Origin of the sequence: Bacillus paramobilis (genome assembly GCF_038096195.1) — a bacterium.
In the GTDB taxonomy this organism is placed as follows: Bacteria; Bacillota; Bacilli; order Bacillales; family Bacillaceae_G; genus Bacillus_A; species Bacillus_A mobilis.
Window position 1 is genome coordinate 5137501 of sequence record NZ_CP151108.1, and the last position, 56673, is coordinate 5194173.

The following is a 56673-nucleotide window of genomic DNA, read 5'->3' on the forward strand; positions in this document are numbered from 1 at the left end:
CCCAAGCAAATCATCACCTCAATCATTTCCTACAAAGCACTAAACGTTTCGCTCATTTTCACTTATCAAAATCCTATCATTCATTATATCCACTGCGTACGATATTAATCCTTTGTTCTCTTTTTAATATTTAAAGCATATATGTAACTGAAAAGGATTGGACAAAGGGGCGTAATATTATGTTTTTCTTTTTTATTACGAGTAAACGAGCTTTTAAACACATTAGCTTAATAGTGATACTTTCCTTATTTACAGCATGGCTTCTCTTTTTAAAAACATATTCACATGAATCTGCTTTTTCAACTGCTACAGGACCTAAAGTTATTTACAAAGGAGACATCTCTAAAAAACAAGTTGCATTCACGTTTGATATTAGTTGGGGAGACAAAAAAGCAATTCCAATCCTTGATACACTTAAAGAAAGAGATATTAAGAATGCAACCTTCTTCCTTTCTGCTGCATGGGCAGAAAGACACCCTGATGTTGTTGAACGCATCATAAAAGATGGACATGAAATCGGTAGTATGGGTTATAATTACACGTCCTACACTTCTTTAGAGACAAATGAAATACGAAGAGATCTTTTACGAGCGCAAGATGCTTTTACAAAACTCGGTGTGAAACAAGTCAAGCTATTGCGTCCACCTAGTGGAGACTTTAACAAAGCAACACTAAAAATAGCAGAATCACTCGGATACACTGTCGTTCATTGGAGTAATAACTCAAACGATTGGAAAAACCCTGGTGTAAACAATATCGTTTCCACCGTCTCTAATAATTTAAAAGGTGGAGATATCGTCTTATTACATGCATCCGATTCTGCTCTTCAAACAAATAAAGCTTTACCGCTGCTTCTACAAAAATTAAAGAGTGACGGATATGAGCAAATATCCGTATCACAACTTATTTCCAACACAAGTACGAAAAGTAAAGATGTACAGTAATTCTTTTCCATTGTACTTTCACACATAAAAAGCTCTACTACCTCTCATTCAGGTAATAGAGCTTTTTTCATTCGTACAAACTCTCTTATATTAGGCCGACTTACTCCTCTTTCCAATTAAACGATGTAATATAAGTAACTGATATGCATTACATAATAAAAGTGGTATCACCATTAAATATAACCAGTCTGTATCATTAATTCGAAGAGCTGGTACCCACTCAAGAATTGTTACAACAACCATAAAGAACAAAGCGGGCACAAATGCCTTTTTATTTGTTTCCTTACTTTTTATGTAAGCAACAATGGCCCCGAACATAAATAACACACCAGCAACAAGTATGTTATTCCCTAATGAAACTTCCCCATTTGCAATCAATACAGATCTTAAATACACGAAATCAAACAAAACGAATGCAATAAAGAAGAGCTGGACTGCATTCCATAAAGAAGGTGAACGGAACATACCTAACCCAAAACGATGGATTGTTAAATAAGCAAAGAATCCCATTTGACTTATAACACTAAAAATAAATCCTACACCCATCAACCAAAAGGAAACTGCTAGAATTTCTTTTCCGTCGAAATTTTGAAAAAATTTAGCGTACTTGTCCCACTCTAAAACAAACCCAATAATGACCGTGCTAATCCCACCAAGAAACAACGTCGTAAAAAATAGTCGTACCCACTTGCGGCTATTCACAACACATCCCCCATTATCCTTATATTTCTAATTAAATTGTATCAATGACAATTTCAAAAAGCTAGCCATGTTGATGTATAAATTCCCTAAAGATATTTATATTAAAAAGAGAGAACTGTGCTGAAAGGAGTTCCAACTTATGAAACGGATGCTGCTCGTTTTGACTTCTTCTTTTCTATTCCTCGCACTTGTAGCATGTGCACAAGGAAAAGAAGCAAAGTCCGAACTTGATTACGATCAAACGAAGAAAATGATTGTTGATATTTTAAAAACCGATCAAGGTAAGAAAGCCATTCAAGATGTGTTAACTGATGAAAAAATGAAACAAGCACTCATACTAGATGAAACAGTAGTAAAGAAAACGATTGAAGATGCAATGGTATCCGACAAAGGGCAACAATTCTGGGAAAAGCTCTTTAAAGACCCTGAGTTCTCATCGAAATTCGCTAAAAGTATGGGGAAAGAACAAACAACCTTAATGAAAACATTACTAAAAGACCCTGAATACCAAGCAGGCGTTATAGAAATTATGAAAAACCCTGAAGTAGAAAAAATGATGTTACAAACGATGAAGAGCAAAGAATACCGTCAATATTTACAACAAGTACTAACCGAAACTGCTGAAAGCCCACTCTTCCAAGCTAAGATGATTGATATTATTAGTAAAGGTGTACAAAAGGCCGAAAAAAGTGGATCTGATAAAAAAGAAGCAGGCGGGGAAGGTGGTTCCCAAGACGGTAAAAAGGAACAGCAGTAAAAATTATAACGATAATAATGAGTGGACAATATATGTATCGTCCACTCATTATTATTTTATTTTTGCGCGACAGCTATTTTATCAATTACAGTCTCAGCTATCGTGCGATAAATAAGACCTGTCGTATGTGTATCTTCATATACTGATGGTGCAAAGTCTTCTTTATTCCAATCAGGTTGTTGAAGTGGGATTCGGCCAAGTACTTCTGTTTGAAGTTCTGTAGCTAATTTATCTCCTCCACCCCTTCCGAACACATATTCCTTTTCACCAGTTGTTTTACTTTCAAAATACGCCATATTTTCAACAACACCAAGAATACTATGCTCTGTACGTAAAGCCATGGCTCCAGCACGCGCTGCTACAAATGCCGCTGTTGGATGTGGCGTTGTTACAATAATCTCTTTACAAGCCGGCAACATCGAATGTAAGTCTAGCGCAACATCACCTGTACCCGGTGGTAAATCTAAAACTAAATAGTCTAAATCGCCCCATTCTACTTCTGTGAAGAAGTGATTTAACATTTTCCCAAGCATAGGCCCTCTCCAAATAACCGGTGCATTATCTTCTACAAAGAATCCCATTGAGATCACCTTTACACCTAGACGCTCAACTGGAATAATTTTATCCCCTCTTACAACAGGACGTTTTTCTATCCCCATCATATCCGGTACGCTAAAACCGTATATATCGGCATCAATGATACCGACCTTTTTCCCTAGACGAGCTAAAGCAATAGCAAGGTTAACAGAAACTGTTGATTTCCCTACCCCACCTTTTCCACTCGCCACTGCTAAAAATGTCGTTTTTGAATTTGGTGACAATAAAGATTCAATTTGCTCTTCTTCTTGCTCCGGTGCAAACTGAGCTAATTCCTCTTCTGTAAATTCTGCAAAGCGAAGCCCTACTGTTGCTGCTCCTAATTCTTTTACTAACTTTACAATTCCAGATTGCAATTGCATTTGTTCCGCTGTACCGGTTTTTACGATTGCAATTTTAACACTTACATGTTCCTTCTCAGGCTTAACTGTTACCTCTTTAATTGCCCCTGTTTCTTTTAACGTTTTATGTAAAAACGGATCTACAACCCCTTCTAACGCTTCCACTACTTGCTCTTTCGTTACCATGATTAGCCCAGCCCCCTGTATGAAAAATAACGTAATGTTAATTAAATTTATCTCTCTTTATTTTTTAAATAAATGCGTTTACATTTCCAGTATAACATATTTTCGGAAAACTTCGTTAACGAGAGAAACTCAAAAAATCCTCCTTATTCTGGAGGATTTCCTTTTTCCGTGAAATAGCGTAATATACCACGATATACTGCAGCCGCTACCTTTTGCTGATATTTCTCCGAATTTAACATATACCTTTCGTTTACATTCGATAAAAAGCCAGCTTCAATTAAAGCACCTGGTGTTTTCGCATACTTTAATAAATACACATGAGAAATTGTTTTAGCAGAACGATTCGTATTCTCTAAACTCGTTCTCAATTCAGCTTGTATAAATTTCGCAGCACGTTCATTTTCAATCGAAGAACGGTAATAGAACGTTTGTGCGCCTTTCGATCCACTACTAGTTAAAGCATTTAAATGAATACTCGCAAAAAAGTCTACATCAGGTTTATTAATAATCTCTACACGCTTTTTTAAATCCTCTGCTTTACGTCTACTATATGATTTTGTATCTTTCTGAGCTAAATCATAATCTCCCTCACGCGTTAAAATAACTAGTGCACCTTGTTCTTGTAAATAATCTTGTACCTTCTTTGTAATCTCAAGCGTAATATCTTTTTCTATAATATCTTTTCCACCAACAGCCCCTCCGTCTGGCCCACCATGCCCAGCATCTAATACAATCACTTTCCCTGATAAGGGTAAATTCCACGCTCGCCACGATTTTGTAATTTGAAATTCTTGTTTGACTAAAAAAAACAAAACAACCGCAGCGAGTGCAAAAGAGATAATTCGAATTCTCTTCATACCTTTCCTCCTCCAGCTAGTCCCTCTAATTACTTATATGGGACAAGAGGAAAGTTTATGCTTGTCTTAATGAAGCTTTAATCGATATCTTCTTTCACCTTTTTCATATCCTTCCTGCCACCATAAGCCAATAAACTGCTGACAAGATTCAAAAAGTAATTCCTCATCTTGTAACTTAATTTCTCTCATAGTCATGCTCGTTAAAAATTGAAATAGTGTTTCCGTTAATTGTTGCTCTTCTTCTAAGGCTCTATATTTCACATCAAAAAATGATTCACCATAATAACCAAACTTACTGTATCTCGCTCCTAATAAATACGATTCTATCCCTAATTCAATACAGTAATCTTCATACTGACGATGAAGTTCCTGCATCTGAAAGGCATCTCTAATATTTGAACGTAATGTTTTTAATGATAATTCTCGCAGCATCTTCCGTTCATATTTCAGCTGCTTTTCTTTTTGTTTTTCTTGTAAGCTGACAATGACATTCATAGTACTTATAAACCTCCCTAATACGTATTAGTCTAAACTTCTAAAGAAGAAGCATACGCAAGAGGATAGCACTAAAATATTCCAAACTACAAAAATTACAAAAGAGGAATGAAACATAAAAAAACCCCAACCAAAATGGTTGGGGTTTGTAGTTCGCAAAAATTAACGTTTTGAGAACTGAGGTGCACGACGTGCGCCTTTAAGACCGTATTTTTTACGCTCTTTCATACGTGCGTCACGAGTTAATAGACCTGCACGTTTTAGTGTTAGACGGTATTCTGGATCAGCTTTTAATAAAGCGCGAGAAATACCGTGACGAATAGCACCAGCTTGACCAGTGTATCCACCACCATTTACGTTTACAAGTACATCGTAGTTACCTAAAGTTTCTGTTGCAACTAGAGGTTGTTTCACTACTTCACGTAATGCAGCAAATGGGATATAGTTTTCAAAATCACGACCGTTAATGATAACGCGTCCTTCGCCTGGAACTAGGCGTACGCGCGCTACTGAACTCTTACGACGTCCAGTGCCATAGTATTGAACCTGTGCCAAAGTAAGCCCTCCTTTAATTAATTATCCGCGAAGTTCGTAAACTTCTGGTTTTTGTGCTTGGTGTGGATGCTCTGCTCCAGCATACACGTTTAGTTTCTTAGAAACTTGACGGCCTAAGCGTCCTTTTGGAAGCATGCCTTTAATTGCAAGCTCTAACATTTGTACAGGGTAGTTTGTACGCATTTCTAGAGCTGTTCTTTGTTTAAGTCCACCTGGGTGGTTAGTGTGACGGTAGTAAATTTTATCGTTTAATTTATTACCTGTTAAATGAATTTTCTCAGCGTTAATAATAATTACATGATCACCCGTGTCAACGTGTGGTGTAAATGTAGGTTTGTTTTTACCGCGTAAAATAGATGCTACTTCTGTAGATAGGCGACCTAAAGTTTGACCTTCAGCATCAACCACATACCATTTACGCTCAACTTCGTTAGCTTTTGCCATAAAAGTCGTACGCATGTGTTTCCCTCCTCGTTATCTTTTCCATAGAAAAAATCTATTGTTTATCTTAAACACGATTTCCTTCCGGGGCTAATCGTGGTTTTAGAAACAATACCATATGTTATGATATACTTTTGAGTTTCTAATGTCAAGCAAATGTTACACCAGGATTAGTTGTTATAGTTTACCTGCCATAAGTAAAGCCCATGACCAGGAGCCATCTTTCCAGCAAACTGACGATTTTGTTTCGCTAGAATCTCTGGAATGCTGTCTGGATCAAGCTTTCCTTGCCCTACGTTCAGTAACGTACCAACAATAATTCTGACCATATTATATAAAAATCCATTACCTACAAAACGAAAAATTAATTCATCGTCTTGCTCAATTAGCTCAATTTCATAAATTGTTCTCACTTTATCTTTTTTGTCAGTTTTTGCCGAACAAAAAGAAGTGAAATCATGCGTTCCAATAAAATAAGGGATCGCTTTTCTTATAGAGTTTATTTCGAGCGGATATGGATATTGATATACATAATTTCTACGGAATACATCCGCAGTCTTTGATAATAACACACGATAACGATATTCTTTTCTCTCAACACCGTAACGCGCATGAAATTCTTCTGTTTTTTTCTCTACCTGTCTGATAACAATATCATCTGGCAACATTGTATTTAATGCATTACCCCATTGCCACTCTTCAAGAGACAACGGTGTATCAAAATGTATAACCTGTCCTTTAGCGTGAACGGTAGAATCCGTTCTGCCCGATGCCTGAACACGAACAAGTTCTCCTTTATGCAATTTCTGCAAAGCTTTCTCAATCTCTTGTTGAACAGTACGATGCTGCGGCTGAATTTGATAACCACAAAAATGCATGCCATCATATGCAACCGTACATTTTATTCTATCCATTTCTCTATTCTCCATTACGATCGCACCCATGCCAAAATACAAGCTAAGCAAAGTAAGCTTATAATCGTTACTGTATCGCTTGTTTTCCAGCGTAGTTGCCTAAATTTAGTACGTCCTTCGCCACTTTGATATCCACGAGCCTCCATAGCAATTGCTAAGTCCTCAGCACGCTTAAAAGCACTGATAAATAGAGGAACCAGTAGTGAGATAATAGCTTTCATCCTATCTTTTATCGGTCCTCCTGCGAAATCAATACCACGTGACGATTGTGCCTTCATTATTTTACTCGTTTCATCCATTAATGTCGGAATAAAACGAAGAGAAATTGACATCATTAATGCGATTTCATGAACAGGAACTTTTATACGCTTCAACGGCTTTAATAACGTCTCCAAACCATCTGTAATCTCAATAGGTGTCGTCGTTAACGTTAATAATGTCGTCATTAAAATAATAACGAAGAATCGTATAGAAATGTATATCCCTTGCTCTAATCCTTTTTCATGTATTGAAAACCAACCAAGCTGGAATAGTACTTCCCCTTCTTTATTTGTAAAAATATGCAGGAAAAATGTAAAAAGAAAAATCCATAGAATTGGTTTTAAGCCCGAAAGTACATAACGAATCGGCACTTTTGCAAAAAATAAAGCAATGAGTGCATATAAAAATAAAAATCCATATGAAATCGCATTATTTGCCAAGAAAACAACAAATACATATAAAAAGACAATCAGCAGCTTCGTACGTGGATCAAGTTGATGAATAAGAGAATTCCCTGGAATATACCTTCCAATAATCAACTGCTGCATGATTCATGACCACCTTTTCGTAACACCTGCACAACTTCATGAGTAAGATCCTCTAAAGATAAGGTAGCCTTTGGGATTGAAATGCCAAACTTCTCTTCAATTGCACGTTTATACTTTAAAGACATAGGAAGATCCACGCCAATTTTCTCTAGCTCATCAGCATGTGAAAATACTTCCTCTGCACTTCCTTGCAAAAAGACCGTTCCTTTATGCATGACTACAATCTGCTCCGCATACTTAGCAGCATCCTCCATATTATGTGTTACTAGGATAACTGTAAGACCTTTTTCCTTATGTAGCTTATAAAACATCTCCATAAGTTCATTCTGTCCTTTTGGATCTAGTCCTGCTGTAGGTTCATCTAATACAAGCACTTCGGGTTCCATCGCCAATACGCCCGCTATCGCAACACGCCTCATCTGTCCACCACTTAGCTCAAACGGTGAACGTGTTAACAGTTCTGGTTCTAACCCTACAAGTTCAATTGCCTCTCTTGCCTTTTGCTTCGCTTCTTCTACAGATACCCCAAAATTAGTAGGGCCGAAACAAATATCTTTCTCCACAGTCTCTTCAAACAACTGATGTTCTGGGAATTGAAAGACAACCCCTACCTTTTTACGTAGTGGCTTTAGCTTTTTTTCTTTCTTTCCTGCCGAAATGAAATGTTCACCAATTTGAACTGTGCCATTTGTCGGCTGCAATAAACCATTTAAATGTTGAATCATCGTCGACTTACCTGAACCAGTATGACCGATAATGGCATAATAGCCCCCACTTGGAAACGACACGTCTACATCATAAAGTGCGCGTCTTTCAAATGGAGTTTTATATTGATAACGATGTTCTACTTTTTGGAATGTAATCTCCAAAGTTCGTTCACCAAGCTTTCCATTGTAAGATGCGTATTTTGCAAGAGAATTTCATTTCTTTTTAATAATTCTGCTATTTTCACTGAAAATGGTACATCTAATCCAATTTCTTGGAGCATATGAGAGGACTTGAAAATTTGCTCTGGAGTCCCTTCCTCTAATATTTCTCCCTTATTTAAAATAATGACACGGTCTGATTGTGCCGCTTCTTCTAAATCGTGCGTAATTGATAACACGGTAATACCTTTTTGATTAACAAGTTGTCTAACCGTTTCTACTACTTCACGTCTTCCTTGAGGATCTAGCATTGACGTTGCTTCATCTAATATCAAAATAGATGGCTGAAGTGCTAAAACGCCTGCTATTGCCACTCGCTGCTTTTGCCCACCAGATAACGAATGAGGTTCATCATTAAGAAAATCTTCCATACGGACAAGTTTGAGAGCCTGCTCTAATCTTTCTACCATCTGTTCTCTTGGCATTCCGATATTCTCTAAGCCAAATACAACGTCGTCTTGCACTGTCGTTCCAACAAATTGATTATCTGGATTTTGAAATACCATACCAATTTGTTTTCGAACATCCCACACCGTTTCCTCTGATAAAACCATTTTATCATTTACTGTAATAGTCCCTGCTTCCGGCAAAAACAAACCATTCAATAATTTTGCAAGTGTAGACTTCCCTGAACCATTTTGTCCAATAACAGATACCCATTCTCCCTCATACAAAGAAAATGAAACATCTTGTAATGCATAAGTGGCTGCCCCAGGATATTGAAATGATATATTTTCTGTCCGAAGTTTCTCTTTTTTCAATACAAGGCACCCTTTCCTTCGCCGAGTTAGCCTATTTTTATATTTAAAAAAAAGGGCCATGACCAGTTTCTTGAAAAGAACTGTCCTGCCCTTTTAATTATCATTATACTAACTCGATAATTACCATTGGTGCTGCGTCTCCGCGACGTGGACCAATTTTCGCAATACGAGTGTATCCGCCTTGGCGCTCAGCATAGCGTGGAGCTACATCAGCGAATAATTTTTGAAGTGCATCTTGACCAGTCTCAGCGTTAGCTACTTCATTGCGAATGAAAGCTGCTGCTTGACGACGAGCGTGAAGATCTCCGCGTTTACCTAAAGTGATCATTTTTTCCACTACAGAACGAAGTTCTTTTGCACGAGTTTCTGTCGTTTGGATGCGCTCGTTGATAATTAAATCAGTAGCTAAATCACGTAACATAGCTTTACGTTGCGCACTTGTACGGCCTAATTTTCTGTATGCCATTCGTAGTTCCCTCCTTTGTTGATGGGTTTAAATCCTCAGTCGTCTTTACGTAAACCTAAACCTAATTCCTCAAGTTTATGTTTAACTTCTTCTAAGGATTTACGTCCTAAGTTACGAACTTTCATCATATCTTCTTCTGTTTTGTTCGCAAGCTCTTGTACAGTATTAATTCCTGCACGTTTAAGGCAATTATAAGAACGAACAGAAAGATCTAGTTCCTCGATAGTCATCTCAAGAACTTTCTCTTTTTGATCTTCTTCCTTCTCGACCATAATCTCAGCATTTTGTGCTTCATCAGTTAAACCAACAAAGATATTTAAATGCTCAGTTAAGATTTTGGCACCTAAAGAGATAGCTTCTTTTGGCCCGATGCTTCCATCCGTCCATACATCAAGCGTAAGCTTATCATAATTAGCCACTTGTCCGACACGTGTCTTTTCCACTTGGTAAGTCACACGTGATACTGGAGTATAAATAGAATCAATAGGAATTACTCCTATTGGTTGATCTTCGCTTTTATTTGCATCAGCTGGCGTATACCCACGGCCACGCTTTGCAGTTAAACGCATGCGGAAATGCGCATTTTTTGCTAACGTTGCAATGTGTAAATCTGGATTTAAGATTTCTACATCACTATCGTGAGTAATATCAGCAGCTGTGACAATACCTTCGCCCTGCACATCAATTTCCAACGTCTTCTCTTCTTCAGAGTAGATTTTAAGAGCTAACTTTTTCAAGTTTAAGATGATCGTCGTAACGTCTTCTACTACGCCCTCAACTGTTGAAAATTCATGTAATACGCCATCGATTTGGATAGCAGTAACAGCGGCACCAGGGAGTGAGGATAAAAGAATACGACGTAAGGAGTTACCCAAAGTAGTACCATATCCACGCTCAAGCGGTTCAATTACGAATTTACCATATTTAGCATCTTCGTTAAGTTCAACCGTTTCGATTTTCGGCTTTTCGATTTCAATCATTAACTAAACCCTCCTTCAAAACGTCGAAACCCCGGTTAAACAAAGGGATACCCCCTGTCTAACCGAAAGTCCCCCTTAGGCAGTTCCCGATTGTGCACAACAAGCGATGTTTCTGTACGAAATTTCTCGATAATGCATCATATCCATTATAGACAAAAGGGAAAATTCTATACAGAAAAATTACACACGACGACGTTTTGGTGGACGACATCCATTATGAGGAACTGGAGTAACATCTCTAATTGCTGTTACTTCTAGACCTGCAGCTTGAAGAGCACGAATTGCAGCTTCACGACCAGCACCAGGACCTTTAACAGTAACCTCTAAAGTTTTTAAACCGTGTTCCATTGCAACTTTAGCAGCAGCTTCAGCAGCCATTTGCGCAGCGAATGGAGTAGACTTACGAGATCCACGGAAACCAAGTGCACCAGCACTAGACCAAGAAAGTGCGTTACCATGAGTATCTGTAAGTGTTACGATTGTGTTGTTGAAAGTAGAACGAATATGAGCTATACCAGCTTCAATATTCTTTTTCACACGTTTTTTACGAGTGTTTGTTTTACGTGCCATTGTTAGTTCAACCTCCTTTACTTATTATTTCTTTTTATTTGCTACTGTACGACGTGGACCTTTACGTGTACGAGCATTGTTTTTAGAGTTTTGACCACGAACTGGTAAACCACGACGGTGACGAAGACCACGGTAAGAACCGATCTCCATTAGACGTTTAATGTTAAGAGATACTTCACGACGAAGGTCTCCCTCAACTTTAATACGATCGATGATATCACGGATACGTCCTAGTTCGTCTTCCGTTAAATCACGAACTCGTGTTTCTGAAGAAATACCAGCTTCAGTAAGAATTTTTTCAGCAGTTGTGCGACCAATGCCGAATACGTAAGTTAAAGAAATAACAACGCGTTTGTCTCGAGGAATATCTACACCTGCGATACGTGCCATTCTGAATGCACCTCCTTCTGATTAACCTTGTTTTTGTTTATGTTTAGGGTTTTCACAAATAACCATTACTTTTCCACGTCTACGAATAACTTTACATTTTTCGCAGATTGGTTTAACTGACGGTCTTACTTTCATGTCTCGAACCTCCTTAAAGATTACGGAGTGCTATATTATTTAAAACGGTACGTAATACGACCACGATTTAAATCGTACGGAGATAATTCTACCGTAACTTTGTCTCCTGGTAAAATACGAATGAAGTTCATACGGATTTTACCAGAAACGTGAGCCAATACGACATGCCCATTCTCTAATTCTACTTTGAACATAGCATTTGGCAACGTTTCAAGAACGGTACCTTCGACTTCAATTACATCATCTTTAGCCATTCAATAGTTCTCCCTTCTTCAAATCAGTAACATTTTACACTGCTCTGAAATCCCGGAGAGCCAGCTACTTATAAAGTGGTAAGGATTTCGTATCCTGCTTCTGTAAGAGCAATCGTGTGCTCAAAATGGGCACACCATTTACCATCTACCGTTACCACTGTCCAGTCATCAGATAGTGTTTTTACATATCGTCTTCCTTGATTCACCATCGGCTCAACACAGATGACCATTCCCGGCTTTAATCTAGGGCCTCTATTTGGTGGACCATAGTGCGGGATTTGAGGGTCCTCATGTAAGTCTTGCCCGATTCCGTGACCAACATACTCCCTAACGATCGAGAACCCATTCTCTTCAGCATGGGTTTGAACCGCATGTGAGATATTTGATAATCTTTCGCCTGGTTTTACTTGTTCTAGACCAAGATACAACGATTTTTCTGTGACATCAAGTAGCTTTTGAACAGATTCAGAAATGCTTCCAACTGGATACGTCCATGCAGAATCGCCATGGTACCCATTGTATTTCGCACCAATATCGATACTGATGATATCGCCCTCTTTGAGCTTGCGCTTCCCTGGAATTCCGTGTACAAGCTCTTCATTTACAGAAGCACAAATGCTCCCCGGAAATCCGTTGTATCCTTTAAAAGATGGCGTAGCACCATATTTTTGAATCGTCTTTTCCGCTATTTGATCGAGCTCTTTCGTTGTAATTCCTGGAGTAATGTGCTGTTTCAACTCTTGATGAGTTAAAGCAACGATCCTGCCAGCTTCTCGCATGATTTCTATCTCGCGAGGAGTTTTGCAGATTATCATTACGCTAAGCCTCCGATGAGAACATCGATATCAGCAAATACTTTATTGATATCTTGCTCACCATTAATGCTTTGTAGGTAACCAAGCTCCTCGTAGAAATCAAGCAAAGGTTTTGTTTGCTTAATATTTACATCTAAACGATTTGCTACAGTTTCTTCATTGTCATCAGAGCGTTGATATAATTCGCCACCACATTTATCGCACACGTCAGCTTTTGCTGGCGCATTGAATTCTAAGTGGTAAGTCGCACCGCACTCTTTACAAATGCGACGGCCTGTAAGGCGTTTTAATAACAACCCTGAATCCACATTAATGTTTAAAACATAGTCGATTTTTTTGCCAAGATCTTTCATAATCTCTTCAAGAGCTGATGCTTGTGCAACAGTTCGTGGGAAACCGTCTAGTAAGAAACCTCTTACGCAGTCTTCTTGACTTAAACGTTCACGAACGATTCCGATTGTAACTTCATCTGGAACAAGTGCACCTTTATCAATAAAAGATTTTGCTTGTAAACCCATTTCAGTTTCAGCCTTCATAGCTGCACGGAACATATCTCCTGTTGAAATGTGAGGGATGTTATACTTGGCAACAATCTGTTCGGCTTGTGTACCTTTACCAGCACCAGGAAGCCCCATTAAAATTAAGTTCATCCTTGTTCCCCCTCAGAGTACATGAGCATGTAGGGAAGACAATTCTTCCCACTTACTCACTGCTTGATAAACCCTTTGTAATGGCGTTTTACCAGTTGGCTTTCTAGCTGCTTCATTGTTTCTAAAGCAACGCCGACAACGATTAACATACTCGTTCCACCAATCTGTGCAGATGGAGGAAGATTTCCCAGTTTCGTAAAGATAACTGGTAAGATTGCAATCGCTGCTAGGAAAATTGATCCTACAAAGGTCAAACGATACAAGATTTTTGTTAGATATTGTTCCGTATTCTTACCCGGACGAATACCTGGAACATATCCACCTTGTTTGTTTAGATTCTCTGACATTTGCTCTGGATTAACCTGAACAAACGCATAGAAATATGTGAAGGCTACAATGAGCGCAACATATATGATCATTCCCACTGGGTGAGAATAGTTAAAGTTTGCAATGATCCACTGCGATACATCATGATTCGGGAAGAACTGTGCAATAGTTGGAGGCGTAATTAAGAATGAAACAGCAAAAATGACTGGAATAACACCCGCACTATTTACCTTAAGCGGTAAATGTGTGTTTTGTGCTCCAGCATGATTCCCATTCCCTCCTGTTACACGCTTCGCATATTGAATTGGGATCTTTCTAACAGCCTGTTGAATGAAAATAACACCAACAATAACCGCTAGCACAGCTAGTAAGATCAATGCAACTTTAACGATACTCATGAACAATTGATCTCCGATATTTTGAAACTGTTGTTGATACACTTGAGATATAACACTTGGGATCGCTGCGGCAATACCTCCAAAGATAAGGATGGAAATACCATTACCTACACCTTTAGATGTAATCTGTTCGCCTAACCACATTAAAAATGCAGTACCAGCAGTCAGTACCGTAGCAATGTATAAATAAGTGCTCCAACCAGGATTCAAAATTAATTGCCCACCTACCATACCGTTAAAACCGATTGACATACCAAACCCCTGAATAAACGCAAGAACAATTGTAAAGTAACGCGTGAATTGCGTTAGTTTACGACGGCCCATTTCACCTTGCTTCGACCATTCCGAAAATTTAGGAACAACATCCATCTGCAATAATTGCACGATGATGGATGCTGTAATATACGGCATGATTCCCATCGCGAAGATGGAGAAGTTTTTCAAGGCGCCACCGCCAAATGTATTTAGGATACCTAAGGCATTTAATTGATCTTGTGCTTTCAGTACGTCTCCATTTGTAAATGGCACTGGGATAAACGTGCCAATCCTGAATACGATTAACATCGCTAAAGTGAATAATATTTTACGTCTTATCTCAGCAACGCGCATAAAGTTGGAGATTGTACGAAACATTAGATCACCTCAACTGATCCGCCAGCTGCTTCAATTGCTTCTTTAGCACTTGAAGAGAACTTGTGCGCTTTAACAGTTAATTTTTTCTCTACTGCGCCGCTTGCAAGAATTTTAACACCGTCGTTTAACTTGCTGATAACGCCAGTTTCCAGCAATAATTCAGGTGTTACTTCTGTACCATCTTCAAAACGATTTAACGTTGTTAAGTTTACAATAGCAAACTCTTTACGGTTAATGTTTGTGAAGCCGCGTTTTGGTAAACGACGGAATAATGGAGTTTGACCACCTTCGAAGCCAAGACGAACACCGCCACCAGAACGTGCGTTTTGTCCTTTATGACCTTTACCAGCAGTTTTACCGTTACCAGAACCGATACCACGACCGACACGGTTACGTACTTTACGAGAACCTTCTGCAGGTTTTAATTCATGAAGTTTCATTCCCAGGCACCTCCTTATATTAATGAGTTATCCTTAAGCTTCTTTTACAGTTATAAGGTGAGAAACTTTGTTGATCATACCAAGAATAGCAGGAGTTTCTTCCTTAACTACAGTTGAATTCAACTTTTTAAGACCTAAAGCTTCTACCGTCGCACGTTGATCTTGTGGACGACCAATTACACTACGAGTGAGGGTAATTTCTAACTTTTTCGCCATTTGTTTTCCCTCCTTAACCTAGTAGCTCTTCTACAGATTTACCGCGTAATTTTGCAACATCTTCAGCGCGCTTAAGTTCGCTTAATCCGTTCACAGTAGCGCGAATCATGTTGATTGGTGTGTTAGAACCAAGAGATTTCGAAAGAATATCTTGTACACCAGCTAATTCAAGTACCGCACGAACAGGTCCACCAGCAATAACACCAGTACCTTCAGCAGCAGGTTTTAAGAATACTTCACCAGCTCCAAAGTGACCGTTGATTGTGTGTGGAATTGTTGTACCAACTAATGGTACAGCGATTAAGTTTTTCTTAGCGTCTTCGATTGCTTTGCGGATTGCGTCTGGTACCTCTTGTGCTTTACCAGTACCGAATCCAACATGACCGTTTTTATCGCCAACTACAACTAGTGCAGCAAAGCGGAAACGACGACCACCCTTAACAACTTTCGCGACACGATTTATCGTAACTACACGTTCTTCAAGTTCTAATTTACTTGGGTCAATGCGATGCATCAATTTTCCCTCCTTTGACCATTAAAATTGTAATCCAGCCTCACGAGCAGCTTCAGCTAGAGCTTTAACACGGCCATGGTATAAGTAACCACCGCGATCGAATACTACTTCTTTAACGCCTTTCTCTACAGCACGCTTAGCAACTGATTCTCCTACTTTCGTAGCAGCTTCAGTATTGCTAGTACCGTTAAGAGCAAGGTCTTTATCAAGAGTAGATGCACTTACTAACGTTACACCATTCACATCATCAATAACTTGAGCGTAAATATGTTGGTTAGAACGGAACACGTTTAAACGTGGACGCTCTGCAGTACCAGTAAGTTTAGCACGTACACGTGCATGTCTTTTCTTACGAGTCGCATTTTTATCAGCTTTAGTGATCATTTTCTTGTCACTCCTTTCTCTCACCTAACGGGTTTACTTAGCAGTTTTACCTTCTTTACGACGAACAACTTCGCCTTCGTAACGAATACCTTTACCTTTATATGGCTCAGGAGCACGTACAGCACGGATGTTAGCAGCAAATTCGCCAACACGTTGCTTGTCGATACCTTTGATTACGATTTTAGTTGGTGCAGGTACTTCAACTTCAAGACCTGCTTCCGGAGTCATTTCTACTGGATGAGAATAACCTACGCTTAATACAAGTTTATCACCTTGTTTTTGAGCACGGTAACCAACACCGACTAATTCAAGTCCGCGTGCGAAACCTGCAGTTACACCTTCAACCATGTTTCCGATTAAAGCACGAGTTGTACCGTGTAATGCACGGTGGTCCTTCTGTTCAGATGGACGCTCAACTGTTAATGTATTCTCTTCAATTTTGATAAGCATATCAGCATTGAAAGTACGAGTTAATTCACCTTTAGGGCCTTTTACTGTTACAGTATTGTCTTCTGCAACTGTAATAGTAACACCTGCAGGGATTTCAAGAATCTTTTTACCAATACGAGACATGTGGTCACACCTCCGTTCGTTTTAAATATATATTACCAAACGTATGCTACTACTTCTCCACCAGTTTGTAATTGACGAGCGTCTTTGTCCGTCATTACTCCCTTAGATGTAGAAACAAGAGCGATACCTAATCCGTTAAGTACACGTGGTACTTCATCAGCTTTAGCGTAAACGCGTAAGCCAGGTTTACTGATACGTTTTAATCCAGTGATTACACGTTCATTGTTTGCACCATATTTCAGGAAAATACGAAGGATACCTTGTTTGTTATCCTCGATGTATTCTACATCACGAATGAAACCTTCACGTTTTAAAAGTTCAGCGATCTCTTTTTTGATTTTAGAAGCAGGAACCTCTAATTTCTCATGACGTACCATGTTCGCATTACGGATGCGAGTAAGCATGTCTGCAATTGGATCTGTCATCACCATGTGTTTTACCTCCTTCCCATTTGTGGGTTTTACCAACTAGCTTTTTTAACACCAGGAATTTGACCTTTATATGCAAGTTCACGGAAACAAATACGGCAAAGCTTAAATTTGCGGTATACAGAATGCGGACGACCGCAGCGTTCGCAACGTGTATACTCTTGTACTTTAAACTTAGGAGTACGCTTTTGTTTCGCTATCATAGATTTTTTAGCCACGTTTTCGCCTCCTCTACTTAGCGTTGGCTTCCATTATTTTTGGAATGGCATACCGAATTGTGTTAACAGTTCACGAGCTTCTTCATCAGTTTTCGCTGTAGTAACGATTACGATGTCCATACCGCGGACTTTGCTTACTTTATCATAATCAATCTCAGGGAAGATAAGTTGCTCTTTAACACCTAATGTGTAGTTCCCACGACCATCGAATGATTTCTTAGAAACACCACGGAAATCACGTACACGTGGTAAAGAAACTGATACTAATTTGTCGAAGAATTCATACATTTGCTCGCCGCGTAAAGTTACTTTCGCACCGATTGGCATACCTTCACGAAGACGGAAACCAGCGATTGATTTTTTAGCACGAGTTACAACAGGTTTTTGACCTGCGATTTGTGTTAATTCTTCTACTGCATTGTCTAAAGCTTTTGAGTTAGATACCGCGTCACCAACACCAGTGTTGATTACGATCTTTTCGATTTTCGGTACTTCCATCACAGATTTATAGTTAAACTTGCTCACTAGAGCAGGAGTAATTTCCTTTTGGAACTTCTCTTTAAGGCGATTCAATGAAGTGACCTCCTTTCTTAAGAAAATTATTTATCTAATAATTCACCAGATTTTTTTGCAATACGAACTTTTTTACCATCTTCTACTTTGAAGCCTACGCGAGTAGGTTCACCTGTTTTAGGATCTAAAACCATAACGTTAGAAACGTGAATAGGTGCTTCTTTAGTAATAATTCCACCTTGTGGATTTAATTGAGATGGCTTAGAGTGTTTTTTAACGATGTTAACACCCTCAACGATAACACGGTTTTGCTTTGGGAAAGCCACAAGGATAACGCCTTGTTTTCCTTTGTCTTTACCAGTGATTACCTGTACTTTATCACCTTTTTTTACATGCATCTTAATTCTGCACCTCCTTAGCAAGGCAATACCTTAAATTATAGAACTTCTGGAGCTAAAGAAACGATCTTCATGAAGTTGCTATCACGTAATTCACGAGCTACTGGTCCGAAGATACGAGTACCACGTGGGCTCTTATCGTCTTTAATGATAACCGCTGCGTTTTCATCAAATTTGATGTAAGAACCGTCCGGACGACGAGCTCCGCTCTTCGTACGTACTACTACTGCTTTAACAACGTCACCTTTTTTAACAACGCCACCTGGTGTTGCTTGTTTTACCGTAGCAACGATAATATCACCGATGTTAGCATATTTACGACCAGAGCCGCCTAATACTTTAATTGTTAAAAGTTCACGTGCACCAGAGTTGTCAGCAACTTTCAAACGAGATTCTTGTTGGATCATCTTATGAAACCTCCCTTCGGACTAAAAATTCCGATTCATCTATTTAGATAATAACCGCTTCTTCAACGATTTCAACTAAACGGAAACGCTTAGTAGCAGAAAGCGGGCGAGTTTCCATGATTTTAACGATATCGCCAAGTTTCGCTTGGTTTTGCTCATCATGGGCTTTGTACTTCTTAGAATACTTAACACGCTTTCCGTACAAGGAATGAGTTTTGTAAGTTTCAACTAAAACTGTAATCGTTTTGTCCATTTTGTCAGACACAACACGACCAGTATAAACTTTGCGTTGGTTACGTTCGCTCACTATGCAAACCTCCCCTCAATTTATCGATTAATTCCGATCTCTCTTTCACGAACTACAGTTTTCATACGAGCAATTGCTTTACGCACTTCACGAATGCGAGTTGGATTCTCTAATTGTCCTGTAGCAAGTTGGAAGCGAAGATTGAACAATTCTTCCTTTAAAGCTTTAACTTTTGTTTCGATTTCGGCAGTGGTTAATTCACGAATATCATTAGTTTTCATTAGATTCACCACCATTTTCTTCACGTTTTACGAATTTACATTTCACAGGTAACTTGTGAGCTGCAAGACGTAATGCTTCGCGTGCTACCTCTTCAGATACACCCGCGATTTCGAACATAATTTTCCCAGGTTTTACTACTGCTACCCAGCCTTCTGGTGCCCCTTTACCGGAACCCATACGTACTTCTAGAGGTTTTGCAGTGTAAGGTTTAGAAGGGAAAATTTTAATCCATACTTTACCGCCACGTTTCATGTAACGAGTCATTGCACGACGAGCAGCTTCGATTTGACGGTTTGTAATCCATGAAGCAGCTTGTGCTTGTAAACCGAATTCACCGAAAGCAATTTCAGTTCCACCTTTTGCACGACCACGCATTTTACCACGATGCTCTCTACGATATTTTACGCGTTTTGGCATTAACATATTATTTTCCTCCTTCCTCAGAAGCTTTCTTTTTTGTAGGAAGGACTTCTCCACGGTAGATCCATACTTTTACGCCTAATTTACCGTATGTTGTATCAGCTTCAACTGCTGCATAGTCAATATCAGCGCGAAGTGTATGAAGTGGAACAGTTCCTTCACTGTAAGATTCTGCACGAGCGATATCAGCTCCGCCAAGACGACCAGAAACCTGTGTTTTAATACCTTTAGCACCTGCACGCATAGCACGTTGAATAACTTGCTTTTGTGCACGACGGAATGATACACGGTTTTCTAATTGACGAGCAATGTTTTCGCCTACTAATTTAGCGTTAAGATCAGCTCTCTTAACTTCTAAAATGTTGATGTGTACACGCTTGCCTGTTAATTGGTTAAGAGCTTTACGAAGTGCTTCAACTTCAGTACCACCTTTACCAATTACCATACCAGGTTTTGCAGTGTGAATTGTAACATTTACACGATTTGCTGCACGTTCGATTTCTACTTTAGCAACAGCAGAATCTTTTAAGCGTACAGTAATGTACTCACGGATTTTGATGTCTTCATGTAATAATGTAGCATAATCTTTCTCTGCGAACCAACGAGATTCCCAGTCACGGATAACGCCGACACGAAGACCAATTGGATTAACCTTTTGACCCATCGATTATCCCTCCTTCTTTTCTGATACCACAACTGTGATGTGGCTTGTGCGTTTGTTAATTTGGCTTGCACGACCCATTGCACGTGGACGGAAACGTTTCAACGTTGGACCTTCGTCAACGAAAACTTTTTCAACAACTAGGTTGTTAATATCCATCTCATAATTGTGCTCTGCATTTGCGATTGCAGATTTTAAAACTTTCTCTACAACTGGAGAAGCAGTTTTTGGTGTGTGGTTAAGGATAGCAATCGCTTCACCCACTTGCTTACCTCGGATTAAGTCTACTACTAAACGAACTTTACGAGGAGCAATACGAACTGTTCTCGCTACTGCTTTAGCTTGCATTGAAGTGCCTCCTCTCATTATCTTCTAGTTTTCTTATCGTCAGCAAGGTGACCTTTATACGTACGAGTTGGTGCGAATTCACCTAACTTATGGCCAACCATATCCTCAGTGATGTACACAGGTACGTGTTTACGACCATCATATACAGCGATTGTGTGTCCGATGAACTGAGGGAAGATTGTTGAACGGCGAGACCAAGTTTTAACAACTTGTTTTTGCTCAGATGCAACTAATTTTTCCATTTTGCTCATTAAGTGATCATCGACAAATGGTCCTTTTTTTAAGCTACGAGCCATTTTGGTGCCTCCCTTCGTGATTGGCGTACGGTTCTAGAAATGAACCGTACTACAATCCCATTATTTTTTACGACGACGAACGATGAATTTGTCAGACGCTTTGTTTTTCTTACGAGTCTTGAATCCAAGAGTTGGTTTACCCCATGGAGACATTGGAGACTTACGTCCGATTGGAGAACGTCCTTCACCACCACCGTGTGGGTGATCAACCGGGTTCATTACAGAACCACGAACTGTTGGGCGTTTACCTAACCAGCGAGAGCGACCTGCTTTACCGATCTTGATAAGTTCGTGTTGTTCGTTACCTACTTGACCGATTGAAGCGCGACAAGCAGATAATACAAGACGTACTTCACCAGAAGTTAAACGTACAAGTACGTATTTACCTTCTTTACCAAGTACTTGAGCAGATGTACCAGCAGAACGAACTAATTGTCCGCCACGACCAGGCTTAAGCTCGATGTTATGAACAACAGTACCTACTGGAATGTTGATTAATGGTAATGCGTTACCGATTTTGATGTCAGCTTCTGGGCCAGACATAACTTCCATACCTACTTCTAAGTTCTTAGGAGCAAGAATGTAACGTTTTTCACCGTCAACGTAGTTAATTAATGCGATATTCGCAGAGCGGTTTGGATCGTATTCGATCGTAGCAACGCGTCCTGGAATTCCATCTTTGTTACGCTTAAAGTCGATGATACGGTATTGACGCTTATGTCCGCCACCTTGATGACGTACAGTAATTTTACCTTGGTTATTACGACCAGCTTTCTTGCTTAAAGGAGCAAGTAATGACTTTTCTGGTCTGTCAGTCGTGATTTCAGCGAAATCATTCGTAGTCATATTACGACGACCGTTAGTAGTTGGATTATACTTTTTAATTCCCATCTCAATTTCCCTCCTTCTTTAGTAAGAATTAAACGCCTTGGAAGATTTCGATTTCTTTGCTGTCAGCAGTTAGCTTAACGATTGCTTTACGACGACGGCTAGTAAAACCAGCGTGACGACCAACGCGTTTTGCTTTCGGCTTGTAGTTCATGATGTTCACTTTTTCTACTTTAACACCAAAGATCGCTTCAAGAGCATCTTTAACTTCTGTTTTATTAGATTTAACGTCCACATCGAACGTGTATTTTTTTTCAGCCATCATTTCCATAGAACGTTCAGTGATAACTGGGCGCTTAATGATATCACGAGGATCTCTCATTATGCAAGCACCTCCTCTACTTTTTCCACTGCCGCTTTTGTCATGATTAGCTTATCATGATGAAGCACGTCTAAAACGTTTACGCCATCAGCAGTGATTACTGTTACTCCAGGGATATTGCGAGCAGATAACTCTACAGATTCGTTTGCATCAGCAGTTACGATAAGAGCTTTCTTCTCAACAGTTAATCCTTTAAGTACTGCTAGCATGTCTTTTGTTTTTGGTGCATTTAACACTAGGTCTTCAAGAACTACAATGTTGTTCTCAACTACTTTAGTAGCTAATGCAGATTTGATTGCTAAACGACGCACCTTCTTAGGAAGTTTGTACGCATAGCTTCTTGGTGTAGGTCCGAATACCGTACCACCACCACGCCATTGAGGAGAGCGGATAGACCCTTGACGAGCACGTCCAGTTCCTTTTTGACGCCATGGTTTACGACCACCACCACGAACTTCAGAACGAGTTTTTACTTTGTGTGTACCTTGACGTAAAGATGCACGTTGCATCATTACAGCTTCGAAAAGTACAGCTTCATTTGGTTCGATACCGAAAATAGCTTCAGCTAATTCGATTTCACCAACCTGTGAACCAGTTTGGTTATATACAGTAACTTTTGGCATTGGAATTCCTCCTTCCTATGTGAATTATTTGCTAACCTTCACAGCGCCTTGAACAACTACAAGAGATTTCTTAGCACCTGGAACGTTACCTTTTACTAGTAATAAGTTGCGCTCAGTGTCAACTTGAACGATTTCTAAGTTTTGGATAGTAACTTGGTCTCCACCCATACGTCCAGCAAGTTTTTTACCTTTGAATACACGGTTCGGAGCAACTGGGCCCATTGAACCTGGACGACGGTGATAGCGAGAACCATGAGACATAGGTCCGCGAGATTGTCCGTGGCGTTTGATAACACCTTGGAAACCTTTACCTTTAGAAATTCCTGTTACGTCAACGATTTCACCTGCAGCGAAAACTTCAACTTTTACCTCTTGACCAACCTCTAATCCGTCCACGTCTGCATCGCGGATTTCGCGAATGAAGCGCTTAGGAGTTGTAGATGCTTTAGCAGTGTGGCCTTGTTCAGGTTTGTTAGTTAACTTTTCACGTTTATCTTCAAATCCTAACTGGATTGCATTGTAGCCATCAGTTTCAGTTGTTTTCTTTTGAAGAACAACGTTTGGATTAGCAGCGATAACTGTTACTGGGATTAACTCACCGTTCTCAGCAAATACTTGAGTCATACCGATCTTTCTTCCTAAGATTCCTTTGGTCATGAGTTACACCTCCTACATTTTTAAGTTATATGAATTATAGTTTGATTTCGATATCTACACCAGACGGTAAGTCTAAACGCATTAATGAATCTACTGTTTGTGGAGTAGGACTCACGATATCGATTAAACGTTTGTGTGTGCGCATTTCGAATTGCTCACGAGAATCTTTGTACTTATGAACAGCACGAAGAATTGTGTAAATAGTCTTCTCAGTTGGTAATGGGATCGGACCAGAAACTGTTGCCCCAGAACGCTTAGCTGTTTCTACAATTTTCTCAGCTGATTGATCAAGAATACGGTGATCATAAGCTTTTAAACGGATACGAATTTTTTCTTTTGCCATTATTTTCCCTCCTTCGTTCGCCTATTTCTAAAATAGACCTTCTCCATGGAAATTTCCCCACACCATGCCATGGCAAAGCGGCCGGGTGTGTCAGCAACCTTCCACTTCATCGCAGTCAAAGACCAACATTGTCTATTATACAATGTTATTCGTCTAGATGCAAGCATCTTTTTGTTTGCATCTGCTTTTCTCTACTTTTGCTATTATACATGGCACTTTAAAGAATTTCAAGTTTTCATCTAACAGAATTCATTTTACAGTTTCTGGATTTTAGTTTTACTGATTTCATATTACTATAGAAGAAACTCGTCAAAACATAAAAATAAAATTTCATTCATTATATAACTACAAACAAAAAACCCAAGGGAAGATCCCTTGGGTTTTTTTATATCAGTTAAGATTACTCAACGATAGTTGCAACTACACCGTAACCTACTGTACGTCCACCTTCACGAATAGAGAATTTAGTTCCCTCTTCGATAGCGATTGGAGCGATAAGTTCGATAGTCATTTCGATGTTGTCACCAGGCATTACCATTTCAGTACCTTCTGGTAATTGGATGATACCAGTTACGTCAGTTGTACGGAAGTAGAACTGAGGACGGTAGTTAGCGAAGAATGGAGTGTGACGTCCACCTTCTTCTTTAGATAATACGAAAACTTCAGCTTTGAATTTAGCGTGAGCTTTTACAGAGCCAGTTTTAGCAAGAACTTGTCCACGTTGGATGTCTTCACGAGCAACCCCACGAAGTAAAGCACCGATGTTGTCTCCAGCTTGAGCTTGGTCAAGAAGTTTACGGAACATCTCTACACCAGTTACAGTTGTAGAAGCATTTTCTTCAGCAAGACCGATGATTTCTACTACGTCACCAACTTTAACGATTCCGCGCTCTACACGACCAGTTGCAACTGTACCACGACCTGTGATAGAGAATACATCCTCGATAGGCATTAAGAATGGTTTGTCAGTTTCACGTTCTGGAGTTGGGATGTAAGCATCAACTTCAGTCATTAATTCAATGATTTTTGCTTCCCAATCAGCTTCTCCTTGAAGAGCTTTAAGAGCAGAACCTTTGATTACAGGAATGTCGTCGCCTGGGAATCCGTATTCAGATAATAGGTCACGAACTTCCATTTCTACTAATTCTAATAATTCTTCGTCGTCTACCATGTCGCATTTGTTTAAGAATACAACGATGTAAGGAACACCTACTTGACGAGAAAGAAGGATGTGCTCACGTGTTTGAGGCATTGGGCCATCAGCAGCAGATACTACTAAGATACCGCCGTCCATTTGAGCAGCACCAGTGATCATGTTTTTAACATAGTCAGCGTGACCTGGGCAGTCAACGTGTGCATAGTGACGAGTTTCAGTTTCGTACTCAACGTGTGCAGTTGAGATTGTGATTCCGCGCTCTCTTTCTTCTGGAGCAGCGTCGATTTGATCGTATCCGCGTGCTTCAGCACCACCAGCTTTTGCAAGAACTGTAGTGATCGCAGCAGTTAATGTAGTTTTACCATGGTCAACGTGGCCGATTGTACCGATGTTAACATGGGGTTTAGAACGTTCGAATTTAGCTTTAGCCATTCTAAATTCCTCCTTAGTTTATATAGGTTATTTTATATTTAGTCTAGAAAGTGAAACTTACGTCCCACTTTCTAAGCTTACATAAGTAGTTATACTTGAACAATCGATAAAAATCAATTATTCACCTTTATTTTTTTTGATAATTTCTTCAGAAACAGACTTTGGTACCTCTTCATAGTGATCAAACACCATAGAGAATGTTCCGCGTCCTTGAGTGTTAGAACGTAATGACGTTGCATAACCGAACATTTCAGAAAGTGGAACCATAGCGCGAACAACTTGAGCGTTACCGCGAGCTTCCATACCTTCTACACGTCCACGACGAGATGTTACGTCACCCATAATGTCACCCATGTACTCTTCAGGAATTACAACTTCAACTTTCATCATTGGCTCAAGAATTACTGGGCTACATTTAGAAACCGCAGCTTTAAGTGCCATAGATGCAGCGATTTTGAACGCCATCTCAGATGAATCGACATCATGGTAAGATCCGTCAACTAATGCAGCTTTAATGTCAACTAGTGGATAACCAGCTAGTACACCATTTTTAAGTGCATCTTCAAGACCTGCTCCAACAGCTGGGATGTATTCACGAGGAACTACACCACCGACGATCTTGTTTTCGAATTCGAATCCTTTACCTTCTTCGTTAGGTTCAAACTCAATCCAAACGTGTCCGAATTGTCCACGTCCACCAGATTGACGAGCGAACTTACCTTCAACTTTCGCAGCAGCGCGGAAAGTCTCACGGTATGCTACCTGAGGAGCACCAACGTTTGCTTCAACTTTGAATTCACGGCGCATACGGTCAACGATGATATCAAGGTGAAGTTCACCCATACCAGCGATGATTGTTTGGCCAGTTTCTTGGTCAGTGTGAGCACGGAATGTTGGATCTTCTTCAGAAAGCTTAGACAATGCTGTACCCATTTTATCTTGGTCAGCTTTTGATTTTGGTTCGATAGCTACAGAGATAACTGGCTCTGGGAATTCCATAGACTCAAGGATAACAAGGCTCTTCTCGTCACAAAGAGTATCACCAGTAGTAGTATCTTTTAAACCTACAGCAGCAGCGATATCACCAGCGTAAACTGTTGAAATCTCTTCACGACTGTTAGCGTGCATTTGTAGGATACGACCTACACGCTCACGCTTACCTTTAGTTGAGTTTTTCACGTATGATCCAGAGTTTAACACACCAGAATACACACGGAAGAACGTTAACTTACCAACATAAGGGTCAGTCATGATTTTGAATGCTAAAGCTGCGAATGGTTCTTCATCGCTAGACTTACGTTCGATTTCTTCATCTGTATCCGGAAGAGTACCTTTAATTGCAGGTACGTCTAATGGAGATGGTAGGTAATCGATAACTGCGTCTAACAGAATTTGAACACCTTTATTTTTGAATGCAGAACCACAGATTACTGGGAAGAATTCTACAGAAGTTGTAGCCTTACGGATACCAGCTTTAAGCTCTTCTACAGTGATTTCTTCACCTTCTAGGTACTTCATCATCATTTCTTCATCAAGCTCAGCTACCGCTTCAATAAGCTTTCCACGATATTCTGCAGCTAATTCTTTGTGCTCTTCAGGAATTTCAACACGTTGAATGTCTGTTCCTAAATCGTTACCGTACATGTAAGCACATTCTTCAACAAGGTCAATGATACCATTGAACTCATCTTCAGCACCGATTGGTAACTGAATTGGGTGTGCGTTTGCTTGTAAACGATCGTGGATTGTTCCTACAGAGTATAAGAAATCCGCACCGATTTTATCCATTTTGTTAACGAATACGATACGAGGTACGCCGTAAGTAGTAGCCTGACGCCAAACAGTTTCTGTTTGTGGTTCTACACCAGATTGTGCATCAAGTACTGCTACCGCGCCATCAAGTACGCGTAAAGAACGTTCTACTTCTACTGTGAAGTCTACGTGACCTGGAGTGTCAATGATGTTTACACGGTGACCTTTCCATTGTGCTGTAGTTGCAGCAGAAGTAATTGTGATACCACGCTCTTGCTCTTGCTCCATCCAGTCCATCTGAGATGCACCTTCGTGAGTTTCACCGATTTTATGAATACGTCCTGTGTAATACAGAATACGCTCAGTTGCTGTTGTTTTACCAGCATCGATGTGAGCCATGATACCAATATTACGAGTGTTTTCTAAAGAGAACTCTCTTGCCATTTGGTGTCTTGCTCCTTCCATATATGGATTGGATTTTTTTATTTTAAGTAGCAAAAAAGCCACTTTATATTGTTACACATGTCAGTATGTCCAGTACCCTCATTATGTAAAACGAGCGCCCAACGAAAGGGAGAGGCATTCTCCCTCTCCACACTTCCATAAGCGACAAATAAAGCGGTTTATGCTTACATTTATTTTACGTTGAATCCTACCAACGGTAATGAGCAAATGCTTTGTTAGCTTCTGCCATTTTATGAGTGTCTTCACGTTTCTTAACAGATGCACCAGCGTTGTTAGCTGCATCTAAGATTTCGTAAGCTAGACGCTCTTCCATAGTTTTTTCACCACGAAGACGAGCATAGTTTACTAACCAGCGAAGACCTAAAGTTGTACGGCGTTCTGGACGAACCTCAACTGGAACTTGGTAGTTAGCACCACCAACACGACGAGCACGTACTTCAAGAACAGGCATGATGTTCTTAAGAGCTTGCTCGAATACTTCCATAGGGTCTTTCTCTGAACGTTCACGAACGATATCGAAAGCGTTATAAAGAATTGTTTGAGATTTACCTTTTTTACCGTCAACCATCATTTTGTTGATAAGGCGTGTTACTAGCTTAGATTTGTACATTGGATCTGGTAACACGTCACGTTTCGCAACAGGTCCTTTACGAGGCATATTGAGTTCCTCCTTTCATTTTAAAGTTATTATTTTTTAGCAGGTTTTGGTCGCTTAGTACCATATTTAGAACGTCCTTGCATACGTTTGTCAACACCAGCTGTATCAAGCGCACCACGAACGATGTGGTAACGTACCCCTGGTAAATCCTTTACTCGACCACCGCGAATTAATACTACGCTATGCTCTTGTAGGTTATGACCGATACCTGGGATGTAAGCTGTAACTTCAATACCATTTGTTAAACGTACACGAGCGTATTTACGTAACGCTGAGTTCGGTTTCTTCGGAGTCATTGTACCAACACGAGTACATACACCACGTTTTTGAGGTGCAGAGATATCAGTTGATTTTTTCTTTAAAGAGTTAAAACCTTTGTTTAACGCAGGTGATTTAGACTTCCATACTTTATCAGTACGACCATTTCTCACTAATTGGTTAATAGTAGGCATTTGATTATCCTCCCTTCGCATGTTTGTATGACCACATATCCAGGTGGTTCATTATTAGTTGAAAACAAAGTTTTTGCAAGGAAGAGCAAATGCTCTCTCCTCACAAAAACAGTTTTAACTTATTATTCCTATTGCTGAAGCTCCCACTTGAATCCCCGAAACTTTTCCAAGCTTACGAACTGATTCAACTTTTGTTATGGGTATGTTATGTTGCAAAGCAGTACGAATGATCATATGGGTTAACCGCATATCAGCATCTTCCGCAATAACAACTTCTTTAACTATACCATTTTTGATTGCCTCCAATGTACGTTTATGACCAACGACTACATTTTCAGCATTTGACACTTTTTGATAAGACATATAAATATCCTCCAAAGCATCATTCAGGAGCAACCTTGATTATAGTAACATTTTGATTCATACAATGTCAACTAGGATTAGCTGTTTTTATACAAAATTTACGACGGAAAATTTTACTGTTCCACATAAACTTCATCGTTTTCTACATTCATGTCACCTTGTGTTGTTTTTACAAGGTCCACTTTGCGATAACGATTCATACCTGTTCCAGCAGGAACAAGTTTACCGATAATAACATTTTCTTTCAATCCTAGAAGTTCATCGCGTTTACCCTTAATTGCTGCATCAGTTAAGACACGTGTCGTTTCTTGGAACGATGCTGCAGATAAGAATGAATCAGTTTCAAGCGAAGCTTTTGTAATACCAAGTAGAACAGGTCTAGCTGTTGCTGGTTGTTTACCTTTCAGTAACACCTTCGCATTCGCATCAGTAAACTGATGGATATCTAGTAATGTTCCTGGTAATACATCTGTTTCACCCGCATCACTTACACGAACTTTACGTAACATTTGACGTACCATTACTTCTACGTGTTTGTCGCCAATTTCTACCCCTTGCATACGGTATACTTTTTGAACTTCACGTAATAAGTATTCTTGAACCGCCGTAATGTCCGTTACTTTTAGTAATTCTTTCGGATCAATAGAACCTTCTGTTAACTCTTTACCGTGGCTAATTGGCTGTCCTGGAGTTACTTTCAGACGCGCACCGTAAGGAATAGCATACGTACGAGCTTCAACTTCACCCTGTACAACTACTTCTTGGCGATCTTTAACATCGTTGATCGCTGCGATAACACCATCGATTTCACTGATAACTGCCTGACCTTTCGGGTTACGAGCTTCGAAGATCTCTTGGATACGAGGTAAACCTTGAGTGATATCATCTCCGGCAACCCCACCTGTATGGAACGTACGCATCGTTAACTGTGTACCTGGCTCACCGATAGATTGAGCTGCGATAATACCTACCGCTTCTCCTACTTCTACGTCTGTACCAGTTGCTAAGTTACGACCGTAACACTTCTTACATACACCATGGCGAGTGTTACACGTGAACGCTGAACGAATGTTTACAGTTTCAACACCCGAATTTTCAACGATATGAGCGATATCTTCAGTAATTAGTTGGTTTTCACTAACTAATACTTCACCTGTTTCAGGATGTTTTACAGTTTTTCTTGCAAAACGTCCAACAAGACGATCATATAATGACTCAATTACTTCATTACCCTCTTTAATCGCACCAATTAATAGACCACGATCTGTTCCACAATCATCTTCACGGACAATTACATCTTGTGCAACGTCTACAAGACGACGTGTTAAGTAACCAGAATCGGCAGTTTTAAGTGCTGTATCGGCAAGACCTTTACGCGCACCATGCGTAGAGATGAAGTACTCAAGTACTGTTAAACCTTCACGGAAACTTGATTTAATTGGAAGTTCGATAATACGACCAGATGGATTGGCCATCAGACCACGCATACCAGCAAGCTGAGTAAAGTTCGATGCGTTACCACGGGCACCGGAATCACTCATCATGAAGATTGGATTGCGTTTATTCAAGGATTTCATCAGTTTTCCTTGGATAACATCTTTTGCATTACTCCAAATAGAGATAACGCGATCGTAACGTTCTTCTTCTGTGATTAAACCGCGACGGAATTGTTTAATTACATTATCTACTTTTGCTTGTGCTTCATGGAGAATTTCATCTTTTTCGCCTAATACAAGAATGTCAGATACCCCAACTGTGATACCAGCTTTTGTAGAGTACTTAAATCCTAAGTTTTTCATGCGGTCAAGCATGCGAGATGTTTCCGTAATTTGGAAACGTTTGAATACTTCCGCAATAATGTTACCAAGGATCTTCTTGCTAAATGGCGCCACTTCTTCGCGACTAGCAATAATTTCTTTAATGTTCGCACCTTTTTCAACGAAATACTCCGCTGGTGTTTCTTTTTCAAGGTTTGAGTTTGTCGGTTCATTAATATAAGGGAACGACTCTGGTAAGATTTCGTTAAATATTAATTTACCAACTGTTGTTAATAGAAGCTTACCTTTTTGCTCTTCAGTAAATGTTACGTTATTTACTGAACTTGCAGCAACTGCAACACGTGTGTGCAGATGTACATATCCATTTTGGTATGCAAGTATTGCTTCGTTTGCATCTTTGAAGACCATACCTTCACCGATTGCGCCTTCACGCTCAAGAGTTAAGTAGTAGTTACCTAATACCATATCCTGAGATGGAGTAACAACTGGTTTTCCGTCTTTTGGATTCAAGATGTTTTGTGCCGCTAACATAAGAATACGAGCTTCTGCTTGTGCCTCTGATGATAACGGAACGTGAACTGCCATTTGGTCACCGTCAAAGTCCGCGTTGTATGCAGTACATACAAGTGGGTGAAGACGAATTGCGCGACCTTCTACTAATGTAGGTTCAAACGCCTGGATACCAAGACGGTGAAGTGTTGGTGCGCGGTTTAGAAGTACTGGATGCTCTTTGATCACAGATTCTAAAACGTCCCAAACTTCAGGTTGTACACGCTCGATTTTACGTTTAGCACTCTTAATGTTGTGTGCTAAACCTTTTCCAACTAACTCTTTCATAACGAAAGGCTTAAACAATTCAAGCGCCATTTCTTTCGGTAATCCACATTGGTACATCTTTAAGTTCGGTCCTACAACGATTACAGAACGGCCAGAGTAGTCAACACGTTTACCTAATAAGTTTTGACGGAAACGTCCTTGTTTACCTTTAAGCATGTGAGATAGTGATTTTAATGGACGGTTACCCGGTCCAGTAACTGGACGGCCACGGCGACCATTATCGATTAATGCGTCTACAGCTTCTTGTAACATACGTTTTTCGTTTTGAACGATGATGCTTGGTGCACCTAAGTCCAATAGACGTTTTAAACGATTATTACGGTTAATTACACGACGGTATAAGTCGTTTAAGTCAGAAGTAGCAAAACGTCCACCATCCAACTGTACCATTGGGCGTAGTTCTGGTGGGATAACTGGAAGAACATCTAGGATCATCCAAGATGGGTGATTTCCAGAGTTACGGAATGCTTCTAATACTTCTAGACGTTTAATAGCACGAGTACGGCGTTGTCCTTGTGCTGTTTTTAATTCTTCTTTTAAGAAGTCTACTTCTTTATCTAAATCGATGTCTTGTAGTAGCTTTTTAATCGCTTCTGCACCCATAGCAGCTTGGAATGTGCTACCATATCGATCACGATATGCACGGTATTCTTTTTCAGAAAGTAATTGCTTCTTATCAAGTGGTGTATCTCCACTTTCTGTTACAACATAAGAAGCGAAATAAATTACTTCTTCAAGCGCGCGAGGGGACATGTCTAAGACAAGTCCCATGCGGCTCGGGATACCTTTGAAATACCAAATATGAGATACAGGAGCAGCTAATTCGATATGACCCATACGTTCACGACGAACTTTTGCACGCGTTACTTCAACGCCACATCGATCACAAACTACACCTTTATAACGTACACGTTTGTATTTTCCGCAATGACATTCCCAGTCCTTTTGTGGTCCGAAAATACGCTCACAGAACAAGCCATCTTTCTCAGGCTTTAACGTACGATAGTTAATTGTTTCTGGTTTCTTAACTTCACCGTATGACCAAGAACGAATCTTGTCAGGTGAAGCAAGTCCAATCTTCATATATTCAAAGTTATTTACATCTATCAAGGGGCCTACCTCCCTTTTAGTCTACAGGTTATCCCAATTATTCCTTAGTTGTCTCAACTTCGACATTCAATTTATCTGCTGATTGATGATCATCGTCATCTTCTGTATCACGCATTTCAATTTCTTTATCGTCGCTAGACATCATTTTAACGTCCATACCTAAACTTTGCAGCTCTTTAATCAATACTTTGAATGATTCAGGAACGCCTGGTTCTGGAACATTTTCGCCTTTAACAATTGCTTCATACGTCTTAACACGTCCAACAACATCATCAGACTTCACTGTTAAGATTTCTTGAAGAGTATAAGCAGCACCATAAGCTTCAAGTGCCCAAACCTCCATCTCACCGAAACGCTGTCCACCGAACTGAGCTTTACCTCCAAGAGGCTGCTGCGTTACAAGTGAGTATGGTCCAGTAGAACGAGCATGAAGTTTATCGTCAACCATGTGCGCAAGTTTGATCATATACATGACACCAACAGATACGCGGTTATCGAATGGTTCACCAGTACGTCCGTCATACAGGATTGTTTTCGCGTCATTTGCCATACCAGCTTCTTCAATCGTGCCCCAAACATCTTCCTCACGAGCACCATCGAATACTGGTGTTGCAATGTGAATGCCAAGGTATCTTGCTGCCATACCAAGATGAAGCTCTAATACCTGACCGATATTCATACGAGATGGTACCCCTAATGGGTTTAACATGATATCGATTGGTGTACCGTCTGGTAAGTAAGGCATATCTTCTTCTGGTAAAATACGAGAGATAACACCTTTGTTACCGTGACGTCCGGCCATCTTGTCACCTTCAGAAATTTTACGTTTTTGAACGATATATGCACGTACAAGTTGATTCACGCCTGGTGGCAATTCATCGCCATCTTCACGGTTGAATACTTTTACGTCCAAGATAATACCGCCACCACCGTGTGGTACACGTAGTGATGTATCACGTACTTCACGTGCTTTTTCTCCAAAGATAGCATGTAATAGACGTTCTTCAGCTGTTAATTCTGTTACACCTTTAGGTGTTACTTTACCAACAAGTAAATCTCCATCTTTTACTTCCGCACCAACGCGAATGATACCGCGCTCGTCAAGGTTGCGTAATGCATCTTCCCCAACGTTTGGAATGTCACGTGTAATTTCTTCTGGTCCAAGCTTCGTATCACGAGCTTCTGACTCATATTCTTCAATATGAATAGAAGTGTACACATCGTCTTTTACAAGGCGCTCACTCATAATGATCGCATCCTCGTAGTTATAACCGTCCCAAGTCATGAAGCCAACAAGCACGTTACGTCCAAGTGCTAGTTCACCTAATTCCATAGAAGGACCATCCGCAAGGATTTCACCTTTTACAACTTCATTTCCAACACTTACGATTGGGCGTTGGTTGTAGCAAGTTCCTTGGTTAGAACGAATGAATTTTTGCATTTTGTAGCGATCTAAGTCGCCTTTTACTGTTTGACCGTCAACTTCTACATAGCGACGTACCCAAACTTCACGTGCTTCTACGCGTTCAACAACACCAGGGTGTTTACAGATTACTGCAGCACCTGAGTCTTTTGCTGATACGTACTCCATACCTGTACCTACAATCGGAGATTCCGGATTCATTAACGGAACCGCCTGACGTTGCATGTTCGCTCCCATAAGTGCGCGGTTAGAGTCATCGTTTTCTAAGAACGGAATACAAGCTGTCGCTGCCGACACTACTTGTTTTGGAGATACATCCATGTAATCGATGCGTTCTTTATTTGTGACAATGTTTTCACCACGGAAACGAGCTACGATATCTTCACTAAGGAATTCTCCTTCTTCAGATAATTTCATATTCGCTTGGGCTACAACATAATTATCTTCTTCATCTGCAGTTAAGTAATCAACCTGCCCTGTTACAAGACCAGTTTCTGGATCAACACGACGGTAGGGTGTTTCAATGAAACCAAACTCATTTACTTTCGCGAACGATGATAATGAGTTAATCAAACCGATGTTTGGTCCCTCTGGTGTTTCAATCGGACACATACGACCATAGTGAGAGTAGTGAACGTCACGCACTTCAAAGCCTGCGCGCTCACGCGTTAAACCACCGGGTCCTAATGCAGATAGTCTTCGTTTGTGAGTTAACTCTGCTAATGGGTTTGTTTGGTCCATGAACTGAGATAACTGAGAACTTCCGAAGAACTCTTTAATAGATGCAATAACAGGACGAATATTAATTAGTGCCTGTGGTGTAATTGCATTTGTATCCTGAATCGACATTCTCTCACGAACAACACGTTCCATACGAGAAAGACCGATACGGAATTGATTTTGTAATAGTTCTCCAACTGAACGCAGACGACGGTTTCCTAAATGGTCGATATCATCTGTATCCCCTACTTTGTATAGTAGGTTGAAGAAGTAACTGATAGAAGCAAGGATATCACCTGGTGTGATGTGTTTTACATCACGAGTAATATTCGCATTACCAATTACATTAATTACGCGTTCGCCTTCTGACTCAGGAGCATAAATCTTAATAGATTGCAGCTCAACATCGCCTTCTACCACTCCACCCATTGGTTTCGCTGTTTTGAATCCAATGTTTTTCTCTAAGTAAGGTAAAATGCGATCAAGTGTACGACGATCTAAGATTGTTCCTTCTGCCGCTAAAATTTCACCAGTTTCTGGATCCACTAATGTTTCAGCTAAGCGTTGGTTAAACAATCTGTTTTTAATGTGTAACTTCTTGTTGATCTTATAGCGACCTACATTTGCTAAATCGTAGCGCTTCGGATCGAAGAAACGAGACACAAGTAAGCTCTTTGCATTTTCTACTGTTGGTGGTTCACCAGGACGTAGACGCTCATAAATTTCAAGCAATGCTTTTTCTGTGCTATCTGTGTTGTCTTTTTCTAATGTGTTGCTTAAGTATTCGTTATCACCTAAAAGCTCGGTGATTTCTTGATCAGAGCCAAACCCTAATGCGCGTAACAAAACAGTTACAGGAAGTTTACGCGTACGGTCAATACGCACATATACAACATCCTTAGCATCTGTCTCATACTCTAACCAAGCTCCGCGGTTTGGAATTACAGTAGCAGTAAAACCACGTTTTCCGTTTTTATCCACTTTGCCACTATAGTATACGCTTGGAGAGCGAACTAACTGGGAAACGATAACACGTTCTGCACCGTTAATTACGAATGTTCCAGTCTCTGTCATGAGTGGGAAATCTCCCATGAACACATCTTGTTCTTTTACTTCACCAGTTTCCTTGTTGATTAGACGCACTTTTACACGAAGTGGTGCTGCATACGTCACATCACGCTCTTTGCATTCGTCTACAGAGTATTTAGGTTCACCTAAGCTGTAGTCGATAAATTCAAGCGATAGATTTCCCGTAAAGTCTTCAATCGGAGAAATGTCTTGGAACATTTCTCGCAAACCCTCATCAAGAAACCACTGATAAGAAGAGGTTTGAATTTCGATAAGATTTGGTAACTCTAATACTTCACTAATACGGGCATAACTTCTTCGTTGGCGGTGGCGTCCGTATTGAACTAGTTGACCTGTCAACTGCTTCACCCCTCAAATCATGAGTATTATAAATGCGCAAAAAAATTTGCGCAAAATCACAAATAAATACAACTACTGCTATTAGCGTAGTCTTTTTCTCTTAAAGATAAATACGTTGAGTCTTTCTACCTGCTCAAAAAAGAAAAATGGCTTCTATAAGAAAACCATCATTCTGTTTCATAATCTGCTGATTTTACTATCTTTTCCAAGAGAAACAAAAATATACATCTTTCTCAACGCAGAAAATCATATATTGGCATTGTATAATGTTAACATAGCCAAAAATAACCGTCAACGTTTTTTTGATTTTATGATATAATATCCCTTTTTCTTTTCTACAACTTCGACTTCAGAAAATACTTCCTCTAGTTTCTTCAGTGCAGATGGTGCACCTTGCTTCTTTTGAATAACAATCCACAACTCTCCACCTGGAACTAAATACTCTACAGCCTTTTCTAAAATCTCATGCACGATATCTTTACCTGCACGAATTGGAGGATTAGATAGAATAGCAGCATACATACCATCTACATTTTCATAGACGCTACTTTGAAAAATGTGTACATTTCCAATTCTATTGTTAGCGGCATTTTCTTTCGCAAGCTCAAGCGCCCTTTCATTCACATCCACCATGTGAACTTTACGGTCTTGAAACTCTTTCGCCAACGATAAACCAATTGGTCCATATCCACAACCTACGTCTAATATATCACCTTTAATATCCGACACTTGAAACGCTTCAATTAAAAGACGAGAACCAAAGTCCACTTCGTTTTTCGAGAACACCCCACGGTCAGATAAGAAAGTAAATTGAGATCCACGAAGTGCAAATTCCCATCGCTTGCGATCACTTTTACTAGAAGGGTCATTAGAAAAATAATGGTCTGCCATATGGCCACCTCTTTTCTTTACAGTTAAAAAAAAAGCTCGCATGAGAGCGAGCTTTTTTAAAGCATCAAAAGTTAATTACTTAACTTCTACAGCAGCGCCAACTTCTTCAAGTTTAGCTTTCATTTCTTCAGCTTCCTCTTTAGAAACGCCTTCTTTGATTGCTTTTGGAGTGTTGTCAACTAATTCTTTAGCTTCTTTTAAGCCAAGACCAGTGATTTCACGTACAGCTTTGATAACTTTGATTTTTTGAGCGCCAGCACTTGCAAGTACTACGTCAAATTCAGTTTTCTCAGCAGCAGCTTCACCAGCGCCACCAGCTACAGCTACAGGAGCAGCAGCAGTTACGCCGAATTCTTCCTCGATAGCTTTTACTAAGTCGTTAAGTTCTAATACAGTCATAGATTTAACTGCTTCAATGATTTGTTCTTTAGTCATTGTAAATATCCTCCCTTAAATAGGTTTGTATTGTTTTATAGATAACAAGTAATTATCTTTTAAAAAATTAAGCGCCTTGCTCTTCCTTTTGATCTGCAACTGCTTTAGTAGCAAGTGCAAGGTTACGGATTGGAGCTTGAAGAACGCTAAGAAGCATAGAAAGTAAGCCTTCACGTGATGGAAGAGTAGCGATAGCTTTAACCTCATCAAGTGTTACAAGTTTACCTTCGATTACACCAGCTTTAATTTCTAAAGCTTCATGTTTTGTAGCGAAGTCGTTTAATACTTTCGCAGGAGCAACTACATCCTCGTTACTGAACGCGATTGCGTTTGGTCCTGTTAAGAATTCGTTTAACTCAGCCATTTCAGCAGATTCTGCAGCACGACGAGTTAAAGAGTTTTTGTAAACTTTGAACTCAACGCCAGCTTCACGTAAGTTTTTACGTAATTCTGTTACTTCAGAAACTGTTAAACCACGGTAGTCAACAACGATCGTAGATTTACTTTCACGAAGTTTGTCCGCGATTTCAGTTACAACTTGTTGTTTAGTTTCGATTACTTTGCTCATGTTATTACACCTCCTGTAGATTATATAGAAGATGTACCGAAAGTGCACTAAAAACCTCCATGCCCAACTTGTAGACATGGAGGCATATAGTCACAGAAAAAAATTCCGTTTCGTATATTAACACCTAGGTAGGAAATTAAGTCTATTGACACCTACTGTCTACGGTACACTAATTAAATTCACAACATAAATGATTATATAAAAACTTCTTTATGAAGTCAACTTCCAAAATTTACGCTAATGTAGAAACGTCTACACGTACGCCAGGTCCCATTGTAGAAGCAACTGTTACGTTCTTCATGTAAGTACCTTTTGCAGCAGCTGGCTTAACTTTTTGTAAAGTGTCAGCAATTGTGCTGAAGTTTTCTACTAATTTAGCATCTTCGAAAGATACTTTACCGATTGGAACGTGGATGTTACCAGCTTTATCAACGCGGTATTCAACTTTACCAGCTTTGATTTCGTTAACAGCCTTAGTTACATCGAACGTAACTGTTCCAGTTTTAGGGTTTGGCATTAAACCTTTAGGTCCTAATACGCGACCAAGTTTACCAACTTCACCCATCATGTCAGGAGTTGCTACTACTACATCGAAATCGAACCAACCTTGTTGGATTTTACCGATGTAATCAGCATCGCCTACGAAGTCAGCTCCAGCAGCTTCAGCTTCTTTAGCCTTTTCACCTTTAGCGAATACTAATACACGTTGTACTTTACCAGTACCGTGTGGAAGAACAACTGCACCACGGATTTGTTGGTCAGCTTTCTTAGGGTCAACACCTAAACGGAATGCAACTTCTACAGTCGCATCAAATTTAGCTGTGTTTGTTTTCTTTACTAATTCTACTGCTTCTGTTGCAGAGTAAGCAGTTGCACGATCAACAAGCTTTGCAGCTTCTACGTACTTTTTACCTCTTTTAGCCATTTTTATTTCCTCCTCGAATGTGGTTTTAGCGGAATAACCTCCCACGTTTACGCTTATTTTCAGGTATAACCTGAGGATGCGCGCCATCCATTTATTTAAAAACGATAATCATTTACGATAATAAAGGTTGCGAATTGGAATTCCAGACCCGCAACCTTTTTAAAAAAACAAATCGAATTAGTCTTCGATAACGATGCCCATACTGCGTGCAGTACCTTCAACCATACGCATTGCAGCTTCTACGCTAGCAGCGTTTAGGTCAGGCATTTTAGTTTCAGCGATTTCGCGTACTTTATCACGCTTAACAGTTGCCACTTTATTACGGTTTGGTTCACCAGAACCAGACTCAATACCAGCTACTTTCTTAAGAAGAACAGCAGCAGGAGGAGTTTTAGTAATGAAAGTGAATGAACGGTCCTCAAATACCGTAATTTCAACAGGGATGATAAGACCAGCTTGATCAGCTGTACGAGCGTTAAACTCTTTACAGAAGCCCATGATGTTAACACCTGCTTGTCCTAATGCTGGACCAACTGGTGGAGCTGGGTTAGCTTTACCTGCAGGAATTTGAAGCTTTACCATTTTAATTACCTTTTTAGCCACGAGACACACCTCCTTAAGTCCGTGATGTGGTCAATTGGACAGTGATTTGCCCTCCCACGTCATATTTTATCTGTAAGGATAAAATCTTTCAAAAAACGTCTCCGATAACGAAGACGTACTGACTTAAAAGATATTATCACTTTTTACAATTCATTTCAAGTTTCATTTTATAATTTTTCAATTTGATGGAAGTCAAGCTCAACTGGAGTCTCGCGACCAAACATGTCCACAAGCACGCTAACCTTTTTCTTCTCCACATCAATTTCTTCAATAGCACCTGTATAATCTGCGAATGGTCCCTCATTTACACGCACTGTTTCATGAAGTTCAAAGTCGAAATCAACCACTTCGTTGTCCATTCCCATATGCTTCATAATGGTAACAACTTCCTCTTCTAATAGAGGTGATGGTTTAGATCCAGAACCAGAAGAACCAACGAACCCAGTTACACCTGGCGTGTTACGTACAACATACCAAGAGTCATCAGTCATGATTAATTCTACTAATACATAACCTGGGAACACTTTTCTTTTCATTAATTTTTCTTTACCGTTTTTCATTTCTACTTCTACTTCTTCCGGGACAACAACACGGAAAATTTTATCTTGCATACCCATTGATTCTACACGTTTCTCTAGGTTTGCTTTTACTTTATTTTCATATCCAGAATAAGTATGGACAACATACCAACTTTTTTCCATTCATTTAGGACGAGCGTCCTTCCCTCCCTGACGTACATTTTTTTGCGCAAATGAAAAAACCCGTTCACCGGGCTTTTACACAGTTCTTATAAATAACATTATATCATGGATAAGTGCTTCTTATTCAAGAATTAACCAAGAATTAACCGAATTAAAGAAGAAATGCCCATATCAACCACTGCGAAGAAAATCGCAAAGAAGACAACTGTAGCGATAACAGTCGCTGTTGAACGGAGTAATTCATCTTTTTTAGGCCAACTTACTTTTTTCATTTCGCGACCTACATCGCCGAAAAAGTTCGTTAAACGCATCTACGGGACCTCCAGTGTATTATTTCAATTATTTATTTTGTTTCCTTGTGAACTGTATGCTGATTGCATGTTTTACAAAACTTTTTTATTTCAAGTCGCTCTACTGAGCTCGTATCTTTCATCGTAGAGTAGTTTCGATTTTTACACTCTTCACATGAGAGTACAACTTTTTTCCTCATTAGTTACACCAACCTTGTAACATTATGTCCCTAAAAATGTATCATACAACAAAAGACAATGTCAATGACATGCCTTTTGTACTCTCTACAAAAAGAAAACAGGTGATTTTTTACACCTGTAGTATTTGTTATGAATTTAAAGTGGTACTCTCTCTCATTTCCATATATCGTTCCAATTTCCGCTTGACTCTCTGTAAAGCGTTATCAATAGATTTCACATGTCTATTTAACTGTTCCGAAATCTCTTGATAAGAACGACCATCTAGATATAAAGAAAGAACTTTCCTTTCTAAATCGCTTAATAATTCAGATATTTTAGATTCTATGTCTGTATATTCTTCCTGACTTATAATCATTTCTTCAGGATCTGTTACCTTTGCTTCCGAAATAACATCTAATAACGTCCGATCAGATTCCTCATCATAAATCGGCTTATCTAAAGACACATATGAATTTAACGGAATATGCTTTTGCCTTGTTGCTGTTTTAATAGCGGTAATAATTTGTCGAGTGATACACAGTTCAGCAAATGCTTTGAATGAAGACAGCTTGTCCTCTTTATAATCACGAATCGCTTTAAACAATCCAATCATACCTTCTTGAACAATATCTTCTCGATCGGCACCCACTAAGAAATAAGATCTTGATTTCGCGCGAACAAAGTTCTTATATTTGTGAATCAAATATTCTAGAGCGTCAGTATTACCTTTTCGAACTAACTCAACGATTGCCTCATCCTCTAAATCACGAAATGTAACGTCGCCTACACTTACGAAGCCTGCTTCCACCTTGATCCCTCCGACCGCTATTTATTTAGCAATATTATACAGTAAAAAGATAAAGAGCGTCAATGCTTCAACGCTCTCCTCTTCTTAATTTTTCTAATTTTTCTGTAATATCTTTACTAAATATCTTTCGCATGGCGGGTTGCTTTTCTTTTGTGTCTTGCGTACGCCTTCTTACTTGTTGCTCCATCGCTTGTACTTCCAACTCTAATTCACGTGCCGATTTCCGAAGAGCACCTTGCGCAAATATAACCCATTGTTCCGTATAATCAGAAGTCGCAACATATATTTGCGTATTTATATTTCTAAGCTCAATCGCTAGTTGCTCTATCTTTTCATCTGCAGTTTGATTCTTCCTCGTGAATATGACTTCCACACGCGATTGTTTCATCTTTTTTTCAATACCTTGTACTGTATAAGCATCAAAGACTATCATTACTTTTGTACCAGTGTATCCTTGGTAATCCGCCATCTTATCAATCAGTGCATCCCTTGATGATTGCAAATCTACATCCCGTAGTTTCTTCAAGTCTCCCCAAGCTCCGATAATGTTGTAACCGTCAACGATTAAAATATCGTTCATTTTTTATTTACCAATTTCGTGACGCTTACGATATACCTCATACATTAACAAACTTGCGGCTACTGAAGCATTTAAGGATGTAACTTTACCGACCATCGGTAAAGTAATTAGGAAATCACATTTTTCACCAATAATACGACTCATACCTTTTCCTTCACTTCCAATTACTAATCCAATTGGCATTTTACCATCTAAATTACGGTAATCCGTTTTCCCTTTTGCATCTGTACCAGCAATCCAAAGTCCACGTTCTTTTAATTCATCGATTGTACGAGATAAATTCGTTACACGTGCAACAGGAATGTATTCAATTGCTCCAGTAGATGCTTTTGCAACTGACGCTGTAAGTCCCACAGCTCTTCTTTTCGGAATAATAATTCCATGAGCTCCTGTTGCATCCGCAGTACGCATAATAGAACCTAAGTTATGCGGGTCTTCAATTTCATCTAAAATTAAGAAAAACGGATCTTCATTACGCTTCTCTGCTACTTTAAATAGATCTTCTAGCTCAGCATATTGATACGCAGCCACTTGAGCAATTACACCTTGATGGTTCCCCTCAACTAATTGATCTAACTTCTTCTTTGGTGCATGTTGTAAAATAACCTTATTTTCTTTCGCTAGTGCTAGTACAATTTGTACTTGTCCTTTGGCAGCACCTTCTGCAATCCAAATTTTATTAATATCTCTTCCTGATCGTAACGCTTCAATTACAGGGTTACGTCCGATAATATATTCACTACTCATGATGATGTGCCCCCTTCCTTTTCTTCTAAAATAGCAATTGCCTTATATACAATTTCGTCTAATCTTTCGCGATTATTTAATAAATGATGATAGCCAATTAGCGCTTCAAAGGCTGTACTATATCGATATGTTTGTACATCTGTATTTTTCGGAACAGTACCTGAATTTGCATTACGCCCTCTTCTTAGTACCGCTTCTTCTTCCTCAGTTAAAAATGCTGTCTCTAATAAATGATAAACAACTTTCGCCTGTGCTTTTGCCGAAACAAAGTTTGTCCCTAATCGATGTAATTGGTTAGGACGAACTTTCCCTTTTTGGAGTAGGTGATAGCGGATATATTGTTCATATACCGCATCACCCATATATGCTAACGCTAAGCTGTTCAATTGCTTTGCATCAATCATTCTTATCCTCTTTTCCATCTTGTACCTTGAGCGGTATCTTCTAAAATAATATTACGATCTTTTAAATCATCACGAATTTGATCTGATAATGCAAAATCTCGATTTTTACGAGCTTCAATCCGCTTTTGAATAAGTGCCTCAATTTCTTCATCAAGCAACTCTTCTTGCGCTAATTCTAGCCCTAAAATATCAAATAATGTTTCAAGTTGTTTTACGTATGCTTCAATTACAACTGTAGACGTATGTTCTTCCAGTAAATATTGATTTGCATGATTTGCTACATTATATAATTCAGTGATTGCATTAGCAGTGTTGAAGTCATCATTCATCGCTTCTTCAAATGCAGTCTGGAATTTTTCCAGTTCAGCTAACCATTTCTCATTATGATCTGTTAACTCAGTACTACTTTCCATACGGTGTTTTAAGTTACCGTAAGCCGTTTTAATTCTTTCCAGTCCGTTATTTGTGCTTTGTAATAACTCTTCACTGAAATTAATTGGGTGACGGTAATGTACCGATAACATAAAGAATCTAATTAGCTGCGGATCATATTGCTTAATGATATCGTGAACTAAAATGAAGTTCCCCAGTGACTTAGACATCTTCTCATTATTAATATTAATATATCCATTGTGCATCCAATACCGTGCAAATGTTTTTCCTGTTAATGCTTCAGACTGTGCAATTTCATTCTCATGATGAGGAAATGCCAAGTCTTGACCACCAGCATGAATATCGATTGTATCTCCTAAGTATTTACGCGCCATTGCCGAGCATTCAATATGCCAGCCCGGACGACCGTTCCCCCAAGGGCTTTCCCAGAAGATTTCTCCTTCTTTCGCAGCTTTCCATAAAGCAAAATCAAGAGGGTCTTGTTTCTTTTCTCCTACTTCAATGCGTGCACCGTGACGTAAGTCTGCGATTGGTTGATGTGATAATTTACCGTACCCTTCGAATTCCTTCGTTCTAAAGTACACATCACCTTCTGATTCATATGCATATCCTTTATTCACAAGTTCTTGAATAAATTCAATAATAATGTCCATATTTTCCGTTACACGCGGATGAACTGTTGCATGTTTGCAACCTAGTGCCGTTACATCTTCAAAATACGCTTCAACGAAACGGTCCGCAATTGTCGGCACATCTTCCCCTAATTCATTTGCTGCTTTAATTAGTTTATCATCTACGTCAGTAAAGTTAGATACATACTGCACATCATAACCTTTATATTCTAAATAACGGCGTACCGTATCAAATACCATAGGTGGTCTTGCGTTCCCAATGTGAATATAGTTATAAACTGTAGGTCCGCACACATACATCTTTACCTTATTTTCTTCTAATGGAGTAAACTCTTCCTTTTGACGCGTTAACGTATTATAAATGTGAATAGTCATTTTTACCCTTCCTTTCTACCTTTACTTCAAGTTGTTTTTTCAATTTATCAAGTTCTACTTCCATGACCTTTAACTTATCAAAAATTGGGTCTGGAAGGTCAGAATGATTTAATTCTTGACCGATCTTTACTCCATTTTGAATAACGACTCGGCCAGGTATACCTACAACTGTAGAATGTGCAGGGACTTCTTTTAATACAACAGACCCTGCTCCAATTTTAGAGTTCTCTCCAACTGTAATAGAACCTAGTACTTTAGCACCTGTTGCAATTAATACATTATCCTGAATTGTAGGGTGCCTCTTTCCCTTTTCTTTACCCGTACCACCTAATGTAACCCCTTGATAGATTGTTACATTATCGCCAATTTCGCACGTTTCTCCAATTACAACCCCCATTCCATGGTCTATGAAAAAACGACGACCAATTGTTGCTCCTGGATGAATCTCGATGCCAGTAAAGAAACGACTAACTTGTGAGATCCAACGTGCAATAAAGAAGAAATTCTTTTTATAAAAAGAATGTGCAATTCGATGGGCCCAAACTGCATGTAATCCAGAGTAAGTCAAAATGACTTCGAAATAACTTCTTGCCGCTGGATCCTGTTCAAAAACGACTTCAATATCTTCCCGAAGCCTCTGAAACATCGACGTTCCCTCCCCTTTATGGGCTGCTTTTTCGAGCGAACTAAATCCCTACTTATCTTCCTAAACCTTTATACACGCAGATAAAACTTATACTCATACCCAGTTTTACGGTATAAAAAAAGACGCCTCTGTCATATTGACAGAGACGCCTTATAAGCGCGGTTCCACTCTGTTTAGGCTAAAAAAAGCCTCAAACTCATCTCTGATAACGGTGTACACCGCTTCTGCTTACTTTACGCCCTAAGACGTTTCGCAAAACAATTTGCTGTTCAGCAGAAGACTCGAAGGGGCATTTCAAAAATCCGCTTATAAACCACTTCCAGCCTAAAGGTGGTTCTCTCTGTAAAAAGCCTGATTTTCTACTTCTCCTTCTCGTCGCTTTTCCTTATTAGGTTTTAAGTATACTTATTATATTTCTAAACCTAGAAAATGTTAACCAATTACTTTTTGAAGACGATTTAAAACTTTTTCTTTTCCAAGAAGTGCAATAGCATTAGGAAGCTCTGGACCATGTGTTTGACCAGTAGTTGCAACACGGATTGGCATAAATAAGTTTTTACCTTTATGACCTGTTTCCTTTTGAACTGCTTTAATAGCCGCCTTAATTGCTGCTGGTTCCATCTCTTCTAGTGCTTCTACTTGACCAGCAAATGCACGAAGTACTTCTGGTACTTGTTCACCTTTTAATACTTCTTGTCCTTCTTCTTCATGATCAACATGATCTTTGAAGAACATTTCAGAAAGCTCTACAATTTCAGCTCCAAAACTCATTTGTTCATGATATAACGCAATTACATCACGAATCCAAGCTTGTTCTTGTTCACTTAAAGTTTCACCTATACGTCCAGCTTTCACTAGATGCGGTAAGCTTAATTCTACCACCGTATCTAAGTCTTGCTTTTTCATATATTGGTTGTTCATCCATTTTAATTTTTGAGAATCAAATAATGCAGGCGATTTTGATAAACGAGCTGCATCGAACATTTTGATAAACTCTTCTTGAGAGAAGATTTCTTCTTCTCCTACTGGCGACCAACCTAGTAGTGCAATAAAGTTAAAGATTGCTTCTGGAAGATATCCAAGCTCTTTATATTGCTCAATAAATTGAATAATAGATTCATCACGCTTACTTAATTTTTTACGGCTTTCATTTACAATTAAAGTCATATGACCAAATTGCGGGATATCCCAACCGAAAGCTTCATAAATCATCATTTGTTTTGGCGTATTTGAAATATGATCATCACCACGAAGTACGTGTGTAATTTCCATTAAATGATCATCTACTGCTACCGCAAAATTATAAGTTGGAATTCCATCTTTTTTCACGATAACGAAATCACCGAAATCATTTGAATGGAATGCAACTTCATCTTTTACGATATCTTTAAATGTGTAATCACGGTCAGCTGGCACACGGAAACGAATACTTGGAATACGTCCCTCAGCTTCAAATTCTTTCACTTGTGCTTCAGTTAAATCACGGTGGTTACCTGCGTAACGAGGTGTTTCACCACGAGAGATTTGCCCTTCACGTTCTGCTTCTAGCTCTTCTTCTGTCATATAACATTTGTAAGCTAAACCACGCTCTAGTAAATCTTCATATAATTTTTTATAAATATCTAAACGCTCTGTTTGACGATATGGTCCAAATTCACCACCAACATCAACACCTTCATCCCAGTCCATACCGAGCCATTTCAAGTATTTTAATTGGCTTTCTTCTCCACCAGCAACATTACGTTTTACATCAGTATCTTCAATACGAATAATAAACTTACCATCTTGATGACGAGCAAATAAATAATTAAATAATGCCGTACGCGCATTTCCGATATGTAAGTGTCCTGTTGGACTTGGCGCATAGCGCACTCTCACTTGCTTTTCCATAATTGGTACACCTTCCATTCTTAATGTCAACACATTCTATAATTGTACACCAAACAAATGTGATTATCCATCTTACGAATTAAAAACCATATTATTTTTTCTGTAATAAAACAACTGCTTGAGAAGCAATTCCTTCTTCTCTACCTGTAAATCCTAATTTTTCTGTTGTTGTTGCCTTTACATTGATATTATCAATAGACGTTTCTAATAGTTCACTAATGCGTTGACGCATACTTTCAATATGTGGTGCCATCTTTGGCTTTTGAGCAATAATTGTACAATCTAGATTCCCTAACTCGTAACCTTGTTCACGTACAAATTCCCAAACCTTTTGCAGCAATACAGCTGAATCAGCATCTTTAAAGGCAGGATCTGTATCAGGGAAATGCTTTCCAATATCCCCAGCTGCAATTGCACCTAAACATGCGTCTGCAATCGTATGTAACAATACGTCTGCGTCTGAATGACCAATTAATCCTTTCTCATGAGGAATTGTAATTCCACCAATAATTAACGGTCTGCCTTCCGCAAATTCATGCACATCAAAACCTTGTCCAATTCGAAACATTTTTTACATCCTCCTCAAGCTAAACTACATAGCTTTATGATTCTATATTATATCGCTATCCTTATAAAGAAAAGCCCGGCTGTTGCCGAGCTTTTCTTCGCTATAATCATCACTGTCATTTCTTTTGAACATGAAGGAAACTTTCAGCAATTAATAAATCCTCTGGAGTCGTCACTTTAATATTATAGTAACTCCCCTCTACTACACCTACTTGCTTCCCGATACGTTCTACGAGACTTGCATCATCTGTACCAAGGAAACAACTCTGTTTCGCACTTCTATGAGCTTCTAACAAAAGAGAAACAGCGAACCCTTGTGGTGTTTGTACAGCTTTAAGCTGAGATCTTTCTACCGTTTCAACAACGATATCCTGCTCTACTTTCTTAACTGTATCTTTCACTGGTACCGCACAAATGGATGCTCCATATCTTTCCGCTGCAGTTAATACATCTTGAATCACTTTATTCGTTACAAATGGACGCGCACCGTCATGTACAAGAACATACTCAACATCACTAGTATGCTGAATGGCGTTATATACACTATCTTGTCTTTCGGCTCCACCCTGAATAAATTGTACTGGCTTTTCAATTGGATACTTCTGCATTAATTCTTCAAAATAAGGACGTTCCTCTTCGTTAATTGCCATAATAATACTTTTGCACGCTTTATCTGTTTCAAAAGCACGTAACGTATGCACAATAATCGGTACTTCATTAATAAGTAAGAACAACTTATTTTTATCGGCACCCATCCGCTTACCTTGACCAGCTGCTGGAATAATTAATGTATACATATTAATAATCCTCTACTTATAATGCTTTTTCTAATAATTTACGTTTGGCGAAAATCATACGACCAGCCGATGTTTGTAACACACTAGTAACAAGCACATCGAGTTGTGAACCTACATATTCTCTACCATCTTCTACTACAATCATCGTGCCATCATCTAAGTATGCAACACCTTGATTTTGTTCTTTTCCATCTTTGACAACATAAACACTTAGTTCTTCACCTGGGAGTACAACAGGTTTAATTGCATTAGCTAAATCGTTAATATTTAACACCGTTACCCCTTGTAATTCAGAAACTTTGTTTAAGTTGAAATCATTCGTTACTACCGTTCCACCAGTGATTTTCGCCAACTTTACAAGTTTGCTATCCACTTCTTGAATATCATCGAAATCGCCTTCATAAATTTCTACCGGAATCGGCATCTCTTTTTGAATACGATTTAAAATATCTAATCCCCTGCGACCACGATTACGTTTTAAAGCATCAGAAGAATCGGCAATGTGCTGAAGTTCTTCTAACACGAATTGTGGAATCACAATTGTTCCTTCTAAAAACTTCGTTTGGCAAATATCAGCAATACGTCCGTCGATAATTACACTCGTATCGAGAATTTTCCAATGAGTTGTAGATTCTTCTACCTCTGTTTCAGTTTCTTCATTATCACTATTATTATTTTTCTTCTTTCCACGTTGTGGTAGTGTAAATAATCCTAGCAATTCATTCCTCTTTTTAAACCCTACTTGGAATCCTAAGTATCCAAGTAAAAGAGTAAAGAATACTTGCAACACTGTACTAATAACTGGAATTGTAAATTCACGAATTGGTATTAAAATTAAATACGCAACAATAAGCCCAGAGATTAAACCTAATGTACCAAATAAAACATCCGCTACAGGCGCCTTTACAAGAGCCTCTTCAATATGCTTGATAAGTTGAACGATATAATCTACAAGCCAAAATGTTGTTAAAAATAAAATAATTGCACCAATAATTGCACGAGCATACGATCCTTCCAATAAAGGAACGGCACCGATGTCTAATACATTAATAACTTTTGGGATTAAGTAAATCCCTAACGCTCCCCCAATTACTAGAAAGAAGAGCTGTACAATCCGTTTTAACATCCAACCACCTCCTACTCATTATTAACCATTGTTTCGCTAATCAAAACGCCGAATGCAAAAGCGGACGTGTTTTTTTATAAATAGTTTTATTTACCAATATATCATATCATATACCAAAAGTGTTCTAGTGTCGTTATATTATGGAATCAATGTAATATTCTTAATTGTGTCTACTCATATAGAGATGCTCTTGGATTCTTTTTAGGCCTTCTCGTATTTTCTTCGCCCTGACTTCTCCAATTCCTTCCACATCATCCAATTCATTAATAGTCGCTCGACAAACACCTTGCAAAGTCTTAAACCGATTAATTAAATTTTCAATGATAAGTGGCGGAACGCGCGAAATTTTGCTTGTGATTCGGTATCCTCTCGGCGTCACACTTTCTTCTAAACTCGTTTGCCCTGGGTAGCCAAGCAATTTAACTAAATCGCTATCCTCTAGAAGTTGTGTGTTCGCAAGCTCTTGTAACTTTTTCAAAATTTGATGATGGTCTTGTGTTTTTTCTTGGTAATAATCTTTAATTAATAACGCTGCCTCTGCCTCTAAATCAGCTAGTAGTTCTGTAAGTTGTAAACGAATTAACCTACCTTCTGTTCCTAACTCATGAATATAGCTCAATATTTCATTTTTAATACGCAGTACCATTTCAACACTATGTAACACATGAACCACCTCGGACATTGTAACGACTTCTTCAAATTCTAGAATGCCCAAATTCGTAATACCATCATTCCATACGGCCTTATATTTTTCTAACGTTTGAATAGCTTGATTTGCCTTTGTTAAAATAACACCTATATCCTTTAGTGTATAACGTAAATTCCCTTGATATAGTGTAATTACGTTACGTCTTTGTGAAATAGCCACAACGAGACTACCTGTCTGCTTTGCTACACGCTCTGCCGTCCGATGGCGCATACCTGTTTCAATAGAATCAATAGATGCCTCTGGAACTAACTGTGCATTTGCAATTAAAATTTTACTTCCAGTTTCATTTAAAATAAGTGCCCCATCCATTTTGGCTAATTCGTATAAACTAGCAGGAGAGAATGCACAATTAATGTGAAATCCTCCATCAACAATACTTTTAATTTGTTCATTATATCCAAGAACAATTAGTCCCCCTGTTTGTGCGCGAAGCACATTATCTATCCCTTCGCGCAGTGGTGTTCCTGGGGCCACGAGCTGTAAAATATTAATCATACTTTTGACACGTTGCTTGTTTTCTTCCATAGCCTAGCCTCCTAATGTCAAACGAAGCGCTTCCCCTAAATTAGATACACCTACTACCTCAATCCCATCCGGGATTGTCCATCCCCCCAAATTTTTTCTAGGAATAATAGCACGTTGAAATCCTAATTTAGCTGCTTCTTGTACACGTTGTTCAATTCTTGATACTCTTCTTATTTCTCCAGTTAATCCTACTTCTCCTATTACTGCATCAGTTGGTGTCGTAGGTTTATCTCTAAAACTTGAAGCAATACTTAAAGCCACAGCTAAATCAATTGCTGGTTCATCTAATTTCAAACCACCCGCTACTTTTAAATATGCGTCTTGGTTTTGCAATAATAAACCTGTTCTTTTTTCTAGCACTGCCATAATAAGCGATACACGGTTATGATCAATTCCCGTCGCCATTCTTCGAGGGTTTCCAAAACTAGTAGGGGAGATTAATGCTTGTATTTCTACTAAAACCGGTCTTGTTCCTTCCATTGAGGCAACTACTGTTGATCCTGCGACTCCAACGGGTCTTTCCTCAAGAAAAATTTCAGAAGGGTTTAAGACTTCCGCAAGACCAAGCTCTTTCATTTCAAAAATACCCATTTCATTCGTGGAACCAAAACGATTCTTCACAGCTCGCAAGATACGATATGTATGATGACGATCTCCTTCAAAGTAAAGAACTGCATCGACCATATGTTCTAACATACGAGGTCCTGCAATTGCCCCCTCTTTTGTTACATGTCCGACGATAAAAATAGGAATTCCTTTCGTTTTTGCAAGTTTCATTAATTCCGCTGTACATTCACGTACTTGTGCCACACTTCCCGGCGCTGACGTTACCTCAGGTAAATGTATCGTTTGAATGGAATCAATAACAACAAAAGCTGGATTCATCTCTTCAATGTGTGCAGCAATTCGCTGCAAATCTGTCTCTGCTACAACAAATAGATTACTACCCTTTACATGCAAACGATCTGCACGAAGTTTAATCTGTTTTGCCGATTCTTCACCTGATATATATAGTACATCATATGAAGAATCTGCTAATTGTGATGAAATCTGTAATAGCAATGTTGATTTTCCAATACCAGGGTCTCCACCAATAAGTACTAAAGATCCATCTACAATCCCACCACCAAGTACACGGTTAAACTCTTGGAATTTCGTTTCAATACGTGCCTCAGATTTTGTTTCTACTTCTGTTAGGCGTCTTGGTTTTGTTACTTCTGATTGAATTGCATTGGCATAATTAAGGCGTCTTGATGATACAACCGGTTCCATCTCTTCAACAAGTGTATTCCATTGACCACAACCAGGGCATTTCCCCATATATTTTGGTGACTGATAACCACACTCTTGACATGTGAATTTTGTTTTCTTTTTAGCCATATCGTTTTATATTTCACTTCACTTTCATCTATAAACAGTTTATCCTTCTCGTACAAGAAAGAGGGCTATCTCGTAGCCCTCTTAGTTTGTCTATACTTATTTTACCTTTTCAGCACTATGAATGACAAATGTTTCCCCTTCAACATCAAAGATAACTTTTTGTCCTTTCTCAATAGCACCTTTTAAAAGTTCTTCCGACAGTCTATCTTCTACATGTTTCTGAATTGCTCTACGAAGCGGACGAGCACCGTATTCTCGGTCAAATCCTTTATCAGCAATGGCTGAAATTGCTCCTTCTGTTAAATGCAATTCAATTTCTTGCTCTTTTAAGCGATTCACTAACTGATTTACCATAAGTGTTACAATCTCTTGAATATGTTTTTTCTCAAGCATATGGAACACGATAATTTCATCAATACGGTTTAAGAATTCTGGACGAAATGCCTTTTTCAGTTCATCCATTACCTTACCTTTCATATCTGAATAATCGCGGCTCTCATCTTGTACGTTAAATCCAAGATGTTTATTACGTTTTAACGCGTCTGCACCAACGTTAGATGTCATAATAACAATTGTATTACGGAAATCAACTGTACGCCCTTTAGAATCCGTTAAACGACCATCTTCTAATACTTGTAGTAAAATGTTAAACACATCAGGGTGAGCTTTCTCTACTTCATCTAATAGGACAACTGAATATGGCTTACGGCGAACCTTTTCTGTTAATTGTCCACCTTCTTCATATCCAACATATCCTGGAGGAGATCCAACCAAACGAGAAGTAGAATGCTTCTCCATATACTCAGACATATCGATGCGAATCATTGCATCCTCATCACCGAACATAGATTCCGCTAATGCTCTTGCTAGCTCCGTTTTACCTACACCTGTTGGTCCTAAGAAAATAAATGAACCAATCGGACGTTTCGGATCTTTCAATCCCGCTCTAGCACGACGAACAGCTTTCGCCACAGCCACTACTGCTTCATCTTGACCAATAACACGATCGTGAAGGATCGATTCTAAGTTTAACAATTTATCAGTCTCTGTTTGTGCAAGTTTAGAAACCGGTATACGAGTCCACGTAGAAACGACATTTGCAATATCTTCTACTGTCACTTCTGAGTTTTCTTTTCCTTGTTGCTCTTTCCATTGACGCTTCGTATCTTCTAACTTCTCACGTAAGCGTTGTTCCATATCACGTAAGGAAGCAGCTTTTTCAAATTCTTGACTTTGCACAGCTGCATCTTTTTCTTTTCTAATTTCCTCAAGCTTCACTTCAAGCTCTTTTAGATTTGGTGGTGTTGTATAAGAACGTAAGCGAACCTTGGAAGCAGCTTCATCAATTAAGTCAATTGCCTTATCTGGTAAGAAACGATCTGTAATATAACGGTCTGAAAGCTTTACAGCTGCATCAATTGCATCATCTGTAATAGATACACGGTGATGTGCCTCGTAACGATCACGTAAACCTTTCAAGATTTGAGTTGATTCGTCTAAACTTGGCTCATCAACGTGAATTGGTTGGAATCGTCTCTCTAAAGCCGCATCTTTTTCAATATATTTACGATATTCATCTAAAGTTGTTGCCCCAATACATTGTAATTCTCCGCGTGCTAAAGATGGTTTTAAAATGTTCGATGCATCAATAGCACCTTCTGCTCCACCTGCACCAATTAATGTATGAAGTTCATCAATAAATAGAATAATGTTGCCAGCTTGACGGATTTCATCCATAACTTTCTTTAAACGATCTTCAAATTCACCACGATATTTCGTTCCAGCTACAACTGTACCCATATCTAGTGTCATAACACGCTTATCTCTTAATGTTTCAGGAACTTCATTATTTACAATTTGTTGTGCTAATCCTTCTGCAATTGCCGTTTTACCCACACCAGGCTCTCCAATTAATACAGGATTGTTTTTTGTTCTACGGCTTAAAACTTCAATTACACGTTGAATTTCTTTACCACGCCCGATAACAGGATCTAGACGATTCTCACGTGCAACAACTGTTAAATCACGCGCTAAGCTATCCAGTGTCGGTGTATTTGCATTTGTTGAAGAACCACCTTGGTGACCTGAACTTGCTTCATTACTTCCAAGAAGTTGCAATACTTGTTGTCTTGCCTTATTTAGGCTAACACCCAAGTTATTTAAAACACGTGCTGCTACACCTTCACCTTCACGGATTAAACCAAGTAAGATATGTTCTGTTCCAACGTAAGAATGACCTAATTTACGAGCTTCATCCATTGACAACTCAATAACCTTTTTGGCACGCGGTGTATAATGTACAGTTTGAGAAGCTTCTGTTCCGCGTCCAATTAATGCTTCTACCTCTTTTTGAACTTTCTCGGGACTTAATCCAAGAGCAATTAACGCTTTTGCTGCAATTCCTTCACCTTCACGTACAAGCCCAAGTAAAATATGTTCTGTTCCAATATTATTATGCCCAATACGAATTGCTTCCTCTTGAGATAAAGCTAATACTTTCTGTGCTCTTTCTGTAAATCTTCCAAACATCATAGAAATCGCCTCCTACTTGCGCTTAGTTTTTTTCAATACGTAATCGCTCACGGATTAAGGTTGCTCTTCGATAATCTCTTTCTTCTGGTCCTAAAGGTCCACCTGCATATTGTTGTAAAATACCTGGTTGTGTAAGAACCATTAGCTCAGTCAAAATATTTCTCGATACACCTTTTATATATCCTAAATCAATACCAAGTCGTACATCTGATAAGCAAGTGGCCGCTTCCGCAGATTGAATTAACCGACTGTTTGCTAGTATGCCATAAGAGCGATAAACTTTATCTTCAAGCTCAATACTTGAATTTTGTACAATTAATTCTCTAGCCATTTTTTCTTGCTGTATGATTTGTTGAATGACACTCTTTAAATCTGCAATAATGTCTTCTTCAGATTTTCCTAGCGTCATTTGATTTGACACTTGAAATATATTACCTAACGCTTCGCTACCTTCACCGTATATTCCTCTTACTACTAACCCTAATTTTTGAATTACTTGTATAATACGGCTAATTCTTTTCGTTAAAACGAGTCCCGGTAAGTGAATCATTACAGAAGCCCTCAATCCTGTACCAACGTTAGTAGGACAGCTCGTTATATATCCAAGTGATTCATCAAAAGCATATTCAACCTCTTCCTCTATCCAATTATCTATTTGATTGGCACTTTGAAGGGCCTCTGATAACTGCAACCCTGAAAATAAGCACTGAATCCTAATATGGTCTTCTTCATTAAGCATAACACTAATATGTTCGCTTCCTGACAATAGACATGCTCCATATTCTGTTCCTGCAAGGTTAGGACTAATTAAATGCTTTTCAACTAATACTCTCCTTTGAAGAGGCGTTAATTCATTCATTTTTAATAGTTCAAACTCTCCAAAAGGTTCTACCGTTTTATTTATAAATTCCTTTTTAAATAATTCATGAATCTGTTTAGCTTCTTCTTCGTTTTGCATAGTAGAGAATTGATATTTTTTAAAATTACGAGCCAAACGTATTCGACTACTTAAAACAATATCAGAATCAGGGCCATCCCCCTTCATCCATGGACTAATCGCTTCATTCATAATTTTGTCCAGTGACATAGAACTATTCCCCCTCTCTATGCTCACTAAGCTGATTTTCAAGACCTCGAATTTTATCCCTTACTTCAGCAGCTTTCTCAAACTCCTCTTTCTGTACGTATTGTCTCAGAATGAGTTTTAGTTCATCTAATTCTTTCTTTAAGTGAATATTTCCTTCTATACGTTCCGGAATTTTTCCACAATGATCTGTATGTCCGCCGTGAAGACGTTTTAATAATGGCTTTAAA

General features: G+C 39.1%; 73 protein-coding genes and 2 other annotated features (2 of these 75 cut by a window edge). Of the genes, 2 read left to right on the forward strand and 71 right to left on the reverse strand.

The annotated features are described in order from the left end of the window. Positions 1 to 9: the start of a hypothetical protein gene (locus AABL52_RS26210; protein ID WP_000900299.1), read on the reverse strand. Its footprint begins 210 nt before the window's first position; 9 of the gene's 219 nt are visible here — the first part of the coding sequence; it begins with the start codon at positions 7 to 9; its stop codon lies beyond the left edge, outside the window. A gap of 170 nt (positions 10 to 179) precedes the next feature. On the opposite strand from AABL52_RS26210, the gene pdaB reads away from it, so the two are divergent. Further along, complete coding sequence (pdaB, locus tag AABL52_RS26215) at positions 180 to 944, forward strand: polysaccharide deacetylase family sporulation protein PdaB (RefSeq protein ID WP_000464698.1); 765 nt, start codon at positions 180 to 182, stop codon at positions 942 to 944. Between the two features lie 90 nt (positions 945 to 1034). Here pdaB and kbaA read toward each other — a convergent pair whose 3' ends face one another. Beyond that, a complete protein-coding gene (gene kbaA, locus AABL52_RS26220) occupies positions 1035 to 1646 on the reverse strand; it encodes a KinB signaling pathway activation protein KbaA (RefSeq protein ID WP_001088506.1) in 612 nt (203 codons plus the stop codon). 139 nt (positions 1647 to 1785) lie between these two features. Between kbaA and gerD the strand changes: the two genes are divergently transcribed. Beyond that, a complete protein-coding gene (gene gerD / locus AABL52_RS26225) occupies positions 1786 to 2403 on the forward strand; it encodes a spore germination protein GerD (RefSeq protein WP_063260924.1) in 618 nt (205 codons plus the stop codon). 56 nt (positions 2404 to 2459) lie between these two features. On the opposite strand, the gene AABL52_RS26230 is transcribed toward gerD, so the two are convergent. The 69 genes from AABL52_RS26230 to AABL52_RS26570 all read right to left on the reverse strand — a co-directional run. Beyond that, complete coding sequence (locus tag AABL52_RS26230; RefSeq protein ID WP_097845666.1) at positions 2460 to 3527, reverse strand: Mrp/NBP35 family ATP-binding protein; 1068 nt, start codon at positions 3525 to 3527, stop codon at positions 2460 to 2462. Positions 3528 to 3670: 143 nt separating this feature from the next. Continuing rightward, on the reverse strand, positions 3671 to 4384 hold the full coding sequence (gene cwlD, locus AABL52_RS26235) for an N-acetylmuramoyl-L-alanine amidase CwlD (RefSeq protein ID WP_000822445.1): 714 nt from the start codon (positions 4382 to 4384) through the stop codon (positions 3671 to 3673). 66 nt (positions 4385 to 4450) lie between these two features. After that, positions 4451 to 4879, reverse strand: coding sequence for a YbaK family protein (locus tag AABL52_RS26240; RefSeq protein ID WP_001101006.1), 429 nt, complete (start codon positions 4877 to 4879; stop codon positions 4451 to 4453). 162 nt (positions 4880 to 5041) lie between these two features. Continuing rightward, positions 5042 to 5434: a 30S ribosomal protein S9 gene (gene rpsI, locus AABL52_RS26245; protein ID WP_000079986.1), complete on the reverse strand. Its 393-nt coding sequence runs from the start codon at positions 5432 to 5434 to the stop codon at positions 5042 to 5044. Positions 5435 to 5455: 21 nt separating this feature from the next. Continuing rightward, positions 5456 to 5893: a 50S ribosomal protein L13 gene (gene rplM, locus AABL52_RS26250; RefSeq protein WP_001260795.1), complete on the reverse strand. Its 438-nt coding sequence runs from the start codon at positions 5891 to 5893 to the stop codon at positions 5456 to 5458. Between the two features lie 152 nt (positions 5894 to 6045). After that, a complete protein-coding gene (gene truA / locus AABL52_RS26255) occupies positions 6046 to 6789 on the reverse strand; it encodes a tRNA pseudouridine(38-40) synthase TruA (protein WP_097845671.1) in 744 nt (247 codons plus the stop codon). A gap of 14 nt (positions 6790 to 6803) precedes the next feature. Continuing rightward, on the reverse strand, positions 6804 to 7598 hold the full coding sequence (locus tag AABL52_RS26260) for an energy-coupling factor transporter transmembrane component T family protein (protein WP_001186532.1): 795 nt from the start codon (positions 7596 to 7598) through the stop codon (positions 6804 to 6806). Then, positions 7586 to 8467, reverse strand: coding sequence for an energy-coupling factor ABC transporter ATP-binding protein (locus AABL52_RS26265; protein WP_000406519.1), 882 nt, complete (start codon positions 8465 to 8467; stop codon positions 7586 to 7588). Before AABL52_RS26265 ends, AABL52_RS26260 begins: the two co-directional genes overlap by 13 nt. Beyond that, positions 8443 to 9285 (reverse strand): energy-coupling factor ABC transporter ATP-binding protein, encoded by an 843-nt coding sequence (locus AABL52_RS26270; RefSeq protein ID WP_341518706.1) that lies wholly within the window; start codon positions 9283 to 9285, stop codon positions 8443 to 8445. The genes AABL52_RS26265 and AABL52_RS26270 overlap by 25 nt, the downstream gene beginning before the upstream one ends. A 103-nt stretch (positions 9286 to 9388) precedes the next feature. Further along, positions 9389 to 9751 (reverse strand): 50S ribosomal protein L17, encoded by a 363-nt coding sequence (gene rplQ, locus AABL52_RS26275; RefSeq protein WP_000331490.1) that lies wholly within the window; start codon positions 9749 to 9751, stop codon positions 9389 to 9391. 35 nt (positions 9752 to 9786) lie between these two features. Continuing rightward, complete coding sequence (locus tag AABL52_RS26280) at positions 9787 to 10731, reverse strand: DNA-directed RNA polymerase subunit alpha (protein ID WP_000569644.1); 945 nt, start codon at positions 10729 to 10731, stop codon at positions 9787 to 9789. 180 nt (positions 10732 to 10911) lie between these two features. Continuing rightward, complete coding sequence (gene rpsK / locus AABL52_RS26285; RefSeq protein WP_000101797.1) at positions 10912 to 11301, reverse strand: 30S ribosomal protein S11; 390 nt, start codon at positions 11299 to 11301, stop codon at positions 10912 to 10914. A gap of 24 nt (positions 11302 to 11325) precedes the next feature. Then, positions 11326 to 11691 carry a 30S ribosomal protein S13 gene (rpsM, locus tag AABL52_RS26290; RefSeq protein WP_000090790.1) on the reverse strand — a complete coding sequence of 122 codons (366 nt, stop codon included), beginning with the start codon at positions 11689 to 11691 and terminating at the stop codon, positions 11326 to 11328. Between the two features lie 21 nt (positions 11692 to 11712). Next, positions 11713 to 11826 (reverse strand): 50S ribosomal protein L36, encoded by a 114-nt coding sequence (rpmJ, locus tag AABL52_RS26295; RefSeq protein WP_000868344.1) that lies wholly within the window; start codon positions 11824 to 11826, stop codon positions 11713 to 11715. A gap of 35 nt (positions 11827 to 11861) precedes the next feature. Then, complete coding sequence (gene infA / locus AABL52_RS26300) at positions 11862 to 12080, reverse strand: translation initiation factor IF-1 (RefSeq protein ID WP_001029884.1); 219 nt, start codon at positions 12078 to 12080, stop codon at positions 11862 to 11864. Between the two features lie 68 nt (positions 12081 to 12148). Then, on the reverse strand, positions 12149 to 12895 hold the full coding sequence (gene map, locus AABL52_RS26305) for a type I methionyl aminopeptidase (protein ID WP_000582541.1): 747 nt from the start codon (positions 12893 to 12895) through the stop codon (positions 12149 to 12151). Continuing rightward, the gene (locus AABL52_RS26310; RefSeq protein WP_001048992.1) at positions 12895 to 13545 is read right to left on the reverse strand and encodes an adenylate kinase; all 651 of its coding nucleotides are present in this window, start codon (positions 13543 to 13545) and stop codon (positions 12895 to 12897) included. Before AABL52_RS26310 ends, map begins: the two co-directional genes overlap by 1 nt. Before the next feature lie 56 nt (positions 13546 to 13601). Then, positions 13602 to 14903: a preprotein translocase subunit SecY gene (gene secY, locus AABL52_RS26315; protein WP_000490122.1), complete on the reverse strand. Its 1302-nt coding sequence runs from the start codon at positions 14901 to 14903 to the stop codon at positions 13602 to 13604. Then, complete coding sequence (gene rplO, locus AABL52_RS26320) at positions 14903 to 15343, reverse strand: 50S ribosomal protein L15 (protein WP_000766082.1); 441 nt, start codon at positions 15341 to 15343, stop codon at positions 14903 to 14905. The genes secY and rplO overlap by 1 nt, the downstream gene beginning before the upstream one ends. A gap of 33 nt (positions 15344 to 15376) precedes the next feature. After that, the gene (gene rpmD / locus AABL52_RS26325; protein ID WP_001085231.1) at positions 15377 to 15559 is read right to left on the reverse strand and encodes a 50S ribosomal protein L30; all 183 of its coding nucleotides are present in this window, start codon (positions 15557 to 15559) and stop codon (positions 15377 to 15379) included. Between the two features lie 13 nt (positions 15560 to 15572). Next, positions 15573 to 16073 carry a 30S ribosomal protein S5 gene (gene rpsE, locus AABL52_RS26330; RefSeq protein ID WP_000554646.1) on the reverse strand — a complete coding sequence of 167 codons (501 nt, stop codon included), beginning with the start codon at positions 16071 to 16073 and terminating at the stop codon, positions 15573 to 15575. Positions 16074 to 16094: 21 nt separating this feature from the next. Continuing rightward, positions 16095 to 16457 (reverse strand): 50S ribosomal protein L18, encoded by a 363-nt coding sequence (gene rplR / locus AABL52_RS26335; protein WP_000628818.1) that lies wholly within the window; start codon positions 16455 to 16457, stop codon positions 16095 to 16097. A 33-nt stretch (positions 16458 to 16490) separates the two neighbouring features. Next, complete coding sequence (rplF, locus tag AABL52_RS26340; protein WP_000086555.1) at positions 16491 to 17030, reverse strand: 50S ribosomal protein L6; 540 nt, start codon at positions 17028 to 17030, stop codon at positions 16491 to 16493. A gap of 32 nt (positions 17031 to 17062) precedes the next feature. Further along, a complete protein-coding gene (gene rpsH, locus AABL52_RS26345) occupies positions 17063 to 17461 on the reverse strand; it encodes a 30S ribosomal protein S8 (RefSeq protein WP_000245511.1) in 399 nt (132 codons plus the stop codon). A gap of 29 nt (positions 17462 to 17490) precedes the next feature. Further along, entirely contained in the window at positions 17491 to 17676 is a 186-nt protein-coding gene (gene rpsN, locus AABL52_RS26350; RefSeq protein WP_001085700.1) for a 30S ribosomal protein S14, read from the reverse strand. Positions 17677 to 17709: 33 nt separating this feature from the next. Next, positions 17710 to 18249: a 50S ribosomal protein L5 gene (rplE, locus tag AABL52_RS26355; protein ID WP_001080829.1), complete on the reverse strand. Its 540-nt coding sequence runs from the start codon at positions 18247 to 18249 to the stop codon at positions 17710 to 17712. A gap of 26 nt (positions 18250 to 18275) precedes the next feature. After that, positions 18276 to 18587: a 50S ribosomal protein L24 gene (rplX, locus tag AABL52_RS26360; protein WP_000558201.1), complete on the reverse strand. Its 312-nt coding sequence runs from the start codon at positions 18585 to 18587 to the stop codon at positions 18276 to 18278. A 38-nt stretch (positions 18588 to 18625) separates the two neighbouring features. Further along, positions 18626 to 18994, reverse strand: coding sequence for a 50S ribosomal protein L14 (gene rplN, locus AABL52_RS26365; RefSeq protein ID WP_000615912.1), 369 nt, complete (start codon positions 18992 to 18994; stop codon positions 18626 to 18628). Between the two features lie 43 nt (positions 18995 to 19037). Continuing rightward, positions 19038 to 19301 (reverse strand): 30S ribosomal protein S17, encoded by a 264-nt coding sequence (gene rpsQ, locus AABL52_RS26370; protein ID WP_000004106.1) that lies wholly within the window; start codon positions 19299 to 19301, stop codon positions 19038 to 19040. Positions 19302 to 19321: 20 nt separating this feature from the next. After that, positions 19322 to 19522, reverse strand: a complete 201-nt coding sequence (gene rpmC, locus AABL52_RS26375; protein WP_000855718.1) for a 50S ribosomal protein L29 — start codon at positions 19520 to 19522, stop codon at positions 19322 to 19324. Next, positions 19512 to 19946, reverse strand: coding sequence for a 50S ribosomal protein L16 (gene rplP / locus AABL52_RS26380; RefSeq protein ID WP_000928969.1), 435 nt, complete (start codon positions 19944 to 19946; stop codon positions 19512 to 19514). The genes rpmC and rplP overlap by 11 nt, the downstream gene beginning before the upstream one ends. A gap of 1 nt (position 19947) precedes the next feature. Beyond that, on the reverse strand, positions 19948 to 20607 hold the full coding sequence (gene rpsC, locus AABL52_RS26385; RefSeq protein ID WP_000529958.1) for a 30S ribosomal protein S3: 660 nt from the start codon (positions 20605 to 20607) through the stop codon (positions 19948 to 19950). Positions 20608 to 20610: 3 nt separating this feature from the next. After that, the gene (rplV, locus tag AABL52_RS26390; protein WP_001148024.1) at positions 20611 to 20952 is read right to left on the reverse strand and encodes a 50S ribosomal protein L22; all 342 of its coding nucleotides are present in this window, start codon (positions 20950 to 20952) and stop codon (positions 20611 to 20613) included. A 17-nt stretch (positions 20953 to 20969) separates the two neighbouring features. Continuing rightward, positions 20970 to 21248 carry a 30S ribosomal protein S19 gene (gene rpsS / locus AABL52_RS26395; RefSeq protein ID WP_000124454.1) on the reverse strand — a complete coding sequence of 93 codons (279 nt, stop codon included), beginning with the start codon at positions 21246 to 21248 and terminating at the stop codon, positions 20970 to 20972. A 60-nt stretch (positions 21249 to 21308) separates the two neighbouring features. Next, positions 21309 to 22139 (reverse strand): 50S ribosomal protein L2, encoded by an 831-nt coding sequence (gene rplB / locus AABL52_RS26400; RefSeq protein ID WP_000511582.1) that lies wholly within the window; start codon positions 22137 to 22139, stop codon positions 21309 to 21311. A gap of 28 nt (positions 22140 to 22167) precedes the next feature. Further along, on the reverse strand, positions 22168 to 22458 hold the full coding sequence (gene rplW, locus AABL52_RS26405) for a 50S ribosomal protein L23 (RefSeq protein ID WP_001205558.1): 291 nt from the start codon (positions 22456 to 22458) through the stop codon (positions 22168 to 22170). Next, a complete protein-coding gene (rplD, locus tag AABL52_RS26410; RefSeq protein WP_001127258.1) occupies positions 22458 to 23081 on the reverse strand; it encodes a 50S ribosomal protein L4 in 624 nt (207 codons plus the stop codon). Before rplD ends, rplW begins: the two co-directional genes overlap by 1 nt. Before the next feature lie 24 nt (positions 23082 to 23105). Continuing rightward, positions 23106 to 23738 (reverse strand): 50S ribosomal protein L3, encoded by a 633-nt coding sequence (gene rplC, locus AABL52_RS26415; RefSeq protein ID WP_000160209.1) that lies wholly within the window; start codon positions 23736 to 23738, stop codon positions 23106 to 23108. 34 nt (positions 23739 to 23772) lie between these two features. Further along, a complete protein-coding gene (gene rpsJ, locus AABL52_RS26420; RefSeq protein ID WP_001040595.1) occupies positions 23773 to 24081 on the reverse strand; it encodes a 30S ribosomal protein S10 in 309 nt (102 codons plus the stop codon). A 400-nt stretch (positions 24082 to 24481) separates the two neighbouring features. Continuing rightward, a complete protein-coding gene (gene tuf, locus AABL52_RS26425) occupies positions 24482 to 25669 on the reverse strand; it encodes an elongation factor Tu (RefSeq protein ID WP_001029617.1) in 1188 nt (395 codons plus the stop codon). A 117-nt stretch (positions 25670 to 25786) separates the two neighbouring features. Further along, on the reverse strand, positions 25787 to 27865 hold the full coding sequence (fusA, locus tag AABL52_RS26430; RefSeq protein WP_000090359.1) for an elongation factor G: 2079 nt from the start codon (positions 27863 to 27865) through the stop codon (positions 25787 to 25789). A gap of 208 nt (positions 27866 to 28073) precedes the next feature. Then, positions 28074 to 28544, reverse strand: a complete 471-nt coding sequence (rpsG, locus tag AABL52_RS26435; RefSeq protein WP_001137490.1) for a 30S ribosomal protein S7 — start codon at positions 28542 to 28544, stop codon at positions 28074 to 28076. A 29-nt stretch (positions 28545 to 28573) separates the two neighbouring features. Further along, positions 28574 to 28996 carry a 30S ribosomal protein S12 gene (gene rpsL, locus AABL52_RS26440; protein ID WP_001142341.1) on the reverse strand — a complete coding sequence of 141 codons (423 nt, stop codon included), beginning with the start codon at positions 28994 to 28996 and terminating at the stop codon, positions 28574 to 28576. 114 nt (positions 28997 to 29110) lie between these two features. Next, on the reverse strand, positions 29111 to 29359 hold the full coding sequence (locus AABL52_RS26445; protein WP_000121828.1) for a 50S ribosomal protein L7ae-like protein: 249 nt from the start codon (positions 29357 to 29359) through the stop codon (positions 29111 to 29113). A 113-nt stretch (positions 29360 to 29472) separates the two neighbouring features. Then, positions 29473 to 33084, reverse strand: coding sequence for a DNA-directed RNA polymerase subunit beta' (rpoC, locus tag AABL52_RS26450; protein ID WP_000567949.1), 3612 nt, complete (start codon positions 33082 to 33084; stop codon positions 29473 to 29475). Between the two features lie 37 nt (positions 33085 to 33121). Continuing rightward, positions 33122 to 36655, reverse strand: coding sequence for a DNA-directed RNA polymerase subunit beta (gene rpoB, locus AABL52_RS26455; RefSeq protein WP_000147556.1), 3534 nt, complete (start codon positions 36653 to 36655; stop codon positions 33122 to 33124). 291 nt (positions 36656 to 36946) lie between these two features. Then, positions 36947 to 37546, reverse strand: a complete 600-nt coding sequence (locus tag AABL52_RS26460) for a class I SAM-dependent methyltransferase (RefSeq protein WP_000763261.1) — start codon at positions 37544 to 37546, stop codon at positions 36947 to 36949. Positions 37547 to 37621: 75 nt separating this feature from the next. Beyond that, entirely contained in the window at positions 37622 to 37981 is a 360-nt protein-coding gene (rplL, locus tag AABL52_RS26465; RefSeq protein WP_000159737.1) for a 50S ribosomal protein L7/L12, read from the reverse strand. Positions 37982 to 38048: 67 nt separating this feature from the next. Continuing rightward, positions 38049 to 38549, reverse strand: a complete 501-nt coding sequence (gene rplJ, locus AABL52_RS26470; protein ID WP_000048719.1) for a 50S ribosomal protein L10 — start codon at positions 38547 to 38549, stop codon at positions 38049 to 38051. Positions 38550 to 38588: 39 nt separating this feature from the next. Further along, positions 38589 to 38732 (reverse strand) — a sequence feature (ribosomal protein L10 leader region). Positions 38733 to 38781: 49 nt separating this feature from the next. Next, a complete protein-coding gene (gene rplA / locus AABL52_RS26475; protein WP_002070162.1) occupies positions 38782 to 39474 on the reverse strand; it encodes a 50S ribosomal protein L1 in 693 nt (230 codons plus the stop codon). 177 nt (positions 39475 to 39651) lie between these two features. Continuing rightward, the gene (rplK, locus tag AABL52_RS26480; protein WP_001085872.1) at positions 39652 to 40077 is read right to left on the reverse strand and encodes a 50S ribosomal protein L11; all 426 of its coding nucleotides are present in this window, start codon (positions 40075 to 40077) and stop codon (positions 39652 to 39654) included. Between the two features lie 167 nt (positions 40078 to 40244). Next, positions 40245 to 40778, reverse strand: a complete 534-nt coding sequence (nusG, locus tag AABL52_RS26485) for a transcription termination/antitermination protein NusG (RefSeq protein ID WP_000415794.1) — start codon at positions 40776 to 40778, stop codon at positions 40245 to 40247. 131 nt (positions 40779 to 40909) lie between these two features. Then, the gene (gene secE / locus AABL52_RS26490; protein WP_001241321.1) at positions 40910 to 41089 is read right to left on the reverse strand and encodes a preprotein translocase subunit SecE; all 180 of its coding nucleotides are present in this window, start codon (positions 41087 to 41089) and stop codon (positions 40910 to 40912) included. A 32-nt stretch (positions 41090 to 41121) separates the two neighbouring features. Then, a complete protein-coding gene (rpmG, locus tag AABL52_RS26495) occupies positions 41122 to 41268 on the reverse strand; it encodes a 50S ribosomal protein L33 (protein ID WP_002070160.1) in 147 nt (48 codons plus the stop codon). Between the two features lie 128 nt (positions 41269 to 41396). Next, the gene (locus tag AABL52_RS26500; RefSeq protein WP_000387198.1) at positions 41397 to 42056 is read right to left on the reverse strand and encodes an RNA polymerase sporulation sigma factor SigH; all 660 of its coding nucleotides are present in this window, start codon (positions 42054 to 42056) and stop codon (positions 41397 to 41399) included. Between the two features lie 67 nt (positions 42057 to 42123). Continuing rightward, positions 42124 to 42636 (reverse strand): NYN domain-containing protein, encoded by a 513-nt coding sequence (locus AABL52_RS26505; RefSeq protein ID WP_000997888.1) that lies wholly within the window; start codon positions 42634 to 42636, stop codon positions 42124 to 42126. A gap of 3 nt (positions 42637 to 42639) precedes the next feature. After that, positions 42640 to 43383: a 23S rRNA (guanosine(2251)-2'-O)-methyltransferase RlmB gene (rlmB, locus tag AABL52_RS26510; RefSeq protein ID WP_000093762.1), complete on the reverse strand. Its 744-nt coding sequence runs from the start codon at positions 43381 to 43383 to the stop codon at positions 42640 to 42642. Then, on the reverse strand, positions 43380 to 43787 hold the full coding sequence (locus AABL52_RS26515) for a Mini-ribonuclease 3 (RefSeq protein WP_341518707.1): 408 nt from the start codon (positions 43785 to 43787) through the stop codon (positions 43380 to 43382). Before AABL52_RS26515 ends, rlmB begins: the two co-directional genes overlap by 4 nt. 2 nt (positions 43788 to 43789) lie before the next feature. After that, positions 43790 to 45187 (reverse strand): cysteine--tRNA ligase, encoded by a 1398-nt coding sequence (gene cysS, locus AABL52_RS26520; RefSeq protein WP_000152266.1) that lies wholly within the window; start codon positions 45185 to 45187, stop codon positions 43790 to 43792. Continuing rightward, entirely contained in the window at positions 45168 to 45833 is a 666-nt protein-coding gene (cysE, locus tag AABL52_RS26525) for a serine O-acetyltransferase (RefSeq protein ID WP_341518708.1), read from the reverse strand. Before cysE ends, cysS begins: the two co-directional genes overlap by 20 nt. Before the next feature lie 138 nt (positions 45834 to 45971). Beyond that, positions 45972 to 46218, reverse strand: a binding site (T-box leader). 47 nt (positions 46219 to 46265) lie between these two features. Continuing rightward, positions 46266 to 47723, reverse strand: coding sequence for a glutamate--tRNA ligase (gene gltX / locus AABL52_RS26530; RefSeq protein ID WP_097845670.1), 1458 nt, complete (start codon positions 47721 to 47723; stop codon positions 46266 to 46268). 91 nt (positions 47724 to 47814) lie between these two features. Then, positions 47815 to 48291, reverse strand: coding sequence for a 2-C-methyl-D-erythritol 2,4-cyclodiphosphate synthase (gene ispF / locus AABL52_RS26535; protein WP_000488390.1), 477 nt, complete (start codon positions 48289 to 48291; stop codon positions 47815 to 47817). Between the two features lie 115 nt (positions 48292 to 48406). Further along, the gene (gene ispD / locus AABL52_RS26540) at positions 48407 to 49087 is read right to left on the reverse strand and encodes a 2-C-methyl-D-erythritol 4-phosphate cytidylyltransferase (RefSeq protein ID WP_000288280.1); all 681 of its coding nucleotides are present in this window, start codon (positions 49085 to 49087) and stop codon (positions 48407 to 48409) included. 16 nt (positions 49088 to 49103) lie between these two features. After that, positions 49104 to 50213: a PIN/TRAM domain-containing protein gene (locus tag AABL52_RS26545; protein ID WP_000919678.1), complete on the reverse strand. Its 1110-nt coding sequence runs from the start codon at positions 50211 to 50213 to the stop codon at positions 49104 to 49106. A gap of 160 nt (positions 50214 to 50373) precedes the next feature. Then, entirely contained in the window at positions 50374 to 51447 is a 1074-nt protein-coding gene (gene disA, locus AABL52_RS26550; protein WP_000392166.1) for a DNA integrity scanning diadenylate cyclase DisA, read from the reverse strand. Positions 51448 to 51450: 3 nt separating this feature from the next. After that, positions 51451 to 52827, reverse strand: coding sequence for a DNA repair protein RadA (radA, locus tag AABL52_RS26555; protein ID WP_001085204.1), 1377 nt, complete (start codon positions 52825 to 52827; stop codon positions 51451 to 51453). Positions 52828 to 52923: 96 nt separating this feature from the next. Next, positions 52924 to 55359 carry an ATP-dependent protease ATP-binding subunit ClpC gene (clpC, locus tag AABL52_RS26560; protein ID WP_061678382.1) on the reverse strand — a complete coding sequence of 812 codons (2436 nt, stop codon included), beginning with the start codon at positions 55357 to 55359 and terminating at the stop codon, positions 52924 to 52926. A gap of 22 nt (positions 55360 to 55381) precedes the next feature. Next, positions 55382 to 56446 carry a protein arginine kinase gene (locus AABL52_RS26565; RefSeq protein WP_000050824.1) on the reverse strand — a complete coding sequence of 355 codons (1065 nt, stop codon included), beginning with the start codon at positions 56444 to 56446 and terminating at the stop codon, positions 55382 to 55384. 4 nt (positions 56447 to 56450) lie between these two features. After that, positions 56451 to 56673 carry the 3' portion of a UvrB/UvrC motif-containing protein gene (locus AABL52_RS26570; protein WP_000128407.1) on the reverse strand. It continues 326 nt past the right edge of the window, so 223 of the gene's 549 nt are visible here — the last part of the coding sequence; its start codon lies beyond the right edge, outside the window; the stop codon is at positions 56451 to 56453.

Bases quoted from the DNA above. Each gene is read 5' to 3' on its own strand.
- pdaB (WP_000464698.1), top strand. From the start codon at position 180: ATGTTTTTCTTTTTTATTACGAGTAAACGAGCTTTTAAACACATTAGC.
- gerD (WP_063260924.1), top strand. From the start codon at position 1,786: ATGAAACGGATGCTGCTCGTTTTGACTTCTTCTTTTCTATTCCTCGCA.
- AABL52_RS26230 (WP_097845666.1), bottom strand. From the start codon at position 3,527: ATGGTAACGAAAGAGCAAGTAGTGGAAGCGTTAGAAGGGGTTGTAGAT.
- cwlD (WP_000822445.1), bottom strand. From the start codon at position 4,384: ATGAAGAGAATTCGAATTATCTCTTTTGCACTCGCTGCGGTTGTTTTG.
- AABL52_RS26240 (WP_001101006.1), bottom strand. From the start codon at position 4,879: ATGAATGTCATTGTCAGCTTACAAGAAAAACAAAAAGAAAAGCAGCTG.
- rplM (WP_001260795.1), bottom strand. From the start codon at position 5,893: ATGCGTACGACTTTTATGGCAAAAGCTAACGAAGTTGAGCGTAAATGG.
- truA (WP_097845671.1), bottom strand. From the start codon at position 6,789: ATGGATAGAATAAAATGTACGGTTGCATATGATGGCATGCATTTTTGT.
- AABL52_RS26260 (WP_001186532.1), bottom strand. From the start codon at position 7,598: ATGCAGCAGTTGATTATTGGAAGGTATATTCCAGGGAATTCTCTTATT.
- rplQ (WP_000331490.1), bottom strand. From the start codon at position 9,751: ATGGCATACAGAAAATTAGGCCGTACAAGTGCGCAACGTAAAGCTATG.
- AABL52_RS26280 (WP_000569644.1), bottom strand. From the start codon at position 10,731: ATGATTGAAATCGAAAAGCCGAAAATCGAAACGGTTGAACTTAACGAA.
- rpsK (WP_000101797.1), bottom strand. From the start codon at position 11,301: ATGGCACGTAAAACAAACACTCGTAAAAAACGTGTGAAAAAGAATATT.
- rpsM (WP_000090790.1), bottom strand. From the start codon at position 11,691: ATGGCACGTATCGCAGGTGTAGATATTCCTCGAGACAAACGCGTTGTT.
- rpmJ (WP_000868344.1), bottom strand. From the start codon at position 11,826: ATGAAAGTAAGACCGTCAGTTAAACCAATCTGCGAAAAATGTAAAGTT.
- infA (WP_001029884.1), bottom strand. From the start codon at position 12,080: ATGGCTAAAGATGATGTAATTGAAGTCGAAGGTACCGTTCTTGAAACG.
- map (WP_000582541.1), bottom strand. From the start codon at position 12,895: ATGATAATCTGCAAAACTCCTCGCGAGATAGAAATCATGCGAGAAGCT.
- AABL52_RS26310 (WP_001048992.1), bottom strand. From the start codon at position 13,545: ATGAACTTAATTTTAATGGGGCTTCCTGGTGCTGGTAAAGGTACACAA.
- secY (WP_000490122.1), bottom strand. From the start codon at position 14,903: ATGTTTCGTACAATCTCCAACTTTATGCGCGTTGCTGAGATAAGACGT.
- rplO (WP_000766082.1), bottom strand. From the start codon at position 15,343: ATGAAACTTCATGAATTAAAACCTGCAGAAGGTTCTCGTAAAGTACGT.
- rpmD (WP_001085231.1), bottom strand. From the start codon at position 15,559: ATGGCGAAAAAGTTAGAAATTACCCTCACTCGTAGTGTAATTGGTCGT.
- rpsE (WP_000554646.1), bottom strand. From the start codon at position 16,073: ATGCATCGCATTGACCCAAGTAAATTAGAACTTGAAGAACGTGTAGTT.
- rplR (WP_000628818.1), bottom strand. From the start codon at position 16,457: ATGATCACTAAAGCTGATAAAAATGCGACTCGTAAGAAAAGACATGCA.
- rplF (WP_000086555.1), bottom strand. From the start codon at position 17,030: ATGTCTCGTATTGGTAAAAAGATTCTTGAAATCCCTGCAGGTGTTACT.
- rpsH (WP_000245511.1), bottom strand. From the start codon at position 17,461: ATGGTGATGACAGATCCAATTGCAGACATGCTTACTCGCATCCGTAAT.
- rplX (WP_000558201.1), bottom strand. From the start codon at position 18,587: ATGCATGTAAAAAAAGGTGATAAAGTACAGGTAATCACTGGTAAAGAC.
- rplN (WP_000615912.1), bottom strand. From the start codon at position 18,994: ATGATCCAACAAGAATCTCGTTTGAAAGTTGCTGACAACTCTGGTGCA.
- rpmC (WP_000855718.1), bottom strand. From the start codon at position 19,522: ATGAAAACTAATGATATTCGTGAATTAACCACTGCCGAAATCGAAACA.
- rplP (WP_000928969.1), bottom strand. From the start codon at position 19,946: ATGTTAATGCCAAAACGCGTAAAATATCGTAGAGAGCATCGTGGTAAA.
- rpsC (WP_000529958.1), bottom strand. From the start codon at position 20,607: ATGGGTCAAAAGGTTAATCCAATTGGTCTTCGTGTCGGCGTTATCCGT.
- rplV (WP_001148024.1), bottom strand. From the start codon at position 20,952: ATGCAAGCTAAAGCAGTAGCGAGAACAGTTCGTATTGCTCCTCGTAAA.
- rpsS (WP_000124454.1), bottom strand. From the start codon at position 21,248: ATGGCTCGTAGCTTAAAAAAAGGACCATTTGTCGATGATCACTTAATG.
- rplB (WP_000511582.1), bottom strand. From the start codon at position 22,139: ATGGGAATTAAAAAGTATAATCCAACTACTAACGGTCGTCGTAATATG.
- rplW (WP_001205558.1), bottom strand. From the start codon at position 22,458: ATGAGAGATCCTCGTGATATCATTAAGCGCCCAGTTATCACTGAACGT.
- rplD (WP_001127258.1), bottom strand. From the start codon at position 23,081: ATGCCAAAAGTTACTGTATATAACCAAACTGGTTCACAGGTTGGTGAA.
- rplC (WP_000160209.1), bottom strand. From the start codon at position 23,738: ATGACCAAAGGAATCTTAGGAAGAAAGATCGGTATGACTCAAGTATTT.
- rpsJ (WP_001040595.1), bottom strand. From the start codon at position 24,081: ATGGCAAAAGAAAAAATTCGTATCCGTTTAAAAGCTTATGATCACCGT.
- tuf (WP_001029617.1), bottom strand. From the start codon at position 25,669: ATGGCTAAAGCTAAATTCGAACGTTCTAAACCCCATGTTAACATCGGT.
- fusA (WP_000090359.1), bottom strand. From the start codon at position 27,865: ATGGCAAGAGAGTTCTCTTTAGAAAACACTCGTAATATTGGTATCATG.
- rpsG (WP_001137490.1), bottom strand. From the start codon at position 28,544: ATGCCTCGTAAAGGACCTGTTGCGAAACGTGACGTGTTACCAGATCCA.
- rpsL (WP_001142341.1), bottom strand. From the start codon at position 28,996: ATGCCTACTATTAACCAATTAGTGAGAAATGGTCGTACTGATAAAGTA.
- AABL52_RS26445 (WP_000121828.1), bottom strand. From the start codon at position 29,359: ATGTCTTATCAAAAAGTGTCAAATGCTGAAAATGTAGTCGTTGGTCAT.
- AABL52_RS26460 (WP_000763261.1), bottom strand. From the start codon at position 37,546: ATGGCAGACCATTATTTTTCTAATGACCCTTCTAGTAAAAGTGATCGC.
- rplL (WP_000159737.1), bottom strand. From the start codon at position 37,981: ATGACTAAAGAACAAATCATTGAAGCAGTTAAATCTATGACTGTATTA.
- rplJ (WP_000048719.1), bottom strand. From the start codon at position 38,549: ATGAGCAAAGTAATCGAAACTAAACAACAAGTTGTAACTGAAATCGCG.
- rplA (WP_002070162.1), bottom strand. From the start codon at position 39,474: ATGGCTAAAAGAGGTAAAAAGTACGTAGAAGCTGCAAAGCTTGTTGAT.
- nusG (WP_000415794.1), bottom strand. From the start codon at position 40,778: ATGGAAAAAAGTTGGTATGTTGTCCATACTTATTCTGGATATGAAAAT.
- secE (WP_001241321.1), bottom strand. From the start codon at position 41,089: ATGCGTTTAACGAACTTTTTCGGCGATGTAGGTCGCGAAATGAAAAAA.
- rpmG (WP_002070160.1), bottom strand. From the start codon at position 41,268: ATGAGGAAAAAAGTTGTACTCTCATGTGAAGAGTGTAAAAATCGAAAC.
- AABL52_RS26505 (WP_000997888.1), bottom strand. From the start codon at position 42,636: ATGAACGATATTTTAATCGTTGACGGTTACAACATTATCGGAGCTTGG.
- rlmB (WP_000093762.1), bottom strand. From the start codon at position 43,383: ATGAGTAGTGAATATATTATCGGACGTAACCCTGTAATTGAAGCGTTA.
- AABL52_RS26515 (WP_341518707.1), bottom strand. From the start codon at position 43,787: ATGATTGATGCAAAGCAATTGAACAGCTTAGCGTTAGCATATATGGGT.
- cysS (WP_000152266.1), bottom strand. From the start codon at position 45,187: ATGACTATTCACATTTATAATACGTTAACGCGTCAAAAGGAAGAGTTT.
- cysE (WP_341518708.1), bottom strand. From the start codon at position 45,833: ATGTTTCAGAGGCTTCGGGAAGATATTGAAGTCGTTTTTGAACAGGAT.
- gltX (WP_097845670.1), bottom strand. From the start codon at position 47,723: ATGGAAAAGCAAGTGAGAGTGCGCTATGCGCCAAGTCCAACAGGACAC.
- ispF (WP_000488390.1), bottom strand. From the start codon at position 48,291: ATGTTTCGAATTGGACAAGGTTTTGATGTGCATGAATTTGCGGAAGGC.
- ispD (WP_000288280.1), bottom strand. From the start codon at position 49,087: ATGTATACATTAATTATTCCAGCAGCTGGTCAAGGTAAGCGGATGGGT.
- AABL52_RS26545 (WP_000919678.1), bottom strand. From the start codon at position 50,213: ATGTTAAAACGGATTGTACAGCTCTTCTTTCTAGTAATTGGGGGAGCG.
- disA (WP_000392166.1), bottom strand. From the start codon at position 51,447: ATGGAAGAAAACAAGCAACGTGTCAAAAGTATGATTAATATTTTACAG.
- radA (WP_001085204.1), bottom strand. From the start codon at position 52,827: ATGGCTAAAAAGAAAACAAAATTCACATGTCAAGAGTGTGGTTATCAG.
- clpC (WP_061678382.1), bottom strand. From the start codon at position 55,359: ATGATGTTTGGAAGATTTACAGAAAGAGCACAGAAAGTATTAGCTTTA.
- AABL52_RS26565 (WP_000050824.1), bottom strand. From the start codon at position 56,446: ATGTCACTGGACAAAATTATGAATGAAGCGATTAGTCCATGGATGAAG.